Origin of the sequence: Hymenobacter psoromatis, from assembly GCF_020012125.1 — a bacterium.
In the GTDB taxonomy this organism is placed as follows: Bacteria; Bacteroidota; Bacteroidia; order Cytophagales; family Hymenobacteraceae; genus Hymenobacter; species Hymenobacter psoromatis.
Genome location: NZ_JAIFAG010000001.1, coordinates 3613240 through 3668714, shown reverse-complemented (window position 1 = coordinate 3668714; position 55475 = coordinate 3613240). Strand labels below are relative to the sequence as shown.

At 61.5% G+C, this 55475-nt stretch carries 52 protein-coding genes (2 of these 52 only partly in view); 21 read left to right on the top strand and 31 right to left on the bottom strand.

What is annotated here, in order from left to right; genetic code table 11:
* The 4 genes from polA to LC531_RS15810 all read right to left on the bottom strand — a co-directional run.
* Positions 1 to 675 carry the beginning of a DNA polymerase I gene (polA, locus tag LC531_RS15825; RefSeq protein WP_223651951.1) on the bottom strand. Its footprint begins 2214 nt before the window's first position, so only the first 675 of its 2889 coding nucleotides appear in the window; it begins with the start codon at positions 673 to 675; its stop codon lies off the left edge, out of view.
* A 59-nt stretch (positions 676 to 734) separates the two neighbouring features.
* Positions 735 to 1718, bottom strand: coding sequence for a radical SAM protein (locus LC531_RS15820; RefSeq protein WP_223651949.1), 984 nt, complete (start codon positions 1716 to 1718; stop codon positions 735 to 737).
* A gap of 98 nt (positions 1719 to 1816) precedes the next feature.
* Entirely contained in the window at positions 1817 to 2572 is a 756-nt protein-coding gene (locus LC531_RS15815) for an endonuclease III domain-containing protein (protein WP_223651946.1), read from the bottom strand.
* 117 nt (positions 2573 to 2689) lie between these two features.
* Positions 2690 to 2974: a LysM peptidoglycan-binding domain-containing protein gene (locus LC531_RS15810; RefSeq protein WP_223651944.1), complete on the bottom strand. Its 285-nt coding sequence runs from the start codon at positions 2972 to 2974 to the stop codon at positions 2690 to 2692.
* 194 nt (positions 2975 to 3168) lie between these two features.
* Here LC531_RS15810 and LC531_RS15805 point away from each other — a divergent pair, with 194 nt between their 5' ends.
* Both LC531_RS15805 and LC531_RS15800 read left to right on the top strand, forming a co-directional pair.
* Positions 3169 to 3564 carry a hypothetical protein gene (locus LC531_RS15805; protein WP_223651942.1) on the top strand — a complete coding sequence of 132 codons (396 nt, stop codon included), beginning with the start codon at positions 3169 to 3171 and terminating at the stop codon, positions 3562 to 3564.
* 156 nt (positions 3565 to 3720) lie between these two features.
* Positions 3721 to 6336: an erythromycin esterase family protein gene (locus tag LC531_RS15800; protein WP_223651940.1), complete on the top strand. Its 2616-nt coding sequence runs from the start codon at positions 3721 to 3723 to the stop codon at positions 6334 to 6336.
* A gap of 130 nt (positions 6337 to 6466) precedes the next feature.
* Here the strand turns inward: LC531_RS15800 and LC531_RS15795 are convergent, their stop codons facing one another.
* Positions 6467 to 7549 carry a lysylphosphatidylglycerol synthase transmembrane domain-containing protein gene (locus tag LC531_RS15795; RefSeq protein ID WP_223651939.1) on the bottom strand — a complete coding sequence of 361 codons (1083 nt, stop codon included), beginning with the start codon at positions 7547 to 7549 and terminating at the stop codon, positions 6467 to 6469.
* A gap of 100 nt (positions 7550 to 7649) precedes the next feature.
* Positions 7650 to 10643: a TonB-dependent receptor gene (locus LC531_RS15790; RefSeq protein ID WP_262903294.1), complete on the bottom strand. Its 2994-nt coding sequence runs from the start codon at positions 10641 to 10643 to the stop codon at positions 7650 to 7652.
* Between the two features lie 238 nt (positions 10644 to 10881).
* Between LC531_RS15790 and dxs the strand changes: the two genes are divergently transcribed.
* The 3 genes from dxs to LC531_RS15775 all read left to right on the top strand — a co-directional run bounded on the left by dxs (position 10882) and on the right by LC531_RS15775 (position 14537).
* Positions 10882 to 12831, top strand: a complete 1950-nt coding sequence (gene dxs / locus LC531_RS15785) for a 1-deoxy-D-xylulose-5-phosphate synthase (protein WP_223651938.1) — start codon at positions 10882 to 10884, stop codon at positions 12829 to 12831.
* Between the two features lie 195 nt (positions 12832 to 13026).
* Positions 13027 to 13890: an aldo/keto reductase gene (locus LC531_RS15780; RefSeq protein ID WP_223651937.1), complete on the top strand. Its 864-nt coding sequence runs from the start codon at positions 13027 to 13029 to the stop codon at positions 13888 to 13890.
* A gap of 86 nt (positions 13891 to 13976) precedes the next feature.
* Complete coding sequence (locus LC531_RS15775) at positions 13977 to 14537, top strand: DUF4136 domain-containing protein (protein WP_223651935.1); 561 nt, start codon at positions 13977 to 13979, stop codon at positions 14535 to 14537.
* Positions 14538 to 14613: 76 nt separating this feature from the next.
* Here LC531_RS15775 and LC531_RS15770 read toward each other — a convergent pair whose 3' ends face one another.
* The 7 genes from LC531_RS15770 to LC531_RS15740 all read right to left on the bottom strand — a co-directional run bounded on the left by LC531_RS15770 (position 14614) and on the right by LC531_RS15740 (position 20593).
* The gene (locus tag LC531_RS15770) at positions 14614 to 15783 is read right to left on the bottom strand and encodes a Gfo/Idh/MocA family protein (protein ID WP_223651933.1); all 1170 of its coding nucleotides are present in this window, start codon (positions 15781 to 15783) and stop codon (positions 14614 to 14616) included.
* Positions 15784 to 16004: 221 nt separating this feature from the next.
* Positions 16005 to 16886: a pirin family protein gene (locus LC531_RS15765; RefSeq protein WP_223651931.1), complete on the bottom strand. Its 882-nt coding sequence runs from the start codon at positions 16884 to 16886 to the stop codon at positions 16005 to 16007.
* A gap of 80 nt (positions 16887 to 16966) precedes the next feature.
* Positions 16967 to 17533 (bottom strand): hypothetical protein, encoded by a 567-nt coding sequence (locus LC531_RS15760; RefSeq protein WP_223651929.1) that lies wholly within the window; start codon positions 17531 to 17533, stop codon positions 16967 to 16969.
* Positions 17526 to 18029 carry an AAA family ATPase gene (locus LC531_RS15755; protein WP_223651927.1) on the bottom strand — a complete coding sequence of 168 codons (504 nt, stop codon included), beginning with the start codon at positions 18027 to 18029 and terminating at the stop codon, positions 17526 to 17528. The genes LC531_RS15760 and LC531_RS15755 overlap by 8 nt, the downstream gene beginning before the upstream one ends.
* Positions 18030 to 18173: 144 nt before the next feature.
* Positions 18174 to 18758 carry an AAA family ATPase gene (locus tag LC531_RS15750; protein ID WP_223651925.1) on the bottom strand — a complete coding sequence of 195 codons (585 nt, stop codon included), beginning with the start codon at positions 18756 to 18758 and terminating at the stop codon, positions 18174 to 18176.
* 84 nt (positions 18759 to 18842) lie between these two features.
* Complete coding sequence (locus LC531_RS15745; protein ID WP_223651923.1) at positions 18843 to 19307, bottom strand: c-type cytochrome; 465 nt, start codon at positions 19305 to 19307, stop codon at positions 18843 to 18845.
* Entirely contained in the window at positions 19307 to 20593 is a 1287-nt protein-coding gene (locus LC531_RS15740; protein WP_223651922.1) for a PQQ-dependent sugar dehydrogenase, read from the bottom strand. The genes LC531_RS15745 and LC531_RS15740 overlap by 1 nt, the downstream gene beginning before the upstream one ends.
* A 144-nt stretch (positions 20594 to 20737) precedes the next feature.
* Here LC531_RS15740 and LC531_RS15735 point away from each other — a divergent pair, with 144 nt between their 5' ends.
* Entirely contained in the window at positions 20738 to 21502 is a 765-nt protein-coding gene (locus tag LC531_RS15735; RefSeq protein ID WP_223651920.1) for an alpha/beta fold hydrolase, read from the top strand.
* Positions 21503 to 21515: 13 nt separating this feature from the next.
* Here the strand turns inward: LC531_RS15735 and LC531_RS15730 are convergent, their stop codons facing one another.
* Positions 21516 to 22352, bottom strand: coding sequence for an energy transducer TonB (locus tag LC531_RS15730; protein WP_223651918.1), 837 nt, complete (start codon positions 22350 to 22352; stop codon positions 21516 to 21518).
* A 164-nt stretch (positions 22353 to 22516) separates the two neighbouring features.
* Between LC531_RS15730 and LC531_RS15725 the strand changes: the two genes are divergently transcribed.
* Complete coding sequence (locus LC531_RS15725; protein ID WP_223651912.1) at positions 22517 to 23353, top strand: hypothetical protein; 837 nt, start codon at positions 22517 to 22519, stop codon at positions 23351 to 23353.
* 132 nt (positions 23354 to 23485) lie between these two features.
* On the opposite strand, the gene LC531_RS15720 is transcribed toward LC531_RS15725, so the two are convergent.
* Together LC531_RS15720 and LC531_RS15715 are read right to left on the bottom strand one after the other, a co-directional pair.
* On the bottom strand, positions 23486 to 24712 hold the full coding sequence (locus LC531_RS15720) for a DUF1501 domain-containing protein (protein ID WP_223651911.1): 1227 nt from the start codon (positions 24710 to 24712) through the stop codon (positions 23486 to 23488).
* Between the two features lie 90 nt (positions 24713 to 24802).
* Entirely contained in the window at positions 24803 to 26416 is a 1614-nt protein-coding gene (locus LC531_RS15715; protein ID WP_223651908.1) for a DUF1800 domain-containing protein, read from the bottom strand.
* 107 nt (positions 26417 to 26523) lie between these two features.
* On the opposite strand from LC531_RS15715, the gene LC531_RS15710 reads away from it, so the two are divergent.
* Positions 26524 to 27765, top strand: a complete 1242-nt coding sequence (locus LC531_RS15710; protein ID WP_223651906.1) for a pepsin/retropepsin-like aspartic protease family protein — start codon at positions 26524 to 26526, stop codon at positions 27763 to 27765.
* Positions 27766 to 27824: 59 nt separating this feature from the next.
* On the opposite strand, the gene LC531_RS15705 is transcribed toward LC531_RS15710, so the two are convergent.
* The 3 genes from LC531_RS15705 to hppD form a co-directional block, all read right to left on the bottom strand.
* Positions 27825 to 30431, bottom strand: coding sequence for a lamin tail domain-containing protein (locus LC531_RS15705; RefSeq protein WP_223651905.1), 2607 nt, complete (start codon positions 30429 to 30431; stop codon positions 27825 to 27827).
* Between the two features lie 191 nt (positions 30432 to 30622).
* Positions 30623 to 31831 (bottom strand): homogentisate 1,2-dioxygenase, encoded by a 1209-nt coding sequence (locus tag LC531_RS15700; protein WP_223651903.1) that lies wholly within the window; start codon positions 31829 to 31831, stop codon positions 30623 to 30625.
* Between the two features lie 137 nt (positions 31832 to 31968).
* Positions 31969 to 33099 carry a 4-hydroxyphenylpyruvate dioxygenase gene (hppD, locus tag LC531_RS15695; protein WP_223651901.1) on the bottom strand — a complete coding sequence of 377 codons (1131 nt, stop codon included), beginning with the start codon at positions 33097 to 33099 and terminating at the stop codon, positions 31969 to 31971.
* Between the two features lie 177 nt (positions 33100 to 33276).
* On the opposite strand from hppD, the gene LC531_RS15690 reads away from it, so the two are divergent.
* A complete protein-coding gene (locus LC531_RS15690) occupies positions 33277 to 34167 on the top strand; it encodes a LysR substrate-binding domain-containing protein (protein WP_223651899.1) in 891 nt (296 codons plus the stop codon).
* Positions 34168 to 34226: 59 nt separating this feature from the next.
* Here the strand turns inward: LC531_RS15690 and LC531_RS15685 are convergent, their stop codons facing one another.
* The 5 genes from LC531_RS15685 to thrA form a co-directional block, all read right to left on the bottom strand.
* Positions 34227 to 35492: a protoporphyrinogen/coproporphyrinogen oxidase gene (locus LC531_RS15685; RefSeq protein ID WP_223651897.1), complete on the bottom strand. Its 1266-nt coding sequence runs from the start codon at positions 35490 to 35492 to the stop codon at positions 34227 to 34229.
* 126 nt (positions 35493 to 35618) lie between these two features.
* Positions 35619 to 36308 (bottom strand): c-type heme family protein, encoded by a 690-nt coding sequence (locus tag LC531_RS15680; protein ID WP_223651895.1) that lies wholly within the window; start codon positions 36306 to 36308, stop codon positions 35619 to 35621.
* A gap of 139 nt (positions 36309 to 36447) precedes the next feature.
* Positions 36448 to 37740, bottom strand: coding sequence for a threonine synthase (gene thrC, locus LC531_RS15675; protein WP_223651893.1), 1293 nt, complete (start codon positions 37738 to 37740; stop codon positions 36448 to 36450).
* A 158-nt stretch (positions 37741 to 37898) separates the two neighbouring features.
* Positions 37899 to 38837, bottom strand: coding sequence for a homoserine kinase (locus LC531_RS15670; RefSeq protein ID WP_223651891.1), 939 nt, complete (start codon positions 38835 to 38837; stop codon positions 37899 to 37901).
* 107 nt (positions 38838 to 38944) lie between these two features.
* Complete coding sequence (gene thrA / locus LC531_RS15665) at positions 38945 to 41395, bottom strand: bifunctional aspartate kinase/homoserine dehydrogenase I (RefSeq protein ID WP_223651889.1); 2451 nt, start codon at positions 41393 to 41395, stop codon at positions 38945 to 38947.
* Between the two features lie 182 nt (positions 41396 to 41577).
* On the opposite strand from thrA, the gene prfA reads away from it, so the two are divergent.
* The 3 genes from prfA (at position 41578) to LC531_RS15650 (ending at position 44802) form a co-directional block, all read left to right on the top strand.
* On the top strand, positions 41578 to 42648 hold the full coding sequence (prfA, locus tag LC531_RS15660) for a peptide chain release factor 1 (RefSeq protein WP_223651887.1): 1071 nt from the start codon (positions 41578 to 41580) through the stop codon (positions 42646 to 42648).
* Between the two features lie 150 nt (positions 42649 to 42798).
* Complete coding sequence (locus LC531_RS15655; protein ID WP_223651885.1) at positions 42799 to 44358, top strand: hypothetical protein; 1560 nt, start codon at positions 42799 to 42801, stop codon at positions 44356 to 44358.
* A 21-nt stretch (positions 44359 to 44379) separates the two neighbouring features.
* Positions 44380 to 44802, top strand: a complete 423-nt coding sequence (locus tag LC531_RS15650) for a secondary thiamine-phosphate synthase enzyme YjbQ (protein WP_223651883.1) — start codon at positions 44380 to 44382, stop codon at positions 44800 to 44802.
* Positions 44803 to 44828: 26 nt separating this feature from the next.
* Here the strand turns inward: LC531_RS15650 and LC531_RS15645 are convergent, their stop codons facing one another.
* Positions 44829 to 45395: a hypothetical protein gene (locus LC531_RS15645; RefSeq protein ID WP_223651881.1), complete on the bottom strand. Its 567-nt coding sequence runs from the start codon at positions 45393 to 45395 to the stop codon at positions 44829 to 44831.
* Between the two features lie 107 nt (positions 45396 to 45502).
* Complete coding sequence (gene gpmI / locus LC531_RS15640; RefSeq protein WP_223651879.1) at positions 45503 to 47038, bottom strand: 2,3-bisphosphoglycerate-independent phosphoglycerate mutase; 1536 nt, start codon at positions 47036 to 47038, stop codon at positions 45503 to 45505.
* Between the two features lie 216 nt (positions 47039 to 47254).
* Between gpmI and LC531_RS15635 the strand changes: the two genes are divergently transcribed.
* The 5 genes from LC531_RS15635 (at position 47255) to LC531_RS15615 (ending at position 50566) form a co-directional block, all read left to right on the top strand.
* A complete protein-coding gene (locus LC531_RS15635) occupies positions 47255 to 47602 on the top strand; it encodes a DUF4783 domain-containing protein (RefSeq protein WP_223651876.1) in 348 nt (115 codons plus the stop codon).
* Positions 47603 to 47687: 85 nt separating this feature from the next.
* On the top strand, positions 47688 to 48554 hold the full coding sequence (gene nadC / locus LC531_RS15630) for a carboxylating nicotinate-nucleotide diphosphorylase (RefSeq protein WP_223651873.1): 867 nt from the start codon (positions 47688 to 47690) through the stop codon (positions 48552 to 48554).
* A 135-nt stretch (positions 48555 to 48689) separates the two neighbouring features.
* Positions 48690 to 49310, top strand: coding sequence for a YcxB family protein (locus LC531_RS15625; RefSeq protein WP_223651871.1), 621 nt, complete (start codon positions 48690 to 48692; stop codon positions 49308 to 49310).
* Between the two features lie 54 nt (positions 49311 to 49364).
* Positions 49365 to 49739 (top strand): hypothetical protein, encoded by a 375-nt coding sequence (locus tag LC531_RS15620; protein WP_223651869.1) that lies wholly within the window; start codon positions 49365 to 49367, stop codon positions 49737 to 49739.
* Between the two features lie 89 nt (positions 49740 to 49828).
* The gene (locus LC531_RS15615; protein ID WP_223651867.1) at positions 49829 to 50566 is read left to right on the top strand and encodes a ZIP family metal transporter; all 738 of its coding nucleotides are present in this window, start codon (positions 49829 to 49831) and stop codon (positions 50564 to 50566) included.
* A gap of 85 nt (positions 50567 to 50651) precedes the next feature.
* Here LC531_RS15615 and LC531_RS15610 read toward each other — a convergent pair whose 3' ends face one another.
* Positions 50652 to 50978, bottom strand: a complete 327-nt coding sequence (locus tag LC531_RS15610) for a hypothetical protein (protein ID WP_223651865.1) — start codon at positions 50976 to 50978, stop codon at positions 50652 to 50654.
* Positions 50979 to 51080: 102 nt separating this feature from the next.
* Entirely contained in the window at positions 51081 to 52025 is a 945-nt protein-coding gene (locus tag LC531_RS15605) for a DnaJ C-terminal domain-containing protein (RefSeq protein WP_223651863.1), read from the bottom strand.
* 296 nt (positions 52026 to 52321) lie between these two features.
* Between LC531_RS15605 and LC531_RS15600 the strand changes: the two genes are divergently transcribed.
* Positions 52322 to 52912, top strand: a complete 591-nt coding sequence (locus tag LC531_RS15600) for a DUF6799 domain-containing protein (protein WP_223651861.1) — start codon at positions 52322 to 52324, stop codon at positions 52910 to 52912.
* Here LC531_RS15600 and LC531_RS15595 read toward each other — a convergent pair.
* Both LC531_RS15595 and LC531_RS15590 read right to left on the bottom strand, forming a co-directional pair.
* On the bottom strand, positions 52909 to 53106 hold the full coding sequence (locus LC531_RS15595) for a hypothetical protein (protein WP_223651859.1): 198 nt from the start codon (positions 53104 to 53106) through the stop codon (positions 52909 to 52911). The two genes, LC531_RS15600 and LC531_RS15595, sit on opposite strands and share 4 nt — an antisense overlap.
* 40 nt (positions 53107 to 53146) lie before the next feature.
* Positions 53147 to 53530: a septal ring lytic transglycosylase RlpA family protein gene (locus LC531_RS15590; RefSeq protein ID WP_223651857.1), complete on the bottom strand. Its 384-nt coding sequence runs from the start codon at positions 53528 to 53530 to the stop codon at positions 53147 to 53149.
* Between the two features lie 96 nt (positions 53531 to 53626).
* Between LC531_RS15590 and LC531_RS15585 the strand changes: the two genes are divergently transcribed.
* The gene (locus LC531_RS15585) at positions 53627 to 53854 is read left to right on the top strand and encodes a hypothetical protein (RefSeq protein ID WP_223651848.1); all 228 of its coding nucleotides are present in this window, start codon (positions 53627 to 53629) and stop codon (positions 53852 to 53854) included.
* An 8-nt stretch (positions 53855 to 53862) separates the two neighbouring features.
* On the opposite strand, the gene LC531_RS15580 is transcribed toward LC531_RS15585, so the two are convergent.
* Positions 53863 to 54765, bottom strand: a complete 903-nt coding sequence (locus LC531_RS15580) for a glycoside hydrolase family 25 protein (protein ID WP_223651847.1) — start codon at positions 54763 to 54765, stop codon at positions 53863 to 53865.
* A 120-nt stretch (positions 54766 to 54885) separates the two neighbouring features.
* Between LC531_RS15580 and LC531_RS15575 the strand changes: the two genes are divergently transcribed.
* The gene (locus LC531_RS15575; protein ID WP_223651845.1) at positions 54886 to 55146 is read left to right on the top strand and encodes a VF530 family protein; all 261 of its coding nucleotides are present in this window, start codon (positions 54886 to 54888) and stop codon (positions 55144 to 55146) included.
* A 64-nt stretch (positions 55147 to 55210) separates the two neighbouring features.
* Positions 55211 to 55475, top strand: partial view of a hypothetical protein gene (locus LC531_RS15570; RefSeq protein WP_223651837.1) — the 5' portion only. Its footprint extends 59 nt past the window's final position; only the first 265 of its 324 coding nucleotides appear in the window; the start codon lies at positions 55211 to 55213; its stop codon lies beyond the right edge, outside the window.

The following is a 55475-nucleotide window of genomic DNA, read 5'->3' as shown; positions in this document are numbered from 1 at the left end:
GGCAATCAGGTTTTCGACCGAGCCGAACTGCTTGATGAGTGCCTTGGCCGTCTTCTCGCCGATGCCCGGAATGCCGGGAATATTATCGCTCGCGTCGCCCTGCAGGCCCAGAATATCAATGACCTGCTCGGTACGCTCAATCTCGAAGCGAGCCAGCACGTGCGCCACGTCGAGCACCTCGGCGGCATTGCCCATAAAGGCGGGCCGGTATATTTTGATGTGCTCCGTCACGAGCTGGCAGTAGTCCTTGTCGGGCGTCATCATAAACACCTCGAAGCCAGCCGCTTCTGCCCGTTGCGCCAGCGTGCCAATTACGTCGTCAGCCTCGAAGCCAGCTTGCAGCAGAATGGGGATGCGGAACGCGTCCACCACCTGCTTGATGTAGGGGATGGCAATGCCAATATCCTCGGGCATGGCCTGGCGGTTGGCCTTGTAGTTCTCATCCTTCTCGTGCCGGAAGGTCTTGCCGGCATCGAAGCACACGCCGATGTGAGTGGGCTTTTCCTTGAGCAGCACCTCCACCAGCGTGTTGGTGAAGCCCAGCACGGCCCCCGTATTCATCCCCTTCGAGTTGATGCGCGGGTTCTTGGCAAAGGCGAAGTGCGAGCGGTAAATCAGGGCAAAAGCGTCGAGCAGAAACAGCTTTTTGGCGGGCGCGGCGGTGGGTTCAGACATAGGCTACAAAGTACGTAAGGCGGCGTGGAACCGCCGCGCCGGGGCCTCGTATTGCCGCACTACGTCGTCAGTAGTCGTTTCCAGGTGCCTTTTTCCCAATTGTATTTCAACGTGCTAGGCAATGCTTGCCAGAAATACTTGCTGGTTTCAACCGCGAAACTGGGCTGCATGTAGCAATTGATGGTGCAGCCTTCGCAGGCGGGTAGGCGGCCTTCGAGGGCGGCCAGGCGCTGGGTTTCAGGGGCCTGATAAAGGTCGAAGAGGCGGCCCTCGATGGGGAATGTTTGCTCGCCGAGGTGGTAGCAGGGGAGCACCAGCTCGTTGCTGGGCGAGATAACGAGCGTGGTGCTGGCCGCCCGGCACACCGGCGCAGCCACGTGGTTGCCGCCGTCGCGCCGCAGCGCAATGAAACCTTCATTCAAATACACGCCCTTCTTCCTGCCAAAAGCCGAGAGGTAGTCCAGCTCGGCGGCGCTCAGCTGCCCGCCGGCGTCCACGTCGCCGTACTCAAACGCGGGGTTTAAAATTAGCACCAAGCCGTTAGGTCGCGTAATGTCGCGGTACACGGCTTCCAAGTCGGCCAGGTTGTGACGAAAGACAGTGAATAGCACGTCGGGCCGCTCGCCCAGCTCCTTCGCCACGCGGATGCTTTCGAGCACGAAATCGTAGCACGCTACCCCCCGCCCGCGGTCGTGGGTGGCGCGGTCAGCCGAGTCGAGCGAAAAGTGCAGCATGTCCACCAGACCGCGCAGTTTTTCGGCATTTTTAGGGTAGAGCAGGCCGTTGGTCGTCACGGTAGTGATGAAGCCCAGCCGCCGGGCCAGCGCCAGAAACTCGGGTAGCTGCCGGTGCAGCAGCGGCTCACCGCCCGTGAAGTCAATGACCTTAACACCCAGCTGCTTGAGGTCGCGCAAGTTGGCCTCCACGTCGGCCAGCGTGATGTAGGGCGAGGGCTTTTCCCAAATGTCGCAAAACGCGCACTTCGCATTGCAGCGGTACGTGACGTAGTAATTGCAGAGGACGGGGTGGCGAACGAGGCGCATGCTATAAAGGTAGGATGCGGGGCTTGCCCCCGCCCATCGTTGAACGGACCCAGTGCGAGTCGTTCAACGACGGGCGGGGGCAAGCCCCGCACCCTACCTTAATGCGGCAGCTTGCCCCAGGCAGCGCTGTCCCAGTGGGCGGGCGTATCGGCCAGCGCGGCGGGGGTAGGCGCACCGTAGTGTTCCTCGTAATAAGCACAGAAGCTTTTGAGCGGGCAGCGCGGGCAGTTAGGCTTCTGAAAAAAGCAGATTTGCTGGCCGTGCCAGTAGTTATGCTTGTGAAAATTGAACAGTTCCTCGGGGTCCAGCACGGGCTTAAGCAGGTCGAGTAGCATCAGGTGGGCCTTCTCTACCGATACCTTGGGGCCGAGCACGCCCAGGCGCTGCATCACGCGGTGCACGTGGGCATCGACGGGTAGCACGGGCTTGCGAAAGTTGAAGAGCAGCACTAGCGAGGCCGTCTTCAGGCCAATGCCGGGCATGTCGGTGAGCCACTGCATGGCGCGCTCAGTGGGCCAGTCGGCCAGGAAATCGAGCGAAAAGCTACCCCCCGTCTCGGCCTTGATGCGGCCCAGAATATCCTGGATGCGCGGGGCCTGCGTGGCCGGCCAGCGCGTGGTGCGGATGGCGTGAATCAATTCCTCCAGCGGCGCGCGCAGCACGCCCTCCCAGTCGCCAAAGGCTTCCAGCATCCGGTCGTAGGCCAGCTCCTCATCGGCGTGGGTAGTGCGGTGCGAGAGTAGCGTCGAAATCAGCTCGCGCATGGGCGGGCGGCGCGGCGCGGGCGGCACCCGGCCGTAAAAGTCATCCAGGATGCGGTGGTCGGCCAAGGCCTTGTCGAGCGCGGATTGCACGAGATTCGATAGGTTTTGTGAGAGGCAAGGCAGCAGCGCGAAGGGCTACTACCTACTAAGAAAAAGGCCACCCCAACGCTGGAGTGGCTTTTCTCACCTTTTTTCTGCAAAAAGTACCTAGATACTAGGTAGGGTCAACTCCTGGCCCACTTCGATGTGGTCGGGGTTGGAGCCGATGATGGCCTTATTGGCCTCGTATATCTGGTGCCAGTTGGCTGCGTCGCCGTAGTGGTTTTTGGCAATTTTGGAGAGCGAGTCCCCGCTTACGACTGTGTAAGTGGTGCTGGCTGCCGCATCGGCGGGCTTAGCATTATTACCGAAAAAATCGGTGCCGGTACCCGTCGTGGTTGGTTCGACGGGCTTTTTATCACCCTCGTTATTGAGAAAATCGAGCAAGCCCATGTGAAAAAACAGGTTAAAGTGTGAAAGAAAGCCACCCCGGTGCTGCCCGGTGGCCCTGAGCTTCTTACGCAGCTACAGGGCCGGGGTTGTCAGGCATAACTAAAAAAATAGCGGCGCGTAAGCAGTGCCTGACCAAGCCCTGAATTTTCTCCTCACCTTTCCCTACTTTCACCATGAATCTTTCTCTTTCTCACGTGTCTTTCCGGTCTTACTTTGCCTCGCTACTAAGCGCGGTAGCGCTGCTACTCCTCGTGTCGTCTTGCGGCAGCGATAAGGGTAAGGTTGAAGGCGTTAACATGCTTTACGGCAGCAGCAGCAAGGCCTGGGTGACGGATAAGCAAACTGATGCCGCCGGCGACAAAGTGAAGCAGAGCGACGCCGACCAGAACATGGAAATCAGCTTTGCCTCCAACGGCACCTACGCTGGCTCGCAGAGTGGCAAGTACGTATTTGACCAAGCCGCCAAAACCGTTACTATGACCCCCGACGGCAGCGCCACCAGCAGCACCTTCAACGTGGAAACCCTCACGGATAGCAAGCTAACGCTGGTGGGCACGAGCGGAGCCAAATTAATGCTAAAGGCAAAATAATACTTGGTTTTCAAGGCCTTATGCCTATTCCGAAGCCCCGTGCCAAGTTGGTGCGGGGCTTTTTGATGTGCATAGGTAGCCCCGGCCATGCCAAATATCGCTTCTTTGCGTTGGGATAGCCGAAAGGTTATCAGATTGCTATTTAATGACCAAAAAATGAAGCAACTTCGCTGGTTACTGACGGGAATACTGGGGGTAGGGCTGGCTTTGCCTGGGCGGGCGCAGCAGGCCGCGCCCGCCGCGCTGCCGGTACCGGCCCGCGCCCTGCGTAGCGTGAGCCCGGCCGATACCTCGTTTGCGGAGCTGGAGTTTTTGCGGGCTGAAATCGGCGGGGCGCGGGTAGTGTTTTTAGGCGAGCCTACCCACGGCGAAGGCAACGTACTAGCCGCCAAGGCGCGCCTGGTGGCTTATTTGCAGCAGCGCCTAGGCTTCACGACCTTGGCGCTGGAGAGCGGCTTTTTTGAGCTAAACAAAGCGCAACGTGAGATAGCGGGCGGCAAATCAGTCGTTAAAAATCTCAAAAGCAGTATTTTCCCCATCTGGATGGGCACTCAGGAGTTTCAGGCCGTGGTGCCGCTGGTGGGGCCCGATGGCTTGCGCATCATGGGTTTCGACTCGCAGCTGAGCGGCGATTACAGCGATGACTTGGTGGATGACCTAGAAGATTTTCTGAACGAGGGCAAGGCCAGCGATAAGGCCGTGAACTTCGAATTGCTCGACGATGCTGTGGGCTACATGGCGGAGCACTACGCCTTTCCGCCCAGCCAGCCGCTGGTCGCCTTCGAGAGCGAGCTGGCCAAGGCCGGGCCGCTGCTGGGCCGGGCCGCTGCCGCCGCCAGCCCCGCCCGCCGCGCCGAAGCCGCGTTCTGGCAGCAGTGCCTACGAAGCCTGGGCGCGCTGGCCCGCGACTACGCTACCCACGACCCCGGTGCCAAAACCGCCGCCACCTTCGTGGCCGCCGACAGCAACCCCCGCGATGCCCAAATGGCCGATAACCTGCTGTGGTACCTGCGCCAGCATCCTGCCGAAAAAGTTATTTGCTGGGGCGCGCTGCCGCATTTTGCCAACCATGTCGAGCTACTGGGCAACGAGGAACTGCGCGCCTACCACCCGATGGGCCAGCTGGTGCGGGCCGCCCTACCCCCTGGCCAGACCTACATCCTGGGCACGTTGGCGGGCGGCGGGGCCCACGGCCTGCCCGGCACCGCGGGCGAGGCTGTGCCCATGCCCGCCCCCGGTACCCTGGAAGCCAGCTTATTAAATCTCAACGCGCCCTACGCTTTTGTAAGCCTGAAGCATGACGCGCCCGGCCGGCAGCTCACAACGTATGCCTTGGACTACCAGCCGCTGGCCGGCCCCTGGAGTGAAGTCGTGGACGGCTTTCTGTTCCTAAAAACCGTGGAGCCGCCGCACCGGCTGCTGCCCGACACTACCGCCGGCCCTACCCCCTCCGCGCCGGCCGATAGCGCGGCCGTAGCCGCCGCGCTATCGGCTACACCGCCCGGCTCGCTCAACCCCGCGCCCGGCCGGGGCGGGACTACGCTACGCCGCCCGGTGGCGGCGGCCGACGTATCGGGGGTGCGCCCGGTGCGCGGCGTGGTGCTGGATGCGCGCCGCCAGCCGGTGCCTTACGCCTCGGTGGAGCTGGTGGGGCAGGGCAGGGGCACCGTGGCCGATGCGCAGGGCCGGTTTACGCTGCCGCTGCCGGGCCCTACCCCCCTGCTGGTGCGCAGCCTGGGCTACGCGCCGGCCAGGGTGCAGTCGCCGCGCGGCACCGAGGAGCTGACCGTGCGGCTGCATCCGGCCGCCTACACCCTGGCCGAGGTGCGGGTGACCGCCGCCGTACCGCCCAGCCCGGAGGCGATTTTGAAGCGCGTTATCAAGCAAATACCCGTCAACTATGAGCAGCAGGACTACGCCACGGAGGTGTATGCCTACCAACGCCTAAGCAATTATGATACGTTGCGCTACGAGGCCGAGACCGTGGGCCGGCTGCGGGTGCCGACCGGCTACCGGCACTTTACGCGCGGCGCGCTGGGCCACGAGCCCAACGTGAGCTATGAGGTGCAGCAGCAGCACGTGCTACTACCGTCGAACCGCTCACAACCAAGGTTGAGTCCGGGGCTGGGAGATGCCCAGGGAGCCCCAGTGGCGGCTGCTGACCCCCTACGAATTTCGCCGCTGTTCGAGAGCCGCAACCAGCGCAAGTTTGCGCTCAAACTCGATAGCGTGCGGGTACAGGGGTCCGATACACTGTACGCGCTTAGCTTCGCAACCCGGCGTGCCAACCACCGCAGCACTGGCACCTACCTGATGGGCGACTATCAAGGCCAGTTGCTGGTGCGGGCCCGCGACTTCGCCGTGCTGCGCTACGAGGCCTTATGGCAGGTGGATACGGCCACTTTCAACACCACGGCGCGTAAAAATTATGGCCGTAATAATCTGCTTTCCAAGTCCTACGCCCAAGTATTTACCCTCGACCGCACTACGCACGTGGTAGAGTATGAGAAGGGTGAGAACGGCCGTTACTACGCCCACCGCAGCATGGGCCAGACCCTGAGCACGGGCCGCGCACTAGGCAAAAGCCCGTTTTATTACCAAAGCCTGACCGAATATTTCTTCCGGCCGCTACCCACAGCCGGCCCCGCGCCGGCCCCGCCCAAAAAGGGCGAGCCCCTGGCCCAGCAACCCGAAGTACCCTACCGGCCTGAATTCTGGGCGAGCTACAAGCGGCCCGGCGGCACGCTGGCTACGCCAGCTGGGCGACCGTAAGCAGGAAGGGACTGAGCAGTAGCGCGAACCAGAAAGTTCGCGCTACTGCTCAGTCCCTTCCTGCTCACCTTTAAAAGCTTCTGAGCGAAGTGCTCAGTAACTCATAATATGCTTCGTAGCATGTGCCAACTCACTTTCCCCCCCGAAACGTGCGGGTAACCCAGCTGGGCAAGTAAGCCACGCCCAGCGCCAGATAGAAGTAGTAGGTTACGATGCGGTAGAGTAGCACCAGGAAGCTGGTCATGGTCGCCGTACCCATAAAGCGGCCGAAGAACGTGGGAAACGCGCCCTCCGCGATGCCGGCGCCGCCCGGCGTGATGGCCAGCAACAGCACTACTTTGTAGGTGATGTTGCGGGCGAAGATGAACAGAAACATGCCCGGCGTCATGGGCGTGAAGGCGGCGATGAGACAGCCGATGACGGCGTAACGGGCCGTCCACACGAACACGGTGCTCAGGCTGGCGCGCCACCAGTAGGCCGCGCCCGCATCGCGCAGGTGCACCGAGGCCAGCACCATTTCCTGCCCTTGCCGGTAGGCCAGCCGCCGAAACCGCCGCAGCAGCCGCGTGGAGGCCAGCCGCACCAGCAGCCGCCGCACCGAGCGCGGATTGATAAACAACGCATACAGCAGCAGCGCCGAATAGGCCGACACGGCCACGTAGCTGAAGATGAAAATGGCCCGCAGCGTCTGCACGAAGGCCGACTGCAAACCTTGGGGATAGAGGCCCGCGCCGGCCAGCCACACCACCAGCGGCACCATCAGCACATAGTAGAGATTATCCAGAAAAGCCGTGACGATGGTGTAGGCGATGGCCTTGCCCAGCGGAATGCCCTCGCGGGTAAGAATGACTGGGGCCGCCGCTGTGCCGCCCGCCGCCGAGGGCAGTACGCACGAAGCAAACTCCCACACCACAATCACCCCAAACGCCTGCCGCCAGCTTAGGGCTCGCTCGGCAATGTAGCGAATGCGGTAAATATAGCCCAGGTCGCGCGCCCACAGCACTAATAGGGTGATGACCAGCCACTGCCACTTGGCATCGAGCAGCGGAACGAGGTCGCCGGGCTTATAGGAGCGCCAAAACAGAAACCCCACCACACTCAGTCCAATCAGCGCCGGCAGCACAATGCGCGACGGCCGCAGCTGCCGCAGCAGGTCGCTTTCAGCGGCCACCACATCGGGCGCGGGCGGAGGGGTAGGAGAAGCAGGCGGCATAGCCCGGCAAAACTACGCCAAATGTGAAATGGTGAGTTTGACTTTCTGCTGGCACCAGCAGAAAGTCAAACTCACCATTTCACTAACTCACTCCTTCACCTCACGGCCGGCCGCCGGGGCTGCCGGCCGGCGTGATACCGCCCGGCGACGTAGTGCCCGGCGAAGGCGCGCCCAGCGGCGAAGGCGTAGAAGCAGGCTTCACGGCCGGCGAGGCGGCTGGCCGGGTCGTGGTGCTATCGGTAGGGGTAGGGGGCACGCCTACGCTGGGCGTAGCCGGGGCGGCCACGCCAGGAGCAGCGGCCGGGCGGCCCGTAGCGCCGGCGGGTGGGCCCGCCGGGTTACGCAGCTGCTGGAGCGAGTCGGCCGGAATGACACGGCGCGTAGAGTCGGTAGCGCTGGCCGGGCGGCCTGCTCCGGCCGGGCGCTGGCCTGCGCCGGGGTAGCCGCCGGGGCGAGCGCCAGCGGGACGACCGCCACCAGCCGGGGCACCGCCGCCGCCCTGGCCGCCACCGCCGCTCGTGTCGCCGCCGCCACCGCCACCGCCCGTGTCGCCACCTTCCTTCAGGTCGTCGTTACTCACGCCTTTGGTGCCGCGCCGCTGGTCCACGCTCAGCTTACCAATGCGATAGCTGAAGTTGAGCTTGAAGCTCAGACGATTGAGAACGTTTGTGCTGTTCTGCGTCAGCACCGGCGCGTTGATGGGAATGCCATTGTACTCATCCACGTAGGGCGTGCTGACCGAGTTGTGAATGGTGATTTTATTGGTGAAGAAATTCTCAGCCCCAAAGCCAATGCTACCCCGCTTCTCAGCAAAGTTGCGCTGCAAGCTCAGGCTGTAGATGCCGAAACCCGTTTGGTTGCCCTGCAACTGCACCTGCTGGCCGCGCACGAAGGCAAACGCCTGGAAAGCCCATTCCTTAGTCAGATTATATGCCCCAAATACCCGGCCGTTCACCACGAAACCTTGGTTGCTGGAGTTATAAATGGCCGTGGGGTCATTATTGCGCAGCACGTCATAAAATACGTCCACGCTGCCGTTCACGCTCACCTTGGTGTTGTTGACACCCACGAACAGGTTGCCGCCGTAGGCCCGCTCGGTGCCCGCGTTGCGAAACGTCGAGAGCAACGCGCCCACCGCCCTGGTTGGGTTGAGCGAGTCGGGTAGCGGCACCCGCACGGTTTGAATAGCATTATTAGTACTGCGCACGAAGGTCGAAACGTTCACGTTCACCTTCTGCTTAATCTGGGTGCTGTAGCCCAGCTCGTAGTTCTGGGTGTTTTCCGGCCGTAGGGTAGGGTTACCAGCCGAGGCGTTCAACGGGTTGGACGCCTGCACGTTCGGGTTCAAAAATTGTAGCGAAGGCCGCTGAATCCGAATGTTGTACGCCAGCTTGAGCACGTTGCCATTATCAAATTTGCGCGACAGGTTCACGCTCGGCAGCACTTTCAGGTAGTTAGGAATGGCGGTAGCCGTAAGCACCCCGTTGGGGTCGCTGAAGTTGGCGTTGATGGTGGTGTACTCGGCACGCACGCCCGGCTTCAGAGCAAAGCCCTTGGGCAGGCCCATCGTGTAGGCCACGTAGGCGGCGGCCACGTTCTGCTTGTACAGGAAGGAGTTGGGGGCCGGGGGGGTAGGCGGGGCCAGGCCGGGGCCGTAGAAGTAGCTGTAATCGCTGGTTACGCGCCGCACAATGTCCTTCACGCCCACTTCCAGCAGCTGGTCCTTAACGGTGGGCGTCTGGTAGTCTAGCTGGCCGGTTATCTCCTGGTTGTGGCTCTGGTTATTGTTACCCAGCTGGCCCTGGTACGACCGGTCGCTCGGTGCAAACACGTTGTTAGTGAAGTCGCTGGTCTGGTTGTTGCGACTAAACAAGGTCAGGACGCTCAGCTCGCGCTGCTTCACATCGTAGAGGTGCGTGTAGTTGAGGCTCGCGTCCACGGTACCCGAATTGCTGTTGGAAACCACGTCGCGCACCGACGAGATACCCGTCATGGCCCCCGCCAGCGTGTTGCTGATGAGCTGGTCCTGATAGTTCTTACCGTTGCGGACGCCGTAGGCCAGCGAGCCGGCCAGCGAGTTTTGTTTGTCAAAATCGTAGCTCAACCCCAGCGTGTAGCGCCCGAAGGCGTTGGTTTGCCGGGTAGCGGCGCTCTGCTGCACAGTGGTGCGCTGGCCGTTTTGCAGGTTGGTGCTGGTCTGCACGTTCTCGAAGCTGCCCGGCGTGTTGTACTGCGCCCGTCCGAAGCCGCCCAGCGAAGCCCCAAACTTGCCGTTGCTGATGCTGCCGTTCAGGCCCAGGTTGCTGGCGCGGGTGCCGGCGCTGCTGTTCACGTTCAGCGAAGCCCCGCGCAGGTTATTCTGCTTGGTAATGATGTTGATAATACCGCCCGACCCTTCGGCATCGTACTTGGCCGAGGGCGAAGTAATCACCTCTACGGTTTGAATCTGCTCGGCCGGAATCTGCTTGAGCGCGTCGGCTACGCTGCTGGCCGCGATGGTGCTGGGCTTATTATTAATCAGTACCTTAATATTGGAGGAGCCGCGCAAGGTCACGTTGCCGTCCAGGTCTACGCTCAGCAGTGGCACGCGCTTGAGCACGTCGGTGGCATCGCCGCCGGCCGTGGTTTTGTCCACGTCGGCATTATAGACGGTGCGGTCCACGCGCTCCTCAATGAGTGGCTTTACGCCCGTCACGACCACCTCACCCAGCTTTTGGGCGGTGGCGGCCAGCGCGACGCTGCCCAGCGCCACGTTGCCGCCGGCGGCCGGAATGGTCACCGTCCGCACCTGGTTGGCATAGCCCAGAAAACTGACCTCGACCCGGTAGGTGCCGGCCGGAATACCGGGCAGCACGAACTTGCCATCGTCGCCGGCCACGCCGCCGTTTACGGGGCTGTTGGTGGCGGGATTAATAACGTTGACCGTGGCGTAGGATACTGGCTTGCCAGTGGCCGCATCGGTGATGGTACCGCTGAGGCGGCCGGCCGTGGCCGCCGTGGCTGGCCGCCCGCCCGCCTGGCCGTAGCCATCTAATGGGCTGGCCAGAAAAGCGGCGGCCAGCAGCCCGACAGCGAGAAGAGTAGTCTTTTTCATAAAAATCATAACGGCCAAAGTGCGTGAGCGGCCGGAAATGGTTGCACTGGTTCGGGTTGTTTGCACGAAATTCATCGGCCAAAGCCGCGATTGTACCGACTAGGCTGGTCTCCTCAGCGCGGGCCAACGCGGTGCGCGGGTCACAACCGCCGGCCCCGCGCTATCGTACCTTTGCCCAGGCGAACGACTGGGCCCGCCGGTCCGGCGGATACCCGCCCTGCTTATTTCCGCTGCCCCGATGATAATTGAACCCGGCCCGCTTCTGGCGGCGATATCCTCGCCCGACGACCTTAAAAAGCTCAGTCCCGAACAGTTGGTACAGGTTAGCGCCGAGCTGCGCGAGTTCATTATCGACACGGTAAGCATCTACGGCGGGCACTTCGGCGCTTCGTTGGGGGTAGTCGAGCTGACGGTAGCGCTGCACTACGTCTTCCACACGCCTTACGACCAATTGGTCTGGGATGTTGGGCACCAAGCCTATGGCCATAAAATATTGACGGGTAGGCGCGACCGCTTTCCCACCAACCGCCGCTACGGTGGCATGTCGGGTTTCCCCAAGCGCAGCGAAAGTGCGTACGATGCCTTCGGCGTGGGCCACAGCAGCACCAGCATCGGGGCGGCGCTGGGCATGGCCGTAGCTTCCGATTATAAAAAAGAATTTGACCGTCAGCACATCGCCGTAATTGGCGACGGGGCCATGACGGCCGGCATGAGCTTCGAGGCGCTCAACCACGCCGGGGCCATCCGCAACAATATGATTGTGGTGCTCAACGACAACTGCATGAGCATCGACCCCAACGTGGGCGCGCTCAAGGAATACCTCACCGATATCACCACCTCGCGCACCTACAACAAAGTGCGCGACGAGCTGTGGAACGTGCTTGGCAAGCTGAGCAAGTTTGGTCCTAACCCGCAGCAGATTGCCCGCAAAGTAGAGGCCGCCATGAAGGCTACCCTCCTCAAGCAGAGCAACCTGTTTGAGGCGCTGAACTTCCGCTACTTCGGCCCCGTGGACGGGCACGATGTGCAGCACCTGGTGGCCGTGCTGAATGACATTAAGAGCATTCCTGGCCCCAAGCTGCTGCACTGCGTCACCGTGAAGGGTAAAGGTTATGCTTTGGCCGAAAAGGACCAGACGCTGTGGCACGCGCCGGGCCTGTTTGATAAAATCACGGGCGAGATTTATAAGAAAATCCCCGACCGGCCCCAGCCGCCCAAGTACCAGGACGTGTTTGGCCACACGCTGCTGGAGCTGGCCCAGGCCAACGACAAAATCATGGGTGTGACCCCCGCTATGCCGTCGGGTTCGTCGTTGAATATTATGATGGCGGCCATGCCCGAGCGGGCCTTCGACGTGGGCATTGCTGAGCAACACGCCGTTACGTTTTCGGCGGGTTTGGCCACGCAGGGCATGGTGCCGTTCTGCAACATCTACTCGTCGTTTATGCAGCGCGGCTACGACCAAGTGGTGCACGACGTGGCCCTGCAAAACCTGCACGTGGTATTCTGCCTCGACCGCGCCGGCTTTGCCGGGGCCGACGGCCCTACCCACCACGGCAGCTACGACTTGGCCTATATGCGCTGCATCCCCAATATGGTGGTGAGCGCTCCCATGAACGAGCAGGAGCTACGCAACCTCATGTACACTGCCCAGCTGCCCGAAAACGCGGGGCCGTTCAGCATTCGCTACCCCCGCGGCGAGGGCGTGCTGCCCGAGTGGCGCACGCCGCTCCAGCGCGTGGCCATCGGCACGGGCCGCGTGGTGCACGAGGGCGAGGCAGGTGGCGTGGCCATTCTCAGCATCGGCCACATCGGCAACTACGCCGCGAAAGCCACTGCTACCCTCGCCGCCGAGGGCCTTGACGTGGGCCACTATGACATGCGCTTTTGCAAGCCGCTCGATGAGGAAATGCTGCTGGCCGTGGCCCGCCGCTACCGCGCTATCATCACTGTGGAAGATGGCTGCCTACCCGGCGGCTTCGGCTCGGCGGTGCTCGAATTCCTGACCGATAACGGCCTGCACCTGCCCGTGCGCCGCCTCGGCATCCCGGACCGCGTGGTGGAGCACGGCACCCAGGACCAGCTCTACCACGAGTGCGGTTTCGACGCCACCGGCATCGCGGAGACCGTGCGCGAAATGAGTGCCAAGGTGCGCGACGCCGTGCGCGATAAGGTAACAGAGATGTAGAGCCGCGACCCATCGCGTCTCTCCCACATCTGCGCCGCTCTTGAGTTCAATTGCCGCCTACTGCGTAGAGACGCGATGGGTCGCGTTTCTACGCAGTAGGCGGTCAAACAATAGCCCGCCCGAAACCGTATTAACTGAACGCTGTCGGCAGGGCCTACCCCCTCGGCGGCGTTCACGCTTACTGCCTTTTCCACTATGGCTACTACCACTGCCACCTATCCTACTACGTTCACCATCGGCGGCGACCTGACTGTTAACCGCCTCGGCTACGGCGCTATGCGCATTACCGGCGAGGGCATCTGGGGGCCGCCCCAGGACCATGCTGAGTCTATTCGGGTGCTGAAGCGCGCCGTGGAGCTGGGTGTCGATTTCATTGATACCGCCGACAGCTACGGCCCCAACGTATCGGAAGAGCTGATTGCCGAGGCGTTGCACCCGTATAAGAAGGGTCTCGTGATTGCCACCAAGGGCGGCCTGCTGCGCACCGGCCCCAACCAGTGGCCTGTTGATGCCAGCCCCAAGCACCTCGAAGCGGCGCTGCATGGTAGCCTCAAGCGCCTCCAGGTAGCGCAGATTGACCTTTACCAGCTGCACCGCATCGACCCCAACGTGCCGATGGAAGACACTTTTAAATTCCTGCAAAAAGCTCAGCAAGACGGTCTGGTGAAGCACATTGGCCTGTCGGAAGTAGACGTGGACCAGATTAAAAAGGCCCAAGAGTTTTTCAAAGTAGTATCGGTGCAAAATATGTACTCGGTGGATAACCGTAAGTGGGAGCCGGTGCTCGACTATACCCGCGAGCAGAATATGGCCTTCATTCCGTGGTACCCCCTCTCGGGCGGCAACAAGGAAGCTCTGGCGGCCCTCGATAGCGTGGCCGCAACCCACGGCGCTACCCAGCAGCAAATTGCCCTGAGCTGGCTGCTGCACCATTCGCCCAACATTCTGCTCATTCCGGGTACTTCGAAAGTGAAGCATTTGGAAGAGAACATGAAAACGGCGGCCATTCAGCTATCGGAGGAAGATATGGCGGCGCTGGATAAAATCAAGTCCGCGTAACGCGCGTAACACTTAGCGCGTTAAGTAAAGCTGACCAGCCCGCTGGTCGGCTTTCTTTTTTCTCCCTACCCCCTCCTTTTCCGCCCATGCCGCGCCTTTTCCACGCTTTCAACCTGCCGCTGCTGGCTTTGGCCCTCGGACTGGCAGCCTGTTCGTCAGAGCAAGTTACGCAAACCGATAGCCGACCGGGCGTGAACCTAAGCCAGTATAAGACCTATAATTTCATGGACGCCCTGGCTCGCAACGACTCAGCGTTTACAAATTCGGGCTCCAATATCTTCGACCTCAAGCGGGCCGTAACGCACGAAATGGAGGCCCGCGGCTTTCGGCTGGCCACGCACCCCGACCTGTGGGTAAATATTGGCCTCGTAACCCAGCAGCGCACCCAGACCCGCACTGCCAACTACCAGACCGACGGCCCCTACTACATCGGCCAGCGCAACTACCGCTGGCAGGCCAGTGAGATTCCGGTGAGAGAGTACCAGGAAGGCACTGCTACCATCGACCTGGTCGATGCGGCGCGCAAGGAAATGGTATGGCAGGGCACGACTTCTACCATTTTGTCGCGTACGCCTACCCGCGCCTCCAAGCAAATTGATAAGGGAGTAGCCGACGTATTTGCCCGCTTCCCAGTGCCAGCGAAATAAGGGGTAGCGTGGACTCTGCGAGTCCGCGCGTGGGTCGTTCATCAATCATATTACGCGCGGACTTGCAGAGTCCACGCTACTCAGCGCTGGTGCGGTCGATGAGCTGCACCACGTCTTTGGTCGAAACCGACTGGCCGGTTTCGGCGGCGCGGTAGATGGCTTCGAGCAGTTGCACGTCGCGCAGGCCCATTTCGCCGGGCACGCGGGTAGGCTTGTTTTGCAGTATGCACTGGGCAAAGTCGTCCATTTGGGCAGCTTGCTGGTTGATATTGGGCAGGTTGAGCTTGCCGCTGTTGTCGCTGGTTTGGCCGGCCAGCCCGCCGTAGCCAAAGGCGGGCGCTAGCTCAAACCAGCCGGTGGCCGCGTCGGCGCGTAGCCTACCCTGCATATTTTCGGCGTAGCTGGTGCGGCAGTCGGCCACCGTGCCATCGGCAAAGTGCAGCTGCCAGTTTACGCCGGCTTCCACTTCCTTGAATAGCACCGGGTCGGGGTTAGGAATGAACTTGGCCGTAATGGATATCGGCACCTGGCCCTTGGTATAAATACAGCCTTGCAGGCAGTAAACGCCCATATCCATGAGCGGGCCGCCGCCGCTGAGCTTTTTATTCACGCGCCAGGGCGTGCCACCGCTACCGAATTTGAAGCCGTTGTCAGCCGCCAGGTGGTTGATTTTGCCATAGGCCAGGCCCTGGCCGAGGCGCATCATCTCTTGGTTGTGCGGCTCAAAGTGCAGCCGGTAGCCCACGCTAAATTTCTTGCCGGCCTTCTCCATCGCCGCCAGCATGTGCCGGGCATCGGCCACCGAAGTCGCCATTGGCTTTTCGCAAATGACGTGCTTGCCCGCCTGCGCCGCCCGCACCACGTATTCGGCGTGCAAGGCATTGGGCAGCACCACGTACACGATGTCGATGGCCGGGTTGTCAATTAGTCGGTCGAAGGTCTGGTAATCGTAGCAGTTCTTGGCCGCAATGCTATACTGCTGCTGCCACTGCGCGGCCTTGGCCGGCGAGCCGGTTACTACCCCCGTCAATTGGCAGAACTTGGTTTGCCGCAGGGCCGGGGCCAGCTGGCCGGCGCTGTAGTTGCCCAGGCCCACCAGCGCCACACCCAGCTTGCGCGCGGGAGCTAGCCACTCCAGGGGGCTTGCCAGGGCCGAAGCGCCCGCTAGCGTAGTGCCCGCGCCGAGCGAGAGCGTGCGCAGGAAGTCGCGCCGCGAAGAGGGGGTAGGGAGCAGCCAGTCAGCCATGTGGAAAAGGAAGGAGGTCAGGTTGGCATAACGCCATTAGGACCAGCAGGTTGCGCCGGGCCTAGCTGGGGGTAGAAATCAGTGTTACTATGAAAAATTAAAGAACGTCATGCTGAGCTTGCCGAAGCATCTCTACCACGCTGAAAGGATTACTAATCCCGATGACTGCGGTAGAGATGCTTCGGCAAGCTCAGCATGACGTTTTTTTTACCTAAACTAGCCTACTCGTCTTCCGGGAACGTCCCCATCCTACCCCCCTCAAAATCGGCGATGGCGGCCATCAGCTCCTCGTTCGTATTCATCACGAAGGGTCCGTAAGTCGCTAGCGGCTCCTCAATAGGCGCGCCAGCCAGCACCAGCACCAGGCTGTTTTCGGAGGCGGTAAGCTGCACGTCGGCCGAGTTCCAGCCTAGCACCACCAGCTGCTGCGTCTTGGCCGGCCGGTCGCCATTCACCAGCACCGCGCCGCGCACCACGTAGAGGCCCACGTTGTAGGCGGGGGGTAAGGAAAGCACAAAGTCAGCGCCTTTATCCAGCTTCAAATCGAGCAGCGTGAGGGGCGAAAACGTGCTGGCCGGCCCCGTGGCCCCGCCGTAGCTGCCCGCAATCACGCGAATGTTGCCCCCGCCGCCCGGCACCGGCACGCTCGGAATGGCACTGGCGAGTAGCTCCTGGTACTTAGGGGCCACGAGCTTATCGGCTTTGGGCATATTCACCCAGAGCTGCAACAACTCCAGGGTGCCGCCGCGCCGGGCAAAGTCGCGGTCGTATAGCTCGGCGTGGCGCAGGCCCGCGCCGGCGGTCATCCACTGCACGTCGCCGGGGCCAATAGTACCATCGTGGCCGGCCGTGTCGCGGTGAGCCAGGTAGCCGTCGTACACCACGGTCACCGTTTCGAAGCCCCGGTGCGGGTGGGGCGGCGAGCCCAGCGGCGTATCGGTGGGCTGAATCTGCATCGGCCCGATATGGTCGATGAGCAGATAGGGACTCAGCTGCCGGATGCGCGGCCCCGGCATGGGGCTGGTCACGTCGAAACCGTCGCCCACTGCTTTCTTGATGCCATCAATAACCTGAAAAATGCGGCGAAATTCGGGGGAGGGCATAGCAAATAACGGAATGGTGTAGGTACAGCCGTTATAAGCCGGAGAGGGGCAAAAGGTTATGGGTTTAATAGACGAAAAGATTAAGAAATAACCAGTTTATTATCTACTACTAACTTGATTCTAACCGGAATATCGGCAGTTCGGGCATCAAAAGACGCTTTTAGTTTTCGATAATCTGCTCCGTTATAAGGGGTAGGATGCGTGTAGCCAACGCAGGCGTGCGCCACTATTAACGCACCACGTGGAATAACACCTCGGTCATAAAAGTCTTTTAGAGAGGCGGCTAGCTGAGGTAAACAATCGCTAGCGCTAGCATGACGCTGCTTACCGTCATTTGCGTGCTCCAACTCAGGTTTTTTGAATTCGACCAGGAATAGCTGCTCGGTTAGTAAAGCACAGTCGCAACGCGTATCAGCGCCGCCGTGCGGATAAAAGCACTTATCCACGCGCAGCAATTGCACCTCACGTTGCTGAAGATTCACTACACGTAAATCAAAAACTGACTGCATTTCGCCCGTATAAGGATGGCAAGGTTCTTTGCTGGGTGAAGCTAGGTCGTGTACAAAAAACTCGCTTTCAATGTGAGCGGTAATACATATACCTACTTTCAATTCCTCGCGAAAAGCAGCTCGAAACTCTTTAAGCATGAGTAAAGCCGCGATTGATATTAATAAGCTGGTCAAAGGCGTCGGCCTTGTCGCCCGAAATATTATCCAGTTCGTTATTATCGATAAGTCCTAACTCCTCATCTACTAATGACTTTACGCCTCCATCTCCTACGTGGTAGCAGGCAAATTCCTTGGGGTTAATCCAGCTAGCCTCGGGCACAATGGCTGCAACAGCTTCCTTGCGGTCGGGATGCTTTTCGGCCACCTGATAGGCGTAAAGCAATAAGTTGAGGTGCGAAAGGATATAAGGGCTGTGCGTAGTAATCGTCAGGTCGTTCTCGCCCTTCGTGCATTTCTCTACCAGCCAATTCAGCAGCCCTTGCTGGGCGGTGGGGTAGAGGTTTAGTTCTGGCTCTTCAATGATAAAGCTTTGCGCCTGCTCGGTATTGCGGCTCATATGCTCTAGCAGCACCAGCATTGGAGTTACTGATTGGATACCGCTGGCCGTTTCGTAAAGGCGGAAAAGTGTTTCCATGTCAGGGATTTTAATGAAATCCTGACCGTTGCGGTGGAGATATTTGGCGTTAAGAAAAGGGATATCTAGTTCAGAAATATCTCGGCGAGAAAGCGAAAAGTCATTAGCAAAATAAAGAACGTCCTTAGGCAGGCCAATATCATCTCAGAGAAATCCAGCCCATAAATACTCTACAGCTGGTAGTATGCTCCTACTAGCTGGGAAAAAATGAGAATGCGATGTGTAAAGTTGTTTAGGAACTAGCTGTTCAAAAAAATCATGCTGTGATTTATTATTTTGAATAATTTGTATTATTTCATTAATTATTAAATCCTTATCTATATCATCTTTTGCTGCTTTATGCTTCCCAAATAATTCTACTACTTTGGCTATGTTATCGTTAGATTTGGTAATTATTTCTCTATTTAGCTCATTTATGGAAACGCTAGCAATTACAGCCACGCTATTTTTTTCAAAATCAATTAATCTTATACCATCTTCTCCGCTATTAAAAGTAGCTTCTGAGGTAGGCTGATAGAAATTAGTAATAGAAAAATCAGATAGAGGATTCAGCTTGTGTGGTTCGTTATTGATATTAATATTATAAAAAGGGTCCCGAAATATCGCCGCTAGCTTCGCCAGCGTGCTTTTCCCCCCGCCCGTCGGCCCAATGAAAACCGTGACGCGCTTAAAGTCCACTGTGGCGTCTTTGATGGGTCCGAAATTCTTGACAATCAGTTGCTCGTTCATCGCGGTAAAAGAGGGGGGTAGGGCCAAAAATACAACGCGGCGGCCCCGTTGCCGGAGCCGCCGCGCATACTGCCTGCGTAACAGTTATTTCGGGAGGGTAGCGCGCACGGCCTTTACCTCGGCCACCTGCACGGCGCTGGCCTTGTTGCCAAACTGATTGCGCACGTAGGTGAGCACGTCAGCCACCTGCTGGTCGGTGAGGTAGGCTTGGGCAGGCATATGCTGCTTATAGTCGTTGCCGTCAATTTCAATGGGCTCGGCGAGGCCGGCCAGCACGATGTGGGATAGGCGGGTTTTGTCGCCGAGCACGTACTCCGTTTTGATGAGCGGCGGGTTCATGTTGGGCACGCCGCCGCCATCGGCCATGTGGCAGGTGATGCACACGTTCTTATACACCACTGCGCCGCGGGTGAGGGAAGCCGCCATTGCCGGGTCGGCTTTGGCGGTAGTGGGTTTGGCCCTGGCGGCGGGGGTAGGGCGGTGCTGCGCGTGCAGCGTCAGCGCGCTGCCAACCAGCGCCAGGGTCAGGAGAGCTCGCTTACTCGTCATTATTTCTTAGCGTTGTACACGATGCGGTAGATGGTGCCCTTCTGGTCGTCGCTCACGTAGAGCGAGCCATCGGGGCCCTGGGCGAGGCCGCAGGGGCGGTGGTCTGCGCGGCCGCTGGCCGCCTTCTCGGGCGAGCCGGCGAAATTGTCGGCAAAAACCTCCCAGTCACCAGCGGGCTTGCCATCCTTAAAGGGCTGGAAGACGACGAAATAGCCCTTTTGCGGCTCGGGGGCGCGGTTCCAGGAGCCGTGGAAGGCGATGAACGCGCCGTTGCGGTACTTGGCCGGAAACATGGTGCCGGTGTAGAAGAGCAGGGCGTTGGGGGCCATGTGGCCGGGGTAGGCGGCCGAGGGCTTGAGGTAGTCGCCGGTGGCGGCCGTTTTGCCATCGCCGCCGTACTCGGGGCCTTGCATAATTTCCTTGCGCTGCTGGTCGTAGTAGGTGTAGGGCCAGCCGGCGTTGGCACCCTTGGTGAGGGCAAACATGCACTCGGCGGGCAGCGCCGCCGACTCCTTGGCATCGTAGAGGGCGGGCCAGTTGTCGTAGAGCTGGTCGCGGCCGTGCTGCATCACGAAGAGCTGGTTGTCCTGCTGGTTCCAGTCGAGGCCCACCACGTTGCGCAGGCCGGTGGCGTAGCGCGTGCCGTCGGGGTAGCGCTGGTTGAGCTTATCGGCCTTAAACTGCCAGATGCCGCCCGCCGAATCCAGAATGGGGCAATTCGGGATGCCCTTGGAGCCGCGCGTGCGGTCCTGCTCCTGGCAGGCGTTGGCGTAGGCCCCTACGTTCACGTACAGGTTATCGGCGTTGTCCACCACAATGGACTTGGTTTCGTGCTGGGTACCCACCTTCAGGCCGCGCACCAGCAGCTCGGGCGCGGTGGGGTTGGTTACCTCGTTCTTCGCGTCAAGCTTATAGCGGTACACGGCGTGGTCGGAGGAGGCGTAGAGGTAGCCGTTTTTCAGGTACATACCCGTGCCACCGTAGTCGCCGAAGCCGCCCGTCACGGTGGCTTTGCCCGCGGGCTGGCTGTGCAGCTCCAGGATGCCTTTGCCATCCTTCACCTTGCCCAGCTTCACGTAAATGGTGCCCTCCGGGGTCACGGTGAGGTGGCGGGCTTTGCCGCCGGTTTCGGCCACTACCAGCGCGCCGAAGCCAGTGGGCAGCGTCAGGCCGGCATTGTTGGGGTCGGGGGCCACGCGCACGCTGGTGGGGTGGCTGGCAACCAGCGCCAGGCTACCCGCGAGGGCGGGCACGGCCAGCAGGAGGCGGGGAGAAAAAGCGAACATACAGGAAAATAGAAAGATGACGAGGCGAAATAAGTTGAAAGCAAGATAAGGCCCCAACTGTGAATAGCGAACGAAGGTTGCAGGCTGCCGCCGCGCTGGGGGTAAAAAGCTACTTTTGTGCGCTTGTTTCCTCCCGCTGCCGCTATGTCTGCCACCGCCCCGCCCACCCTGCTTTTTCTGCATGGCTTCGCCGAAAGCCGCGAAGTCTGGACCGATTTCACCCGGCCCTTCCCGGCCGGCTACCGCCTACTCACGCCTAATCTGCTGGGCCACGGCACCAACCGCGCCCCGGTGCCCGACTTCAGCATGGAGGCCCAAGCGCGCTACGTGGCCGGCTACCTCGACCAAAAAGGCGCTGCCGGCCCGGTGCTGGTGGTGGGCCACAGCATGGGCGGCTACGTGGCCCTGGCCCTGGCCGAGCGTTACCCCGACCGCCTGGCCGGCCTGGCCCTGCTCAACTCCACGGCCTACCCCGACACCGACGAGAAGCGCCAGAACCGCGAAAAGAACATCGGCTTCGTGGCGCGCCACGGCCTCGATAAGTTCATGGGCAGCTTCGTGCGCCCGCTCTTTGCCCCCGCCAACCGCGACCGCCTACCCGAAGCCCTGGCCCTGCTCGAAGACATCGGCAAGGCTACGCCCGAAGCCACCATTGCGGGCGCGCTGCGCGGCATGGCCGCCCGCCCCGACCGCACCGCCGTGCTGCGCGCCGCGCCCTTCCCGGTGCTGCTGGTGGCCGGCAAGCACGACGTGGCCGTGCCCCTGGCCGACTCCGTGGCCCAGGCCGCCCTACCCCCCCTCGGCGCGGCCCTCTTCCTGGAAGGCAGCGGCCACCAAGCGTACCTAGAGCAGCCCGAGCCCACGCGCCGGGCCATGCTGGCGCTGGCCGAGGCGGTATTTGGAGGGTAGGAAATAAGTTGACTTACAAGCTTCTGAAGCTCATGGGTAGCACATAGCCCACGCGCGTGGGCTGGCCGTGGTAGCGGGGCGGGGTGAGCGCGCTGGGCAAGCGCCGCAATACCCGCAGCACTTCGGCATCGAGGGTAGGACTGACGGTGCCCACAATGCGGCGCTGCTCCACGGTGCCGGTTTCGCTCACTTCAAAGTAGGCGTATACCGTACCGCTCCGTTTGCTACGCAAGTCCTCCACTGGGTACTGCACCTGGCGGTAAAAAAACTCAAGCAGGTTGAACGGTACCACCGTTTTGCGGCTCCCATATACCAGCAGCGGCACCACCGAAAACGTGGGGTTCTCGTCGGCATAAGCCCGCGCCGGGGTTGCCGGCTCGGAGCCAAAAGGCAGCGCTACCGTCACGCCGGGGCCCTGCGGGCCATACCATTGACCCAGCGGCTGGCTGGGCAGCTGCCAGGGCAGCAGGTGTTGCACCAGCTGCTGGGCTAGGCTTTGGGCCTCGGGGCTGAGGTAGAGGGCAATAGCCGGCGAGCCCGTCGGGGGCGGCAAAAAATAAGCTTGGCGTGAGCGTCCGGCACTATCCAGCTCCAGGTGCAAAAACAGCTCGCCTACCAGCGCCGGGCTGGCCGCCCGCAGCCCGCGCCGCACGGTGGCGCGCAGCGAGTCGGGGCCACCGGGGTAGCGCGGGCCGCAGTAAGCGGTGGCGGCCGGGTCGGGGCCCAGCAACGCCATATTGGGCAGCGGAGCCACCTGGGCGCGCGCCGAAAGCGCCGCTAGCAGCAGCAAGCCCAGCCCCGTGGCGGCGGGCCGCCACTCACCAGGTAGCCAAGTAGAAAGGTGCTGCATAAACGTGAAGTAGAAAGGGCCAAATATAGTGTCCTAACGAATGAAGCAGGGCTACCCTCTGTTTTTCTACAGGAAACAGCCGCGCGGGGCGGCCTGCGCTCAGGGTGTCGGCCGTAACTTTGAGGTAGCCTTGCGCCTAAGGCGGGGTTTCGCTATTCGCTATAATGAAGAACTACGTACTGCTGGCGGGCCTGCTGGGCCTGGCCAGCGTGGGCCGGGCGCAGGTAGCGCCGCCAATTGCTACCCCCACTACTACCCTGGCTGGCGTGCCCATTACCCCCCGCGACCACGGCAGTGTGTACCTCAACTGGAGCTACAACCGCGACTGGTACACCAAGTCGGATATTCGCTTTAAAAACGATAAGTCAGACGATTACGACTTCACGTTTCATGATGCGATAGCCCACGACCACCCCAGCATGAGCGACTTCTGGAAGCTCAACAACCTCACCGTGCCGCAGTACGACCTCACGGCGGGCTACATGTTTCACGACAAGCACGACCTGGGCATCGAGGTCAGCTGGAATCACCTCAAGTACGTGGTGGATGATTTTCAGCGGATGCGCGTCTCGGGCCAGATTCGGGGCTATAAGTTCGACCGCGACACCATCGTAACGCCCGATTTCGTGCACCTCCAGCACACCAACGGCAACAACTACCTGATGGTGAATCTGGTGAAGCGCTGGCAGCTGCGCGCCGGCCGCCACGTGGCGCTCAGCGCCATTGGCAAGGTGGGCGGCGGTCCCATGATATCGTACACTATCTCGTCCATCTTCACCAGCCACGCCGAGGGGCCGTTTCACTACGAAGGCTGGATGACCGGGGCCAGCGGCGGCCTGCGCCTGGAGCTGTACAAGTATTTCTTCCTAAGCTCTGATTTCCAGGGCGCTTACGCCCGCTACACCAACAGCTACATTGGGGCCGACCGCCTGGGCCGCGTCACGCACCAGTTCGGCTCAGCCCAGTGGCTGTACGGGTTCGGGTTTATGGTGCCGCTGTAGAAGGGTAGGGATTAAAAAAACCGTCATGCAGACCGAAGGGAAGCATCTCGCTCGCATCGTTGGATTATTACCCTAATGATGCGGGCGAGATGCTTTCCTTCGGTCTGCATGACGTTCTGTTATTACTAGTGGCTACACCAGTCCCGCTAGCTTCTCTACCCCCGGCCCGAGCACCAACTGGCCGTCAGCCCCGAGCCAATCAGTTAAAATGCTGGCGTAGAGGCTGCGGAAGTCGAGCTGGTAGCGCAGGTCGCCCTGGTCGAGGTCGGCCAGGCTGGCGGCCTGGTTGAGCAGGCCGGGCTTGCGCAGTGCGCCGCTGAGCAGAAACACGTTGTTGGCGGTGCCGTGGTCGGTGCCGTTGCTGGCGTTCTGGCCCACGCGCCGGCCAAACTCGCTGAAAACCATCACTAAGGTATTATTCCACTCGTTGCTCTTTTGCAGGTCGGCGGCCAGCGCGGCCAGGCCATCCGATAGCTCGCCCAGCAGGCGGCCCTGCTGCTCGTGCTGCCGCACGTGGGTATCGAAACCGCTGAGGGCCAGGTAGTACACCCGCGACTCCACGCCCGAGGTAATCAGCTCGGCGGTCGTTTTTAGGTTGTGGCCAAAGTCGGTGTTGGGATAGGTCGCCGCGCTGCTGTGAATCTTCGACTTCTCGTAGAGATAATCGGCCGATGACGCCGTTTCGGCCAGCGTTTTATACAGGTAATCCAGCTCCGAGCCGGGCGCGCCTACCCCCTTCTCCTGGCTCAGCGCGTTGAGGTAGCGGCTCTGCGTAAGCTGATGAAACTTGCCGGGGTTCTTGAGGGCCAGGCCGTTGCGCTGCGCGCCTTTCAGGGCCAGACTCAGCGTATCGTCTATTTCGAGGGCCTGGTAGGCGGGCGCCCCGCCGGCGCAGGTGCTGTCGAGGTAGCGGCCCAGCCAGCCGGTGCTCAGCAGCTGCTCCGAGCCCGAGCCAGTCTGCCAGATGTCCATCGAGCGGAAGTGCGAGCGGTCGGGGTTGGGATAGCCCACGGCGTTGCAAATGGCCACCTGGCCCTGGTCAAACAGCCCTTTCAGCCCCTTCATGGCCGGGTGCAGCGCCAGCTCGTCGCCGAGGGGTAGGAGGCCGTCGGCCTCCCGCAGCGCCAGCGTGGGCCGGGCCTTGTAATACAGGTCGTTGCGATACGGCACAAGGGTATTCAGGCCGTCGTTGCCGCCGCCCAGCTGCACCACTATCAGGCGCTTGGCCGCCCCGCCCGGCGCGTCGCGCAGGCGGGCCGCCAGCCGGTTTTCGGGCCGGTCGATGGCGTACAAAAACTTGGGCACCAGCAGCAGCGTGCTGGCCAGGGCCGAGGCTTGGATGAATTGGCGGCGTTGCATATAGCTTTGATTATTAGTAATATAACACAAAAATGCGTTTGTCATTGCGAGCCTGCGAAGCAATGACAGGCGAGGCAATGACAAACGCCCCTACGCCAACTGATATTCCGGCAGGCTTAGTAAGCTTACCAGCGTATTCTTCATGCGCTCCTCGGGCGTAGCAGCCTTGGCGGCGGCTTGCTGCACCAGCGTCAGGTTTTCGGGGCGTAAGGGCGCTTGCAGCAGGAAGTTAGCTAGCAGCTGCGGCTGCTGCTCGGGCGGCGCGGAGCCCAGCAATTGTTGCATGGGCCCCAGCGGCAGGTGTGTGGTTTCGGTGTTTTTGACGAGCCGTTCCTTACCCGTGGTTTGGGGTGTTATGTCGTTTTCGTCGTCTTTGAGGTGCACCGCAAACTCGGCGTTTTTGAACAGAATACTCGGCAGCTGCAAGCGCAGCAGCAGCGACGACGAGTCAATCCAGGCCCTACCCCCCGGCCAGCCGGCCACGTTGGGCGGCATAAACAGCGTCTGGCCCAGCGCTTTCTGGTAGCCTAGCAGCTGCTTGTCGTTGTCAACTTTCAGGTTAAGCGTGCGGCGCAGGCCCGCCACCAGCGCCACCGGCGACTTGATGAGGCTGCCCGTATTAGCTGGCTCGTAGAACCAGTCGGCCGAAAATATTCGCTCCAGCAGGTCGCTCACGTCGTAGCCGCTCTTGCGAAAAGCCACGGCCAGCGGTGCGATGTGGGCCGGGTCGGGCACGTCGCTCACGAAAAAGCGGTACATCTTCGTGACCAAAAACGTGCTCGCCGCCGGCTGCTGCATGATGATGCGGAGCGCGTCGGCCCCGCCGAAGTTGCCGGTCTGGCCGAGCAGGGTTTTGCTGCCCGCATCGTGCTGCCGCTCCCGGAATACAAACCGGCTCTGCCCATCATAGCCCCAGCCGGTGAAGGCGCGGGCGGCCTCTTTCACGTCGGTTTCGGTGTAGTTGCCCCGGCCCAGCGTGAACAGTTCCATTACCTCGCGAGCGAAGTTTTCGTTGGGGTGCTCCTTGCGATTTTGCTGATTATTCAGAAATTGCAGCATGGCCGGCTCCTGGCTCACGGCCAGCAGCAGGTCCGGAAATTTGCCCAGCGCCTTTTCCCGAATGGTATTGAGCAGCGCCAGCGAGTCGTCGGGCCGGCGCGTGCGACAGGCAAAATGCCCGTGCCAGAACAGCGCCACCTTCTCGCGCAGCTGGCCCGGCGAGGTCGTCATTTTATCCATCCAGGCCGTGCTCATCCCGATAAAAGCGTCCCGAATGCCCTGGTTCTGCATTTTGCGCTGCTCGGGCGTGAGGTCGGCGCGGCGTAGCTGGGGCAGGCCCTGGCGGCGCGGGGCCAGCATAGCGCGCGGCAGCAACGCATCGACGGCCGCCAGCGGGGGGGTAGGGCTGGCTGGGTCGGCGGTACCCGGCTGGGCCGAGCTGGCGGGCGCGGGCGGCGCGGCGGCCGGCCCCGCCGCCATGCTGCCCGGCGGGGGGGTAGGCACTCCGGCCGGCACGGCCATCACCGCGCCCATCGGGTCCTGGAAAGCGGCCATTGAGGCGCTGGGAATGGGCTCGTAGGCGCGGGCCTCGTGCAGCAGCTGGCGCAGGGCCTTGCTGGGGCTGGGGCCGGCGGCCACGTCCTGGGGGCGCGGCCCGAAGCCGGCCCGCCAATACAAATGCTGGAGCTGTTGCTGGGCGTTCATGGTGGTTGGATGGCGGGCGGGGGGTAGGGTTTAATGAGCGCCCGCGCAGCCAGCACGTTAGTCGGGCGTCGATATCTTGGGGGAATAATTCTTCCGCAGCTGTTTTTATGCGTCGTTTGCTAACTCTCGTGCTCTTGCTGCTGGCCGCCGCCGGGGCCGCCGGGGCGCAGCCGGCTACTGGTATCCCCGCCCTCGACCAGCTGGTGGTAGCCCTCGATAGCGGCTCCGTAGCGCCGTTGCGGCCTTACATCACCCCCGAAACGCGCGTAGGCAGTCTGCCGCCCGCCTACACGGCGCGCATATTGGCGCAGCTCGTGCCGCAGTTTGGGCCGGTCGAGGGCCTGCGCGTGGTGCGCCAGGAGCCGGCCGGGGCCAACACGCGCTACGTGTGCGCCATCGCCCAGCGCGGGGCCGAGCAGAAATATTCATTCGTACTGACGCCCGCTGGCCAGTTTGCCGAGCTCAACCTACCGCCACCCGGCGTTCGCAAGCTGAGTAATACTCTTGGTCCGCAGGACCTTACTACGCCGCCCAGCGTAGATGCTCCCCTGCGGCTGGTGCACGGCCTCATCCTGGTCGAGGCCGAAGTAGATGGTCGGCGCGGCGCATTTCTGCTCGATTCGGGCGCGCCTGCGCTGGTACTCAATCAGCGGGAGTTTCCGGCCCCGGCCACCGAAGCCCCGCCGGCCGCGAGCAGTGGGCAGGGCGTGAATGGCCGCCTGGCCGGCGCATCGTACCACGTCACCCAAAGCTTCAACTGGCAGGGCATCAGCTTCCAAAACAAAGAAGTACCCACCCTCGACCTCACCAGCCTGGAAAGTCGGCTGGGAAGCGCGCCGCTGCTGGGTATCATCGGCTACAACGTGTTCAGTCAGTATGCCCTTACCCTCGATTACCGCGGCGGGCTGGCGCAGCTGCGGCAGCCGGGCACTGACGCGCCCGCGCCGCTCATGCGGGTGCCCTTCACCCTTAGCGGCCACCTGCCCGTAGTGGCGCTCACGGTGGCCGGCCAAACGTTCGACGTGGGCGTGGACTGCGGGGCGCAAACTAACCTGCTCGACCAGCAGTACGCGGCCGCCCTCGCGCCACAGCTGCGCCAGCCCGCCACCAGCCGCGTGAGCGGGGCCGACGCCGCCAGCCGCACCGTGGCCTGCGGGCAGTTCCGCGCCGTGCGCCTGGCTGGCCCGCTGGTGTTCCACCACCAGCAAACCGTATTCGCCGATATCTCCCACCTCAACCAAAACCCGAACCGCGCTCCCTTGCAGGGCTTGGTCGGCTACCCCCTGCTCAGCCAGTACCGTACGACTATTGACTACGTGAACAAGCAGTTAGAATTCAGGGAGTGGTGAAACGGTTGTCATTCATTGCGAGCGAAGCGCGGCAATGAATGACAACCGTTTTTATTATGCTACAGCCGTGCGCCCACTACCACCGTTTTCTTATATTCGCGGCGCTCGCCGCCACTGGGCCGAAACAGCTCGACGTGCACGATGTAGTAGCCCACGGTGGCCTTGCGGCCGTGCTCATCGAGGCCGTCCCACTGCACGAAGCCGGTGGTAGGCAGGCTTTCATTGCGTAGCAGGCGGCGCGTAAGCTGGCCCAGGGCATCGTATACCGTCACCGAGCCTACGTAGCCAGGCTGGTCTAACTGGTAGTTGAGGGTCGTAAAGTCTTGCTGGCCATCGTCGTCGGGCGTGAATAGTTCGGGTACTATGCTCAGCTCCTGGCCGTTGCCTACCGCGTCCTGCGCCTGCGAGTTGGGCCGGCCGGGCGTGGCATAGCCCACCGCGCCGGCTGCCGAGTGGAAGTTGCTGGCCACGCTCGGCCCCTGCGTCCGAATGCGCTCCAGCGATACGCCCGCCTGGGTGCTCAGCAGGGGCAGCTGCTGGCTTTTGTTATACTCGTAATGGTCCAGCTCCGCGTTAGTTGAGCTGTATAGATATACTGCGCCCGCGCTGTTATCCAAGGCCGGAAAGCCCGCCACGGCCAGCAGCGCCGCCGGGTCGCTGCTGGTGGGGTACTGCGCCTGCAAAATGCCCACGTCCGAAGTTAGCGCCACCAGCTGGCCGGGTGCCAGCACATAGGGCGCGCCGGGGCTGATGATGGCCGTGCCACCGCCGCTGGCCTTCTGAACACCCAGCTGATAGCCTTGCAAATTGACGTAGCGCAGCGAGCGGTTAAGAATTTCTACAAAATACACGCCACCCGTGGCGTGGTTGAACAGCACCTCGTTCACCACTACGTCGCCGGGCTGGGCGGGCTCGGGCAGGGCCACGCCGGCCACGGCCAGCGCGCCGCTGGCGTTGCCGGCGCAGTCGGTGGCGCGGGCCACGGCCACGGTGAGCGGCTGGCTGGGCAGTAGGGCCGGGCTCACCGTCAGGTCCACGGCCCGGAAATCCGGGCCTGCCGGCGCGGCGCGGCTGATAGTGGGGGTAGGGCCGGTGCTGCTTCGCAACGCATACAGCGCCGCGCTGGCTGCCGCCGCGCTATCCAGCTTTTCGCCGAAATAGAGCCGGATGGTGCTGGATGTGAGGGCAATGGCCCGCAGCAGGGTTGGCGGCGTGCGGTCGGGGTTGGGGGCGGCCATGCTGTTGCGGCGGCCGGGCGTGCCGCCGCTCGGGTCCTGGCTGGCCTGCCAGTTATCGGCCCCGCCACAGTAGTTGGCGGGGTCGCGCATTTCGAGGGTCCAGCCGCCGGCTCGCTTGCGCAGGTCGCGGTACCAGGTGTCGGCGTAGGTTATTTCGAAGAGGGTAGGGCCGGTGCGCCCGCGCAACACCAGCTGGTCGCCGGCATTGGTGAGCGAAGGGAAGTTGCTGACGCCATACACTTTACCATACTGCGCGAATTGCGCCGCGCGCGTGCTGCCGCACACCACGGCGTACTGGCCGGGCAGCAGCCGGGCCGTATCAGGCAGTACGGCGGCCGTAGTGCTGCCCGGCTTCAGCAGGCGCACGCCGCGCAGGCTCAGCGTTTTAGTGGTGGGGTTGAATAGCTCGATAAACTCCGAAGCTGGTAGCCCCACCACGGGCGTTTCATCGGCCATTATTTCGGTGATAAGCAGCTCGCCTACCCCCGGCACCCCCGGCAGCCCGCCAAACACCGCCGTGAGCGGCCCCGCCGCCACGTTGCCGTAAAGGTCGGCCAACTGCCGCACTTCCAGCGTATTAGTGCCCGAAAAATCCTGCGCAAATGTGAGCCGCACCACGGCCGGATTTATAGTAGATAAGGCCGCCGCGGCCGGCCCTACTCCCGTGGCCAGCCGGTAGCGGCCGGGGTCGGTGGCCGAGGCAGCGCCCACGGCTTCGTTGAACACCACGTCGAGCGTGCGGCTGTCCACGGCCGTGGCGCGGAGCAGCAGCGGCGCGGTGGCGTCGGTCACCAGGAAATCATCGAAATAAAAGCTCTTGCTATTGGCCGCCGAGTACAGCAACGACACGCCCACCACGCTGCCGCGCTGGTGGGTGTTGTCGAGGGGGGTAGGGACTTCGGCCACGAAATTGCGGCCGCCGGTGAGGTCGCGCGCCAGCGTCCACTGGCCTTGCGGCGAGCGCGTTACGCGCACCCGCACCAGGTTGTTGGTAGTAGGTTTGAGCGTGCCGTTGAGCCCATCAATCACCAGCACCGGGCTGCGGGCCGAGTCCTTGCGGAAAAGGCTCACCTCGTCGTTAGTGCCGCCCAGGCGCACGAAATAGCCCTTGGTGGCCGCGCTTTTGAGGTCGGGCTGCGAGGCCAGCAACCACACATCGGCCAGGTTGCTGGCCGAGGTTGCCAGCTTAAGATTAGCCCAAAACTCCCAGGTAGTGCCGGTGCTGGCCTGGCAGGGCGTCACGAGCTGGAGATGCGTGCCCGTTACGGCCGGGCCGGCGCTTTGCAGCACTTGGTTGGCTACCCTAAAGCTGCCCACGTCGCCGGTCCAGGCCGGGTTTTGGGTAAAATCGCCGTCGGCAAACGTCTCCGCCAGCTGCGCCGTGGCCAGCAGCGGGCAGAGTAACAACAAGAATAACAGGTGCTTCATAGTGTCGAAGTTGGTCGCACCTGAGAAAACGCTTAGATAGGCAGCGCTATCTTAAACCGTCTATTTATTACACAGGCTGCGCCGAAGGTAAGGCCAGCCGTTGGTTTGGGCCGCCCGCCCACCAAAACGGGCCGGCCGAGAGGGCCGGCCCGTGCCGCGGGGGTAGGAGCAGGGTGGGGAAACAGGGTAGGTTATTCGATGCGTTCAAGCCGCTGGTCGGGGGTAGCAGTGGCTGGGCTATCAGGTTCCAGCCACGACTTATAGTACTGGCCGTCATCGAGTTTCAGGGCCGCCTCGGTCAGCATGAGCGGGCGGAAGGTATCAATCATCACGGCCCACTCGTCGGTGCCGGTTTTGCCGATGCTGCGCTCGTAAGCGCCCGGCGCGGGGCCGTGCGGAATGCCGCCGGGGTGCAGCGTGAGGTGGCCCTGCGCGATGTTGTTGCGCGACATAAAGTTGCCGTCCACGTAGTACAGCAGCTCGTCGGAATCGATATTGGAATGGTGATAAGGAGCCGGAATCGCCTGCGGATGGTAGTCGAACAGCCGCGGCACGAATGAGCACACCACGAACGCCGAAGTCTCGAACTGCTGATGCACGGGAGGCGGCTGGTGCACCTTGCCCGTGATGGGCTGAAAATCCCGGATATTCATCCCGTAAGGATAATTATACCCATCCCAGCCCACCACGTCGAACGGGTGCGAGGGGTACAGCAACTCGTGTAGTACGCCTTGCTTCTTGATTTTTACGATAAAATCACCCGTTTCATCGTGCGTTTCCAGTTCGGTGGGCAGCTTGTAGTCGCGCTCCGAATACGGCGCGTGCTCCAGCAGCTGACCAAAATGATTGCGGTAGCGCTTGGGGGTATGCACCGGGTGAAACGACTCCACGACGAGCAGCCGGTTATCCGCCGAATCAAACGCAATTTGGTAAATAATGCCGCGCGGAATCAGTAGGTAGTCACCCGGCTCAAACGCGATAGTACCGAGCTGCGTGCGTAGCCTACCCCCCCCTTTGTGCACGAAAAGCAGCTCATCGGCATCGGCATTTTTATAAAAGTATTCCGTGAGCGAGTGGCGCGGCGCGGCCAGCGAAATATGCACGTCGCCATTGACCAGAATGGGCGTGCGCGCCTGCAAGTAATCATCCTGCGCCGGCTGCTCAAACCCTTTGAGCAGCCGCGCTTTAATGCTCTTCGCCACCGCGATTTTGGGCGTCAAATCCGTCTCACCCAAAATATCCTTTACCGCCGTGGGCCGCCGCAAATGGTACATCAACGACGACATCCCCTCGAAGCCGATGGTGCCGAACAGTTGCTCATAATACAGCCCGCCGCCTGGCTTTTCAAATACCGTGTGGCGCGTGTGCGGCAGCCGGCCAAGCTTGTGGTAGATAGGCATTCGGATTGAATTTAGAAGGGGGTAGGGATATATGAAACCATCTGCCATTGCGAGCGCAGCGCGGCAATCGCATCTGAACGACTGGCGCGAGTATCATTCGGGAGCGATTGCCGCGCTGCGCTCGCAATGACGGGAAATTACAAATTTCCCCGCCGGTCCTGCTCGCGTTCCAAGCTCTCAAACAAGGCTTTAAAATTGCCCGCGCCGAAGCTTTTGGCCCCTTTGCGCTGAATGATTTCAAAGAATACCGTGGGGCGGTCCTCCACGGGCTTGGTGAAAATCTGGAGCAGGTAGCCCTCCTCATCGCGGTCGGCCATGATGCGCAGGGCGCGCAATGCCTCCACGTCCTCGTCAATGTCGCCGACGTGCGCCCGCAGGTTGTCGTAGTAGCTATCGGGGGTATTCAAAAACTCCACGCCGCGGCTTTTCAGCTCGCGCACCGTGCTGATAATGTCGTTGGTTGCCACCGCGATGTGCTGCACGCCCTCGCCCTCGTAAAAAGTCAGGTATTCCTCAATCTGCGACTTTTTCTTACCCTCAGCCGGCTCGTTGATGGGGAATTTTACGAAGCCGTTGCCGGTGCTCATTACCTTGCTCATCAGGGCCGAATATTCGGTCGTAATCTGCTTATCATCAAAGCTTAGGATGTTAGTAAAGCCCATTACGTCCTCGTACCAGCGCACGGTTTCGTTCATGCGGTTCCAGCCCACGTTGCCCACGCAGTGGTCCACGTATTGCAGGCCGGCGGCCGGCGGGTTGAAGCTGGAAGTGTGGGCCACGTAGCCCGGCAGGAACGCGCCGTGGTAGTTTTTGCGCTCCACAAATAAGTGTATCGTCTCGCCGTAGGTATAGATTCCGGCCGTGCGCACCTCGCCAAACTCATCGGTGAGCACGCGGGGCTCCTGGTAGCTGCGCGCGCCGCGGCTCATGGTTTTCTCATAGCTCTCAAAAGCGTCATCTACCCACAGGGCCAGGATTTTAACGCCGTCGCCGTGCTGTTTTACATGCTCACTGATTACGTGGTCTGAGTGCATGGCCGTAGTCAGCACCAGCCGGATTTTGCCCTGCTGCACCACATAGCTGGCGCGGTCGCGCACCCCGGTTTCGGGGCCGGCATAGGCTACCGTTTGAAAGCCAAAGGCCGCCTTGTAGTAGTAGGCCGCCTGCTTGGCATTACCCACGTAAAATTCGAGGTAGTCCGTCCCGAGCAGGGGTAGGAAATCGGTAGTAGCGCGCTGCTGAAGCGCCTGGGCGACGAGGGTTTCCATAAGTAAGTGAGGTGGGATATAAAACTGTGGAGAACGTCATGCTTCGGCAAGCTCAGCATGACGTTCTCTCAAACAATCAAGCTTAATTTGATACGCAATACTAACACTTGTTAGTCAACTTGGCCAATACTCATTTCCAATGACGCCGATAAGAATTTCTTATTGACCTTTGCGGCTATGGAACTGCGCCAGCTTCGATACTTTGCTGAGGTAGCCGCCGAGCGGCACTACGGCCGGGCGGCCATCAAGCTGTGCGTATCGCAGCCCGCGCTCAGCCAGCAGATTCAACTGCTGGAGAGCGAGTTGGGGGTAGAGTTATTTGACCATCAGCAGCGCACCCGCCAGCGCCGGGTGGTGCTTACCGAGGCCGGTACCGCTTTTCTAGCCGAGGCGCAGCACCTGCTGCACCTCAGCCAGCAGGCCGTGGAAAATGTGCGCCGCCTGGGCTCGCGGCAAAAAACCGTGGAGCTAGGCTACTACCAACTGCTGCGGCCCGACCGCCTGGTAGGTATCGTGCAGCGCTTCAACGCAAGCTTTCCCGACGTGCAGTTTCACCTGCACGAGCTGCCCACGTTCCGGGCAGTGCAGGAGGCGCTGGTAGCCGGGCGCATCGCGCTGGGGCTGACTATGTTGCCGCTATTGCACGATGAGCTGGCGGCCCGGCCCTTCGGCCAGGGTGGCCTGCAGGTGGCCCTACCCCTCGCCCATCGGCTAGCCTCTCTGCCCGAAGTGCCGCTCGAAGCCCTGGCCCACGAAAAGTGGGTGGAAATCAGCCGTGCGCTACACCCGGTCTATGATGAGATTGAGCACCTCTGCCAGCAGGCCGGCTTTAGCCGGCGCGGGGCCATCGTGCAGGAAGTTTCGTCGCTGGAATTGCTCAGCAACCTCGTGCGCCTGGGCCTGGGCGTGGCCTTTGTGCCCTCGTTTTTCGACCTGAGCCAGGTGCCGGGGGTAGTAGCCCGCCCCTTGCGCGTGGCCGGCGGCGAAAACGTATTGCTCACGCAGTGCGTGGCCTACCTGGCCGAGCGGCCCGCACCGCTGTTGCAAGCACTAGTTGCCTTGGTGTGAGTTCGGGCAGAGCCAGTTGTCCTTACTTGATGCGCAACATGCTCGCCATGACAAGTAGTTTAACCCAGAATCATCTCCGCCACTTGCCGGCCGGTTCCCAGCGCGGCATTAAGGGAGGGGTAGCTCACCCAGTCGCCGCAGCGAAAGAGCGTATCACTTAGCTTTAATTCCTGCTGCACGGGCTGGCCGGGCGCGTACACGGGTAGCGCCTGCTCGATGCGATAGGTACGCAAGTGCCGCCACATGTGGGCCATTGGCCCAAACCAGACCACTAGTTCCTGGCGTAGCCGTGCTGTTAGGGCTTCTTCCGACAAGCCGTGCTCGCCGTGGGTGCTTACCGATACCAGGCCCTGGCCGGCGGGGGCCAGCGCCGGGCACACCTCGGCCGGAAAGGCGACGTTGTGCGCCAGCGCGTCGGGCCGGGCATTGAGGTGCAGCAGGCGATGGCCGTGGCTGGGAGCGCGCCCGGCCGTAGCAAAATACGTGCAGGTGGTGGGCAGAGCGGCAGGGGGGGTAGGGGCGGGCAGGTCGGCCCCGAGCAGGCGCGCGGCGGCCGGCCCATCGGTAGCCAGCACCACGGCGGCGGCGGCCAGCGTCTCGCCATTGGCCAGGTGCACCAAGCGGCCGCCCTCGGCCACGGTCGCCACGGCCGCGTTCAGGCGGATGGTGCCGGCCGGCAGGCGACTCGCCAGTTGATTGGGCAACTCCTGAATACCCAGCGCTGGCAGCGCGGCCGAACCCTGCATAAACTGCTGAAAAACAAACTCAAAGAAATTACTAGCCGTGTTTAATTCGCGGTCCAGGTACACGCCGCCGAAAAAGGGCCGGAAGAACGAGTCGATAATCTGCTCGCTCCAGCCGTAGCGGCGCAGGTAAGCCAGGGTCGTCACGCTAGGCTGAGCCAGCAGCTGCGCGGGCGGGCGGCCCGCTAGTTGTGCTACTAGCTTGCCAATCAAAATCTTATCCTTTAGGGTGCCAATAGGCGAGGCCAGCGCCGCAAAGGCCATGAGCGGCGCGTGCAGCGGGTTTTCAAGCACCGTTTCTTGCCCATCGGCCAGCCGGATGACGGCCCCCGAGCGAAACGTCTGCAAATTCAACTCCCCATAGTCAAACATGCGCCGGGCCTCGGGATAGTTGGTCAGCAAAATCTGGAAGCCCCGGTCGAGCCGGAAGCCATCGGGCGTGAGGTCGGTGCGAACCCGGCCGCCCACGGCCTCGGCGGCTTCGACCACTAGCACCGGCCGGCCCGCCCGGTGCAGCCAGGTAGCACAGGCCAGCCCGGCCATGCCCGCCCCAATAATCACAATAGGCTCACTACTATTCATCACTACAAACAACTTCGGGTCAACTGAACACTATCCCTTACGAAATGAAGTAATTATCAAGCTACTAAAATGAAGATTATAGCCAAAAAATTAATCGGGCTTTCATACTGAGTGGCTCACCCACGCTCAAAACAGCTTGGGCATCTTGTGTTCTTTCCATTTCTTGCGGGTTTTCATAGTGTAAAACTCGGCCACGCCGCTGCGGTCCAGCGTGAGCTGCCAGGCCCCAAGCACCTCGCCCGGCTGCCGGCCCACCGCCTTCAGGCCGGGGTACTGCTGTTGCAGGGTCTTGGCTTCGGCCAGCGTCAGGTCGCGGCCCGGCTGGCCGTGACAGCGCAGGCATAGGCTGTTGCTCAGGGTGATAGGCCGCTGGTAGTAGAACGTATCCAAGGCCGGGCGGCCAATCAGGCGCATGGTGTCGGGCCGCAGGCCGGCGGCGGCAATGGCGGCCGGCGTGGCGCTGGCCGTCGGGGTCTGCCACTCGGCCCGGTGCGGGTTGGCATGCCACTTTCGCGCCATTGAATCGACCTGCGGATACGATTGGGGACGGCAGAAAGCGGCCGCTTGCAGCAGCATGTCCTTTTTTAGCTCGCGGGCCAGGGTGCGGCGCAGCAGCGTGTCGGCATAGGCCGTGAGCGAGTCGCCGGCCCAGCGCGTGGCGTGCAGCAAATCAACGGGCATGATGCGAATAGCTTCCCAGTTGGCGGTTTCCTCGGCTATTTGCTTGGTGCCGGGCAAGTGCCTTACCTGGTCGGGCCGGCAGGCGGCCAGCACCAATAAGGGGGGTAGGAGAAATTTGATTCTCGACAAAATCATACTGCGCCAACTACTTTGGCCTGGCGAAGGTTGCGGCCTACCCTACCAATGCGAGCAAAGCGCGGTAATTGTATCAAAACGAAACCCAAACGACTCCTTCTAATGTCATCGCCTCGCTATCCTCACTATGACACGAAAGCTACTTCAGTAGCCACTCGCGCAATGCCTCATAGGTAGGCTGCAAGGCAATGCTTTGCTTAGGCTTTTCCAATAAATAATGCAGGGCGGCCGGCAGCTCAATCTTCCGCCCAATGAGCGGCTCGACTACCTCCGAAAACTTCACCGGGTGGGCCGTGGCCAGCAGGAAGCCCGCGGCGGCCGGGTACTCTTGTAAATAGTTTTCCAGCGCAAAAAACGCCACTGCGCCGTGCGGGTCGAGCAGGTAGCCGCGCGCTGCCTCCACGCGCCGGATGGTGGCGCTGGTGTCGGCGTCGCTCACCGTGTAGCCGCTCAGCAGCTGGCGAATAGTAGCGTACTCATGCTCAAATAGTTCGAGAATACGCACGAAGTTGCTGGGGTGACCCACGTCCATCGCGTTGGAGAGGGTAGGGACCGCCGTTTTGGGCGTAAAGATGGCCGTGCGCAGGTACTCGGCGCCCGCGTCGTTGGCGTTGCAGGCCGCGATGAAGCGGTCCACTGGCAGCCCCGAGGCGTGGGCCAGCAGCCCGGCGCACAGGTTGCCGAAGTTGCCGCTCGGTACCGCGATAACCGGCGGCGCGGCCGGCACCCACTGCTGCATCGCAAACAAGTAGTACAACTGCTGCGGCAGCCAGCGCGCCACGTTGATGCTATTGGCCGAGGTGAGCGTGCGCCGGCTGGTCAATTCTTCATCCAAAAAGGCTTGCTTTACCAGCCGCTGGCAGTCGTCGAAGTTACCGCTAACTTCCAGGGCCGTAATATTTTGGCCCAGCGTAGTGAGCTGCAATTCCTGCAACGGGCTCACCTTGCCCGAGGGGTAGAGAATGACCACCTCTACGCCCGGCACGCCCAAAAAGCCGTGCGCCACGGCCCCGCCCGTATCGCCGGAAGTAGCCACCAGCACCGTTACGATTTGGCTTTCGCCCCGCGAAAAATAACCCAGGCAGCGGCTCATAAACCGCGCCCCCACGTCCTTAAACGCCAGCGTGGGCCCGTGAAACAGCTCCAGCGTCCCGATATGTTCGGTAATTGGTACCAGTGGAAACTCAAAATCGACCGTTTCGGCGCAGATGCGGCGCAGGTCGGCTTCCGAAATCGTGTCGCCCACGTAGGGCTGCATTACGGTATAGGCGATGTCGGCCCGCGAAAGCAGGGGTAGGGATTTTAGAAATTCCGCCGAAAACTGCGGGATGGTTTCGGGGAAATACAGGCCGCCATCAGGCGCCTGCCCGGCAATGGTAGCCGCCCGAAAATCAACGGGCGGCGACTGGCGATTGAGGCTGTAATACTGCATAGCGTGTTTAATGCTTAAAAGTCGTCTGTCATTGCGAGCGCAACGAAGTGGAGCGCGGCAATCCTTCCTAATCGTTGGATTAGTATGCCTGCCGTGAAGGAAAGATTGCCGCGCTCCACTTCGTTGCGCTCGCAATGACAGACGACTTTGGTTATCTGCTACTCCGACGAAACGACCCGCGCGCCCTGGCCCGCAATCGGTCCCACGTGCAGGTGAAAATCGATGCCCATTTTGCGGTACACGCTGCCCATCGCCTCGGCGGCGGCGTGGGCCGTGGCCTCGTCTTTGTTGAGCATAAAAATCGACGGCCCCGAACCCGAAATGCCGCCGCCCAGCGCGCCGGCTTCCAGCGCTAGCCGCTTGGCATCGCCCAGGCCGGGGATGAGCGAGGCGCGGGCCGGCTCCACAATGTAGTCTTCTAGGGCGCGGCTAATCAGCTCGTTATCGTGGGTGAGAAAGCCGGCCACCAGGCCGCCCACATTGGCCCACTGCCGCACGGCCAGGCTCAGCGGCACCGAGGTGGGTAGCACGGCGCGGGCCTCCTTGGTCTTCACCTCAAACTGCGGGTGCACCACGGCCACCCACAGCGGCGGGGGGGGTAGGGCCACCACATCGAGCGCCGGCTGCACCGCCCGCACCAGCGTGAAACCGCCGCAAATGGCCGGCGCAATATTGTCGGCGTGGCGCACGCCCGAGGCCACCGCCTCGCCATACATCGCCATGTCAATCAGCTCTTTGTGCGAAAACCGATTGCCCAGCAGCGCATTGGCCGCCACCACCGCGCCCGCCGCGCTGGCCGCGCTGCTGCCAATGCCGCTGCCCGGCCGAATGCCCTTGGTAATGGTCACCTCAAAGCCCAGCGGCTCGGGCACGGCGCGCAACAGCGCCAGCAGGGCCGCGCCGGCCACGTTGCGGTTGGGGTCGAGGGGCAGGTCGTAGTCGTCGAGGTGCCGAATGACGAGGCCCGGCTGGTCGCGGCGCGTTAGGTGCACAATATCGTAGGGCGCGGTGAGGCATAGGCCCAGCACATCGAAGCCGCAGCCAACGTTGGCAATGGTGGCCGGCGCGTGCACGGTGACGGAAGAGGGAAGCGGCATGGGCAGGTAGCGTGGACTCTGTGAGTCCGCGTGTAATGAAAAATCAGGCGATGTGGGGGTAGCTGGTGCGGGCGACTTGCCCACGCGCGGACTCGACAGAGTCCACGCTACAAGCGGGCGGCGCGAATAATATCGGCAAACACGCCCGAGGCCGTGACCTCCGCCCCGGCCCCAGCGCCCTTCACTACCAGCGGCTGCTCGGGGTAGCGGTCGGTGTAGAAGAGCACCACGTTGTCCTTGCCGCGCAGCTCGTACAAATCGTGGCCGGGCGCGATTTGCTGCAAGCCCACCGAGGCGTGGCCATCGGCGTACTGGGCCACGAACTTGAGGCGCTTGCCCTGGCCCGCGGCCGCGTCGTAGAGGGCGCGGAAGTGCGGCTCGTGCACCGCCAGCTGCTCATAAAAGGCCGCCACGTCGCCGTCGAGGCAGGAGGGGGGTAGGAAGCTCTCATTAGCTACGTCGCTCATTTCCATGTGCTGGCCGGCCTCGCGGGCTAGAATGAGGATTTTGCGGGCCACGTCCGAGCCGTTGAGGTCGAGGCGCGGGTCGGGCTCGGTGTAGCCCTCGTCCTGGGCTTGGCGCACCACCTCGGCAAAGGGCCGCGAGCCGTCGTAATTATTGAACACAAAGTTGAGCGTGCCCGACAGCACGGCATGCATCCGGCGCACCACGTCGCCGCTGCGCGTGAGGTCACCGAGCGTGCCGATGACGGGTAGGGCCGCGCCCACGTTGGTTTCAAACAGGTATTTCGTGTTGAAATCCTGGGCCAATTGCTTGAGCTGGCGGTAGCTGGCGTACTCGGCCGAGGCGGCCACCTTATTACAAGCCACCACGGCGATGCTCTTGGCGAGCAGCGGCGCGTACTGCCCGGCGGCGGCCGGGTTGGCCGTCACGTCCACAAAGATGGAGTTACGCAGGTTCTTGCTGATAATGAGCTGGGTAAACTCTTCCAGCAGCAGCTTGGAGGCCTTATCCAAATCCTCGGGCCAGGTACGCAGGTCGAGGCCGCCTTCGTCGCTCACGAGGCAGTGGCGGCTGTTGGCAATGGCCACCACGCGCAGGTCGAGGCCCAGCTTTTCGCGCAGGTATTGCTGCTGCTGCGCCAACTGGCCCAGTAGCTTGCCGCCCACGTTGCCAGGACCTAAGATAAAGAGGTTCACCTGTTTATACGTCGCCTCAAAAAACTCCTCGTGCAGCACGTTGATGGCCTTGCGCACGTCGTCGGCCCGAATCACGGTCGAAATATTGCGCTCGCTCGCGCCCTGCGCAATGGCCCGGATATTCACCCCATTGTGCCCCAGTGCGCTAAACAAGCGGCCGCTGATGCCGGGGTGGTTGCGCATGTTGTCGCCCACCAGTGCCACTATCGCCAAGCCGGTTTCGGGCCGTAGCGGCTCCAGGCGGCTGGCGGCTATTTCGGCGGCAAATTCCTCGTTTACTACCCCCTGCGCGGTGGGCACATCGCCCTCGCTCACGCCCACGCAAATGCTATGTTCAGAAGAGCTCTGCGTGATGAGTACCACGTTGATGCGCGCCCGCGCCAACGCCGCAAACAGCCGCGCCGAAAAGCCCGGCACGCCCACCATGCCGCTGCCTTCCAGGTTCAGCAGCGCCAAGTGGCCAATGCTCGACAGTCCGCGTACTACCCCCAGGCTGGGCGGCGGTGCTACTTCCACCAGCGTGCCGTAATCGGTGGGCGCGAAGGTATTTTTAATCCACATCGGGATGCCGCGCTGGCGCACGGGCTGCACCGTGGGCGCGTATAGCACCTTGGCCCCGAAGTGCGATAATTCCATCGCTTCCTCGTAGCTGATGCGCGCAATGGGCCGCGCCGAGCGCACCAGGCGCGGGTCGGCGGTGAGCATGCCGCTCACGTCGGTCCAGATTTCGAGCTTCTTGGCATTCAGCGCGGCCGCTAGAATGGCCGCCGTGTAGTCCGAGCCGCCCCGGCCCAGCGTGGTGGTGTGGCCCTGGGCATCGGCGGCGATAAAGCCGGGCGCTACCCACAGATTATCAGTGGTTTGTTTCTGAAATTCAGCCACCAGCTTGCCCGTCGTGGCCTCGTCTACCTGCGCCATGCCGAAGCGCGAGTTGGTGCGGATGAGCTGCCGGCTATCGGCCCAGGCGGCGGCTACGCCCCGCGCCTGAAACGCGGCCACCACCAGGCGCGACGACAGCAGTTCGCCGTAGCTCATCAGCCGGTCCAGGGTGCGCGGCGAGAGCTCGCCCAGCGCAAAAATGCCGTCGGCCAGCAGGGCCAGCTTCGCAAACTGGGCGGTGAGCCAGGGCTGCACGTCGGCCTGCGCGGGGGGGGTAGGGAGCAGCGCCTCGGCGGCGGTGAGGTGGCGGGCTTCGAGCTGGCGCAGCGTCTGGCGGAAGCTCTCGTTGCCGCTGGCCGCCGCGCGGCCGGCGTTAATGAGGGCATCGGTGGTGCCGCCCAGCGCCGATACCACCAGCACCACAGGCCCCTGAGCCAGCGCGCGCTTCACGATGGCCATCACTTTCCCGATGTTTTCGGCGGAGGCCACCGACGTGCCCCCAAACTTCAAGACTTGCATACTCTCTGGTGTCGAACGCCCGGCGGGCCGCAGGCGGCGCCGCCAGGGGGGGTAGGGGCCGGGCATTGCGAAAAGCGCAAGCTTCGGCCAGCGTAAAGAATTGGCGCGGAACGCCGACCGCAAAGGACGGTGTTACACCGCCGTATCTTTGCAAACTACTGACTATTTTTTCCGACCACAAAATGCTGGATAAACTCGAAGCCATCCGCGAGCGCTACGATACCGTGAACCACGAGCTGATGCAGCCCGAGGTGATGAGCGACATGAAGCGCTTCAAGGGTTTGAATAAAGAATTTAAAGAACTGGGCAAAATCGTGACCGCTTACCGGGCTTATCAGCAGGTGCTCAGCAATATAGAAGGTGCCCGCCAGGTGGTATCGACCGAAAAGGACGAGGATTTCCGCGAAATGGCCAAGGCCGAGCTTGATGACTTGGTGCCCGAGGCCGACCGCATGGAGGTGGCCATCAAGGAATTGTTGATTCCGAAGGACCCCAACGACTCGAAGGACGTGATTATGGAAATTCGGGCCGGCGCGGGCGGCGACGAGGCCTCGCTCTTTGCCGGCGACTTGCAGCGCATGTACCTGCGCTTTGCCGAAAAGCAGGGCTGGAAAATGGAATTGGTGGACGCGATGGATGGCACCGCCGGCGGCTACAAGGAAATTGTGCTGGCCGTGAAGGGCGAGGACGTCTACGGCAAGCTCAAGTTTGAAAGCGGCGTGCACCGCGTGCAGCGCGTGCCGGCCACCGAAACCCAGGGCCGCATCCACACGTCGGTAGCCTCTATCGTGGTAATGCCCGAGGCGGAGGAATTCGATATTGACCTGGATATGAATGATATTCGCAAGGATTTGTTCATGTCATCCGGCCCCGGCGGGCAGTCGGTAAACACGACGTACTCGGCCGTGCGCCTCACGCACATCCCGACTGGTATTGTGGCCCAGTGCCAGGACCAGAAATCACAGCTCAAAAACTTCGATAAGGCGCTGGCCGTGCTGCGCTCGCGCATCTTCGAAATCGAGTTGGCCAAGAAGAATGAAGCCGAAGGTGCCATTCGTAAAAGCATGATTGGCAGCGGCGACCGTTCCGATAAAATCCGTACTTACAACTATCCGCAGGGCCGCGTCACCGACCACCGCATCGGCTACACCGTGCACAACCTGCCCAACGTGATGGACGGCAACATCGACGACTTTGTGGAGCAGCTGCGCCTGGCCGAAAGCGCCGAGCGCCTGAAAGTGGGCGTGTCGTAAGGCATCCGAAAATCGTCTGTCATTGCGAGCGCAGCGAAGCAATCGCATCAGAACGTAATGGTTCGCATCTTTTTGTTCTGATGAGGTCGTTCTGGTGCGATTGCTTCGCTGCACTCGCAATGACAGACGATTTTTCACCGTTACGCTCCCGTGCTTAAACTTCGCTACTTCCTACCCCTGCTTTTATTCGTTAGCGGCGCGCTTAGCGTGGTGCTGCCCGGCTGCAAGCCGCGCGAGGAAGAGCTGCAAACCACCGGCGGCCTGGCCTTTTCGGCTGATACGGTAAAGTTTGACACGGTTTTTACAACTATCCGCACCGTCACGAAGCGGCTGTGGGTGTACAACCATAATCCCAAGGCGGTGAACGTGGACTTGGTGAGCCTCGACAACTCGGCCACTTCGCCCTACACGTTGATTATCAACGGCGACCTAAAGCAAACAGCTACTAATCTGTACATCAGGGGAAATGATAGCCTGCTGATTCTGGTGCGCGCCCAGCTTAAGGACAACGGCCAGAATGGCCTCGCCAAGGCCTACGTGCAGGAAAACAACCTGAATTTCAGTACCAACGGTCAGAGTCAGCACGTGCTGTTGCGCTCATTCGGGCAGAATATCTATTTGCACGATGGTACGCAACCGTTGCCCTGCAACGCCGTGTGGACCAACGACCGGCCGCACGTGCTCTACAACTCGGTGGTGGTGCCGGCCAATTGCAAGCTCACTATCAAAGCTGGTACGCGCATCTACGCCCACGCCGGGGCCGCGCTCGTTGTGGAAGGCACTTTGCTGGTAAACAGCGACTTTACGCCTGGCACTGGCCCGGCCGATACCGTGAAGGCCGGCAGCGCCAACATTGTGCGCTTCGCCGGCGACCGTAGCGGCGAGCCGCAGTACGCCACCGCCCCTGGGCAGTGGACGGGCATTCTGTTCACGCCTGGCAGTCACGGCAACGTTATCCGCTACGCCCAAATTCAGAACGCGGCCATCGGCCTGCTGCTCTACAACCCCGATGGTGGCGTGCCGCCCGACCTGCGCCTGCAAAACTCGGTGGTCCGCTACATCTCGGGCAATAGCGTGGGCTTCGCGGGTGCCGCCAGCAGCCTGGGTACCGGGGCGGGCCTGTTCAATATCCGGGGGCAAGCGACGGTTAGCAACACGCTCTTCAGCGACTGCTACGAGTATGCCGTGCTAAGCCTGGGCGGTATTGATTCGCTTAATTACTGTACCATTGCTAATTACCCGGCCGCGGCCGGCGTGCGTCAGACGGCCTCGCTGTCGGTTACCAACCTGGTAACGGGCTCGAACGGCGTCAGTACCAAGCAGTCGCCGGTGCTGGATGTGCGCAATTCCATTATCTGGGGCTCCATTGATGATGAGCTCAATGTTGAAAACTACGATGATTACAAGGCTGCGGTCAGCATCAGAAACTCGGTGTTGAAAACCAAAGCTTACGCGGGTGTCGCCGACGTACCGGCCTCCACTACCACGCCGGCGCTGGCTGGCCTGGCGGCTCCGGCCTACGCCAACTTATTCAACGACCCCATGTTTGTGCGTATCAACACGGCCAGCAGCAACGACTACCATTTGGCGCCCGGCTCGCCCGCGCTGGCCAGCAAAACGGCCCTACCCCCCTTCGTACCGCGCGACCTGCCCAACCTGCCCCGCAACGCGGCTACCCCCGACCTGGGCGCCTACGAAACCACCAAGTAGCCACGGCTGCGTAGAAGCTCCATGCGCTTTATCCAAAAACGCCTGCGCCTGCCGGCCGTGGCCGAAGGTTTTCACCTCATCACCGACTTGCTGCTGAGCGAGCTACCTGAGCTGGAAACTATGCGCGTGGGCACCGCCAACTTCTGCATTCAGCACACCTCGGCCAGCCTGTTTATTACCGAAAATGCCGACCCCACCGTGCGGCGCGACTTCCAGGAGTACTTCCGCCGCCTCGCGCCCGACAACGCCGCCTACTTTCAGCACACCCTGGAAGGCCCCGACGACATGACGGCCCACCTCAAGGCCGCTATGCTGGGCACCTCCGTTACGGTGCCCATTGCCGACGGCCGGCTGCTGCTAGGCACCTGGCAGGGCCTGTGCCTGGGCGAGCACCGCCGCCACGGCGGCCGCCGGTGGGTAGTAGCCACGCTGCTGGGAGAATAGACTCTACAGAGCGGTTATTTAATAGCTTAGAGAACCAACGCTTGCGTTTGGTAACGTAGCGTATCAAAGAGCACGAGCTTTTGCAGGCCGCGCACGTCGTACTGGCGGAGCTGGCCGTTTTGCAGCGTCAACTGCAAGGTTTTTTGGCCAAAAAACAGCGCGTTATCCTGGCGCAGCGTGGCACTCACTTGCTGGGGTAGGCCGGCGCGGCTTAGCACGTCGAGGCGCACTACGGGGGCGTTGGCGTGGCCGGGCAGGCGGCGGTAGGTGTGGCGCTCGGCCCCGCCGGGCAGGGCGGTCGAATCTACTGCGTAGGCCCCGCGCAGGGCGGCTTTGTTGAGGTCGGCCTGGTAAAAAATCTGCAGCTCATCGGTCCATTTCACTTGCGGCACGCGGGTAGTGGCCGGGGCGCTGCCGCGCAGGCTAACGTGCTTCTCCACCTTCGCGTGGCGGGCGGCGAGCTGCCGCACTTGCGCATCGAGCAGCCCGCGCACGTCGAAGTACGGGCCGGCGTGGTGCGGCGCTTCCGGCCGGGCCGGGTCGGGGCCGGTGGTGGGCTGGTCGCAGCCGCTCAGCAGCGCCAGCCCGGCCACACTTACTAAATAAAAGCCTGTTCTACAACCCATTTTAACAACGTGTCCCGCACTGCGAACTAGTGCGGGACACTGCAAAAAAGAATAAATAATGCCTTTTGTTTGGCCTAGCCGGCGGCGGGGCGCAACAGGCTCTGGCCAGTCATGTGCGGCGGCTGGGGCACGCCCATCAATGCCAGCACGGTAGGTGCAATGTCGCCGAGCTTACCATCGGCCAGCGCGCCACGGTAGTCATTATCAGCCAAGATGCAGGGTACCAGATTGGTAGTGTGAGCCGTGTGGGGCGAGCCGTCAGCGTTGCGCATGAACTCGGCATTGCCGTGGTCGGCGATGACGATGGTGGCGTAGCCAGCCGCTAGGGCGGCTTCCACTACGTCGTGGGCGCAGGCGTCGGCGGTTTCTACGGCCTTCACCACGGCCTCAAACACGCCGGTGTGGCCCACCATGTCGGGGTTGGCGAAGTTAATAACGATAAAGTCGGCCGACTTGGCTTGCAACTCTGGCACCAATGCGTCGCGCAGCTCGTAGGCGCTCATCTCGGGGGCGAGGTCGTAGGTTGCCACCTTGGGCGAGGCCCGCATGATGCGCATTTCACCGGCGAATTCTTTTTCCCTACCCCCCGAAAAAAAGAAGGTGACGTGCGGATACTTCTCGGTTTCAGCCATGCGCAGCTGCGTTTTGCCGTGCGCGGCCAGCACTTCGCCCAGCGTATTGTCGAGATTGTCCTTCTCAAAAATCGGTGTTACGCCCACAAACGTCGAGTCGTACATCGTCATGGTGAGGTAGCGCAGGTTGAGGCGGTGCATCTCAAAAGCGTGGAAATCCTGCTGCGTAAGCGCCTCCGTGATTTCGCGGCCCCGGTCGGTGCGGAAGTTGAAGCACAGCACCACATCGCCCTCCTCAATGGTGGCCAGCGGCTGCCCGTCGTCGCCCACCTTCACAATGGGCTTTAGAAACTCGTCCGTTACGCCGTCTTTATATTGTTCCTGAATACTTTGAATCAGATTTTGGGAAGGTGTGCCGATGCCGTTTACTAGCAAATCATAAGCAATTTTGACGCGCTCCCAGCGCTGGTCGCGGTCCATTGCGTAGTAGCGGCCCACGATGGAGGCGATTTTGGCCCCCGTGCGCTCGTTGTATTGCTCCAGCTCGTTCACGAAGTGCACGCCGCTCTTGGGGTCGGTGTCGCGCCCGTCGGTGAAGGCGTGCACGAACGTCTGGCGCACGCCCGCCTCGTGGGCGATGGTGCAGAGCGCCTTCACGTGGTCGATGTGCGAGTGCACGCCACCATCTGACAGCAAACCAATAAGATGCACCGGCTTATTGTTCTGCTGGGCGTAAGTCAGCGCGTCGTGCAGAGCGGGCACCTGGGCCAGCTTGCGTTCCCGAATGGCCTTGCCAATGCGTACCAATTCCTGGTCCACTACCCGGCCCGCACCGATGTTCATGTGGCCCACCTCGGAGTTGCCCATCTGGCCCTCGGGCAGCCCCACGGCCTCGCCCGAAGCTTGCAGGCGGCTGTGCGAAAAGCGCCGCAGCAAGTCGTGAAAATAGGGCGTCCGGGCTTGGTCAACGGCCGAAACTTCCGCGTTTGGGGCAATGCCCCACCCATCCAGAATTACCAGTAGTACCTGCTTGTTCATGCTTGCAAAAGTACGCCCCGCACCCTAAAACGCCGGCTGGCCGTAGGAGGACCATCGAGTTTGGCAGGGTTTCAGAAAGTCCCCAAATTGGCTTCTACTGGCATAGTTTTGGCTTAACCCTAGACCAGCGCCTTCGAATCTGTCGCGGAGCTGAATTTTATGAAAGTAATTCTTACTAAAGTGCTGTTATTCGGGTGGTTACTGTGCCTCCTGGTAATGAGTACCAAAGCGCAAACCTCGGACCAACTTTCGGCCGTGCGCTCAGCAATCTCCAGCGGCTCGTCGCGCGGCCTGGCCCAATACCTGGCTCCATCGGTAGAAGTAGGGTTCGATGGCGATAAACAAAGCTATAATTCGACCCAAACCGAGCTGGTGATGAAAAACTTTTTCGCCAAAAACCCGCCGGCCAGCTTCGACATCGTGCATCAAGGCTCCAGCAACGAGGGTATTCCCTACGCGGTGGGCCACTACGTGGGCCGCAACGGTAATTATCAGGTCTTTATTAAGCTCAAACCCAAACAGCCTACGCCGACCATAGATACGCTCGACTTTACGAAGGAATAGTCACCTGAGCCTTGTAGCTAAGAACCCGACCGCTCGCCCGCGGTCGGGTTCTTTATGCGCCGGCCGGCCGGCGTACCTTTGCGGGGTGCCAGCCTACCCCGCTCCCTACCTCACGCCCGCCGCGCTCACCACGTTCATTCGCACCGCTCTGGCCGAAGACGTGGGCGACGGCGACCATTCGGCCCTGGCCGCCATTCCGGCCGAGGCCCGCAACCGCGCCCGGCTGCTGGTGAAGGGCGAAGGCGTGCTGGCCGGCGTGCAGCTGGCGGGCCTGATTTTTCAGGAAGTAGACCCCGCCCTGACGATGAGCGCGCTGCTCGCCGATGGAGCCCGCGTGCGGCGCGGCGACGTTGCTTTCACCGTGGAAGGCCCGGCGCGCAGCATCCTTACGGCCGAGCGCCTGATGCTTAATTGTATGCAGCGCATGAGTGGTATTGCTACCTATACCGCGCACCTGACTAAGCTGCTGGCCGGCACCAAAGCCCGGCTGCTTGATACGCGTAAGACGACGCCTAACTTCCGCCTCTGCGAGAAGTGGGCCGTACTCATCGGCGGCGGCGTGAACCACCGCTACGGGCTGTTTGATATGATAATGCTCAAGGACAACCACGTGGACTACGCGGGGGGGGTAGGGGCGGCCATTGCCGCTACCCACGCCTACCTGCGCCGTACTGGCCGCGAGCTACCCATCGAGGTCGAAACCCGCAACCTGGCCGAAGTGCAACAGGCCCTGGCGGCTGGCGGCGTGGCCCGCATCATGCTCGACAACATGGACCCCGCCGCCCTGCGCGAGGCCGTGGCCTTGGTGGCCGGCCGCGTGCCGCTCGAAGCCAGCGGGGGCATCACGGAGCAAACCCTGGCCGAAGTAGCCGCCACCGGCGTAGACTACATCTCGGTCGGGGCCCTCACCCACTCAGCTGGCATTCTGGATTTGAGCCTAAAAGCGTATTGATTGATGTGCTGATTGGGCTGATTGGCTGGCTGGATAACGCAGGCTGGCTTTTTTCGTCATCAAACACTGCCCTCCCGAACGCCAGCATATCAAAACCAGCACATTAGCACATCAACAAATTAGCACCTCCATAACGTGAATAATCCTAACCAACGCGGTGGCGGTGGCGGCTACCGCCAGCAGCAGGCCCCGCAGTCTTTGCCAGGCACCATCAAGACCAAGAAATACCAGTTTGACCCCAATACCTACACCCGCATTGCGATGGGCGAGGTGTGGCGCAAGCAGTGGTGGTACGCGCTCATTCCGCTGGCGGTGGGAATACTGCCGGCCGCCATCTGGCACTCGTGGTGGTGGCTGCTGCTGGGCGTGCTGCTGACGGTGGCGTTTGTGCTGCTACGCTCATCGCTAATATCGGGCGTGACGCAGATGGAGCAAAGCAAGCCCCTGTTTGAGCGCATGAACTACGAGGCTGACTCGCGCCAGCTCATCCTGCGCCAGAGCGAGCAGCGTGCGATGGCCCTGCCCTGGGACCAGATTGGGCGGGTGCGCCGCGAGCCCGATGCTTACTTACTGTACCTGAAACCGGCCGCCCCACCGGCCGAGCTAGCCACCTGGCGGCGCTGGATAGCGACGACGTTCGACGTGCCTGTATTCCTACATTTGCCCCTGCGCTTGTTTAATAACGACAACGACCGCAAGCTATTTGAGGCCCTGCTACGCCGTAAGGGGTTGTTGACCGACGCGCCGGCCGCCTAGCCGCCAGCTAAGATTTTCCTTCGTTTAGTTTTTGCTAATAATTTTTTGCTTCCTATGAAAAAGCTGCTTTCCTACCTGGCTCCGGCCGCCGTAGTGCTGCTCGCTTCGTGCAGCAGCGAGCCCTCCGACTGGCGCCCCGATAAAAAGGTATCCCTCGACTTGGTGGCACCCGGCACCCGTCCCACCGACAACTTTGACCAGGGCACCGCCGACGCACCCAACCAAGCCAAGGGCGGGGCCATCACGAATCCGGTTAACTCAGCTACCACCCTGGATGAGCGTCAGGCCCCTACGGCCAGCGCCGTGATGTCGGCCGATACCCAGGAGGGCATTGCCACTAAGCCCGGCAGCAGCAAGCGCAGTAAGAACGGGGCCAAAACTCCCTCGGGTATGTCCCCCAAGGAACAGACCGGCCTTCCCCAGCGATAAGCGGGCTGATTACCAGCTATTAAGCAAGCTTGCATCAATGTTGCGAATATATTTGCAACATTGATGCAAGCTTTTTGTTTTGTTTCCTTATGTGGATTGCGATATTCCTTTTGGCTGCGGCTGTGCTGGGGGCGGGCGGGCTGGTGAGCGTGGTGCCGGTCGCCCGCACGGGTCAGTGGCTTAAGCCCTTGCTGGCATTCAGCGGTGCCTACCTGCTCACGCTCACCATCACGCACCTGCTGCCCGAAGCCCTGACGCTGCTCCCTGCCACGCCCGCCCGCGTGGGTTACTGGATGCTGGCTGGTTTCTTCGGTCAGCTGTTGCTGGAGGTGCTATCGCAGGGTATTGAGCACGGCCATGTGCACGCGCCGGTAGCTACTGAGCGGGGTAGGGTGCCGCTGCTGCTAGTGCTGGCGCTGGTAGTGCATTCTGTATTGGAGGGTAGCATCCTGGTGCGGGGTGCGGGCAGCGGCGAAGTAGGCCGGCATTTTTACGCGCTGGTGCTGGGCATCGCGCTGCACCATGTGCCGGCGGCCGTGGCGCTGGCCACGTTGCTGCGGCTCCGCCTGGGTTCTTTTGGCCGGGTGTGGCCCTGGCTGCTGCTTTTCGCGCTGGCTTCGCCGGCGGGGTTGGTTTTTAGCAACTATGTGGTACTGCGGCAGCTGCTGGGCAGCGGCGTGTATGCGGCGCTGCTGGGCTTCGTGGCGGGCACTTTTCTCCACGTTTCGACCACTATTCTCTTTGAAACCAGCCCCGAGCACCGTCTCAATTGGCCCAAGCTGGGCGCGACGCTCGGCGGCCTGCTGCTGGCGCTGGCAGTAGGGTAGCGAGTGGCTAATGGGTAGGGAGGGTGATTTGCGTAATGTCGTTTAGTTGGCAGAACGACATTACGCAAATCACCCTCCCTACCCATTAGTCACTAAGCAAAGGCCCGGTGGCGCGCAGGAAATCTTCGAGCTGCCGGGCGCGGGCGGTTTCGAGGGCCAGGGCGGCTTGCAGGCTCAGCAGGCGCTGGCGCATGAGCAGCACTAAGTCGATGGCTTCGGGTGCCAGGCCCAGGCCGTGGTGCAGGCGCGCCAAGCGGGGTAGCAGCTCGTCAGGCTCCTCTATCTCAATAGTATCGGGGATAGGGGCGGGGCGCAGCAGGCCCAGGTCTACGAACTGGCGCAATTCGGCGCTGCCCAAGCCATAGCGGGCATCAACTTCTTGGAAAGTCAGAATTAAAACGCGGGTTTCCATGACTAATAGCTGATTTCTAAATGAATGACTGTGCTAAATTGATATAGTGCAAGCGATTTTTAGTTTACAGAAGCAGAGGGCAGCAACGCCGAGGCTCGGAAACTACTCGTCGCGCAACTTCGCCAGCTGCTCAAAAAGGCCACGCTCTTCATCGCTGAGATTGGTGGGTAGCTGCACGTTGAGGCGCAGGTAGAGGTCACCGTGTTTATCCTTTTCGCGGTATATAGGGAAGCCTTTGCCGCGCAGGCGTAAGCGGCTACCGTTGGCAGTTTCGGGTTTGAGCTTGATTTTGACCGGGCCGCCGAGCGTATCCACGGTTTGCTCGCCGCCGAGCAGGGCACGGTAGAGGGACACGGGCACATCCTGGGTGAGGTCGTCGCCAGTGCGGGCGTAGCGCGCATCAGGCAAAATGCGGAACGTAATGAGTAGCGAACCATTGGGCCCACCACTGCGGCCGGGGCCGCCCTGGTCGCGCAGCCGGATGGTCTGCCCATCGGCTACCCCCGGCTGAATGGTCAGGCGCAGATTTTTGCCATTGACGGTGAGCGTGCGCGGGCCGCCTTCGTAGGCTTCGGCCAGGGTCAGCTCCAACTCGGCTTGGTAGTCGGAGCCGGCCGCGGGGCGGCTACCGCGGCTACCCCCGGCCGCACCACCGCCCATGCTACCGAAGAGCGAACTGAAAAAGTCGGAAAAGTCTTCACCCTCGCCGCCACCAAAGGGGCTACCCCCGCCCGCCCCGCCAAAGCCGCCGCCTTGCGCATACTGGCTCCAGTCGAAGCCCCCGCTGGCCTGGCCGCCGCGCCCGGCCCCCGCCTGCTGGTAGCGCTGGTAGTCGGCCCCGAGCTGGTCGTATTTCTGGCGCTTCTCGGCGTCCGACAGCACCTCGTTGGCCTCATTGGATTCCTTGAATTTCTGCTCGGCCGCGGGGTTATTGGGGTTCACATCGGGGTGATACTGGCGGGCGAGCTTGCGATACGCCTTCTTAATCTGCTCAGTAGTGGCGTTTTTCTCAACGCCCAGGATTTTATAATAATCCTTGTAATCCATGAGGGTAGGTGCTGGTAGCAAAAGAATAAGGACCGTGCGCCCACGCGGAAAGTGCCAGGTCAGGCGCATGGGGTAGCCAGTACCTGAGTTGAACGGGGATGAGGGCTAGGGCGTTGGTTTAGGGGAGTTAAAAGGGTAGAACCAATTTTGCATTAAAACTAGATGAGATTCTTGCCCCTTTTGAGATACTAGGCCAGGTTAAAGTTCGTTTACTGTAAATAGGCTGAAAAGAATATTCGGCACGGTTTTGAACATTATGACCTCCAAAAAGGTCATTTTTTTATTTTCCCCTGTTTATGTCGATGAAATTAGTTATGAAGGCCCTACTGTTAGGGGGCGCGGTGCTACTAGCCCACGAAGGCCATGCTCAAACCCCAGCCCAGCCTCAGTCGCCTTCACCTACTCAAACTCAGCCTCCTACCCCCGCCGTGCCGGCTGCCGCGCGCCGCGTACTGGCCCCGCGCCGGGTAGTGGCCCCACGCCGCACTGGGGTTGCCCCGGTGCGCGCCAGAACCAGCGGGGTGATGGAAAAAGATGGTCTCACGCTGAAAGATGGCCGTGCGGTTCTTACTGAGCTGGGCCTGACTAGCCCCCTGGAGCAGGATAAGCGCCTACTCAATGGCACAACCGTAACTCCTAAAGGCCAGGTAACCAGTCCCACCGGCGAGCTGTCGCAGATGGCCGAGGGCGACTACGTATCGTTGACCGGCCGCCTCACCACCAAACGCGAAATAGTAGACGCTGACAGCGTGCGCAAGCTCGTAGCCTACGACCTCAAACACCCCGGCAAACGCAAGGAGCTGGAAAAAGCCCGCGAAAAAGCCGAAAAGGAGCGCGAAAAAGCCGCAAAAGAAGCGGCCAAAGCCCAGGCCAAGAACAACCATTAGGGCTGGCTGTAGTCGGCGAGTACGGCTATACCGGCCGCCTCATCTTTAGCTTCCACTACCTCGTCGATAATGAACTGAATCTCGGTATCGGACCAGCCTTCGGCTTCGGCGGCGCGCACGAAGTTAGCCAGAGCGGCAAAGCGGTTAGCGGCTTCGGCGGGGGGACTCCAGGTAAGGTGCTTGCGAATGTTCATGCCGCAAAGTAAAGTAGGGTGCGGGGCTTGCCCCCGCACCCTACTTTATTACCTTAATCCGCACCGGCGCTACGCCGGCCTGCACCAGCCCCAGCTTGCGAGCGGCGCGCTTCGACACGTCTACGATGCGGCCCTTGACGTGCGGGCCCCGGTCGTTGACGACCACCTTCACCGAGCGGCCGGTGCGCACGTTCGTAACCTTGATGCGAGTGCCAAAAGGCAGTGTATTGTGGGCCGCCGTGAGCCGGCCGGGGCGGTAGGGCTCCCCGCTGGCCGTGGCCCGACCCGCAAACTTGTCGGCGTAGTAGGAGCCCTGGCCCGACTCCGTGAAAGCGGATTTGCTGCTACCACAGGCCGCCAGGAAAAAAAGCAAGCTGCTTATTAAAAAGGCATTGCCGTAAAAGCGGCGAAAGCTAACGTGCATAATTAAGGTATTCATATTTCCTTCACTCGGCATCTCGAAATAAACGCTCATCTTTCGGCCGAATTCATTCCTAACCCTTTTTTCCACTTCCTTAGTATGAATAAGTCGTTGAAACTCGTAGCCGCCCTTGCCCTAACCGGCCTTTGCTGCACCGCTTACGCCCAGACTACCCCCGCCACTACCCCCGCACAAAGTGGCACTATGGCTGATGGCAAGATGGCCGATGGTAAAATGGACAAGAAGGACAAGATGAAAGAAGGCAAAATGCACGGGAAGAAGCACAAGGAGAAAATGGATGACGAAAAGATGAAGACCAAAATGTAGGTCTGGCCTTAGCGCTCCACTAGGTCGGCCGCCCGGCCCCGCCGCTCCGTTGAGCGGTCGGGCCGGGCGGTTTTTTGGAGGGGGGTAGGGGCTGTCAGGCGCAGGGCCTGCAAGGCTTCGTAGCTACCCTGGAAGACATTGAAATCGACAGTGCCCCGAATTCCCGGCACGTAAGCTTCGTCAGAATGCTGCCAGATAATCCAGCGCTCGGCGGGTAAGCGGGGGCGCGCCACCTCGTAGTGGGCCAGCCAGAGGGGGTAGTCGTCGAAGTGCCCAGCCAAGTAGCGCTGGTAAAAAGTATAATTGGAATAGAGAATGGGCCGCACGCCGTAGTGCGCCTGCACGGCCGTGAGCCAGGCGCGCACCGCGCGGCGCATGTCAGCCACGTCGTGAAAGCGCGGGGCCTCTACATCGAGCACGGGCGGCAGGTCGCCGGGCCGCAACGGCACCGTCTCAATAAACAGTGCCGCCTGCTGGCCGCCGTCGCGGTTAGGTAAAAAGTAGTGGTAGGCCCCGCTCACAATGCCCGCGGCGCGGGCCTCGCGCCAGTTGCGCCCGAAGCGCGCGTCGCGCAGCGTGGCCCCTTCGCTGGCCTTAATAAAGGCAAACCGCACCCGCTGCCGCGCCACTTCAGGCCAATCGATGCGCCCTTGGTAGGCCGATACGTCGATGCCGTGCACCGAGTAGCCGGCCAGCAGCGGCGTGCTTTCGTGGCCCGTGAGGTAGCGCGTAGTGAGCGTGGCCCAAGTGCGCCGAGCGTAGCGGTTGAGCTGGCGCTGGTGGCGCAGGTAGTAGGTGCCGCCACCCAACAGCCCCAGCAGCAGGCCCGCCAGCACCCAGCGCCGCCAGCCGCCCGGCCGCGGTGTGCGGGCAGGGGTAGGGGCAAGCAGGGGTGAGGCGGACGTAAGCATGAGGGCAGCAGGCCAAAAATAACGCGCGGTGGCCCGGCCCGCGTATACCAGCCGGGGCCGTAGCTTGCAAGCTTAATGCCGAACCGTGGGGTTCCGGTTCCTTACGCTGCCTCCATCCCTATGTCTGAAGCCCGCGACGCCAACGGCCATCTTATCCGCGAGCTGCACGGCGTGACGCTCGCCATCATCTTGGAGTACCTAGTGGCGCACTACGGCTTTCCGGGCCTCGATGAGCGCCTCCGGCTCAACTGCTTCGCCGTGGACCCAAGCGTTAAATCCAGCCTCACCTTTCTGCGACGCACGGCCTGGGCGCGGGCCAAGGTCGAGGACCTGTACGTGCGTTTGCGTACAGCCGAAGCGCTGGGTCAGTCGCTACCGTGAGGATTTTAGTTGCCAGCGGCTGGCTTTTTTGTTTTCCAATTTTCATTCCACACTTCTGCCCCACATGGCTGAGCTACGCGAAAAATCGGGGCCGCTCGCCCTGCTGGTAGGCTTTGTTTGCTTCGTAGCGTTCGAAACGGCAGCTTTCCAGCTGCTGCGCTTCCTCACCTCGGGGCTGGGCGAAGCCAACCAGTACCAGCCTGAAAATACCATCGTCAGTAACTGGGTCAAGACGACGGCCTTTATCGTGCTGCACCTGGCGCTGGTTATCGGGGCAGTGCTGGTGCTCAGCAACCGCCTACCCCGCCGCTACCGCGGCCAGGTTATGG

What these genes read in the sequence shown, in the direction of transcription:
- LC531_RS15820 (WP_223651949.1), bottom strand. Translation starts at nt 1,718, where the DNA reads ATGCGCCTCGTTCGCCACCCCGTCCTCTGCAATTACTACGTCACGTAC.
- LC531_RS15810 (WP_223651944.1), bottom strand. Translation starts at nt 2,974, where the DNA reads ATGGGCTTGCTCGATTTTCTCAATAACGAGGGTGATAAAAAGCCCGTC.
- LC531_RS15800 (WP_223651940.1), top strand. Translation starts at nt 3,721, where the DNA reads ATGAAGCAACTTCGCTGGTTACTGACGGGAATACTGGGGGTAGGGCTG.
- LC531_RS15795 (WP_223651939.1), bottom strand. Translation starts at nt 7,549, where the DNA reads ATGCCGCCTGCTTCTCCTACCCCTCCGCCCGCGCCCGATGTGGTGGCC.
- LC531_RS15790 (WP_262903294.1), bottom strand. Translation starts at nt 10,643, where the DNA reads ATGAAAAAGACTACTCTTCTCGCTGTCGGGCTGCTGGCCGCCGCTTTT.
- dxs (WP_223651938.1), top strand. Translation starts at nt 10,882, where the DNA reads ATGATAATTGAACCCGGCCCGCTTCTGGCGGCGATATCCTCGCCCGAC.
- LC531_RS15780 (WP_223651937.1), top strand. Translation starts at nt 13,027, where the DNA reads ATGGCTACTACCACTGCCACCTATCCTACTACGTTCACCATCGGCGGC.
- LC531_RS15775 (WP_223651935.1), top strand. Translation starts at nt 13,977, where the DNA reads ATGCCGCGCCTTTTCCACGCTTTCAACCTGCCGCTGCTGGCTTTGGCC.
- LC531_RS15770 (WP_223651933.1), bottom strand. Translation starts at nt 15,783, where the DNA reads ATGGCTGACTGGCTGCTCCCTACCCCCTCTTCGCGGCGCGACTTCCTG.
- LC531_RS15765 (WP_223651931.1), bottom strand. Translation starts at nt 16,886, where the DNA reads ATGCCCTCCCCCGAATTTCGCCGCATTTTTCAGGTTATTGATGGCATC.
- LC531_RS15760 (WP_223651929.1), bottom strand. Translation starts at nt 17,533, where the DNA reads ATGCTTAAAGAGTTTCGAGCTGCTTTTCGCGAGGAATTGAAAGTAGGT.
- LC531_RS15755 (WP_223651927.1), bottom strand. Translation starts at nt 18,029, where the DNA reads ATGGAAACACTTTTCCGCCTTTACGAAACGGCCAGCGGTATCCAATCA.
- LC531_RS15750 (WP_223651925.1), bottom strand. Translation starts at nt 18,758, where the DNA reads ATGAACGAGCAACTGATTGTCAAGAATTTCGGACCCATCAAAGACGCC.
- LC531_RS15745 (WP_223651923.1), bottom strand. Translation starts at nt 19,307, where the DNA reads ATGACGAGTAAGCGAGCTCTCCTGACCCTGGCGCTGGTTGGCAGCGCG.
- LC531_RS15740 (WP_223651922.1), bottom strand. Translation starts at nt 20,593, where the DNA reads ATGTTCGCTTTTTCTCCCCGCCTCCTGCTGGCCGTGCCCGCCCTCGCG.
- LC531_RS15735 (WP_223651920.1), top strand. Translation starts at nt 20,738, where the DNA reads ATGTCTGCCACCGCCCCGCCCACCCTGCTTTTTCTGCATGGCTTCGCC.
- LC531_RS15730 (WP_223651918.1), bottom strand. Translation starts at nt 22,352, where the DNA reads ATGCAGCACCTTTCTACTTGGCTACCTGGTGAGTGGCGGCCCGCCGCC.
- LC531_RS15725 (WP_223651912.1), top strand. Translation starts at nt 22,517, where the DNA reads ATGAAGAACTACGTACTGCTGGCGGGCCTGCTGGGCCTGGCCAGCGTG.
- LC531_RS15720 (WP_223651911.1), bottom strand. Translation starts at nt 24,712, where the DNA reads ATGCAACGCCGCCAATTCATCCAAGCCTCGGCCCTGGCCAGCACGCTG.
- LC531_RS15715 (WP_223651908.1), bottom strand. Translation starts at nt 26,416, where the DNA reads ATGAACGCCCAGCAACAGCTCCAGCATTTGTATTGGCGGGCCGGCTTC.
- LC531_RS15710 (WP_223651906.1), top strand. Translation starts at nt 26,524, where the DNA reads ATGCGTCGTTTGCTAACTCTCGTGCTCTTGCTGCTGGCCGCCGCCGGG.
- LC531_RS15705 (WP_223651905.1), bottom strand. Translation starts at nt 30,431, where the DNA reads ATGAAGCACCTGTTATTCTTGTTGTTACTCTGCCCGCTGCTGGCCACG.
- LC531_RS15700 (WP_223651903.1), bottom strand. Translation starts at nt 31,831, where the DNA reads ATGCCTATCTACCACAAGCTTGGCCGGCTGCCGCACACGCGCCACACG.
- hppD (WP_223651901.1), bottom strand. Translation starts at nt 33,099, where the DNA reads ATGGAAACCCTCGTCGCCCAGGCGCTTCAGCAGCGCGCTACTACCGAT.
- LC531_RS15690 (WP_223651899.1), top strand. Translation starts at nt 33,277, where the DNA reads ATGGAACTGCGCCAGCTTCGATACTTTGCTGAGGTAGCCGCCGAGCGG.
- LC531_RS15685 (WP_223651897.1), bottom strand. Translation starts at nt 35,492, where the DNA reads ATGAATAGTAGTGAGCCTATTGTGATTATTGGGGCGGGCATGGCCGGG.
- LC531_RS15680 (WP_223651895.1), bottom strand. Translation starts at nt 36,308, where the DNA reads ATGATTTTGTCGAGAATCAAATTTCTCCTACCCCCCTTATTGGTGCTG.
- thrC (WP_223651893.1), bottom strand. Translation starts at nt 37,740, where the DNA reads ATGCAGTATTACAGCCTCAATCGCCAGTCGCCGCCCGTTGATTTTCGG.
- LC531_RS15670 (WP_223651891.1), bottom strand. Translation starts at nt 38,837, where the DNA reads ATGCCGCTTCCCTCTTCCGTCACCGTGCACGCGCCGGCCACCATTGCC.
- thrA (WP_223651889.1), bottom strand. Translation starts at nt 41,395, where the DNA reads ATGCAAGTCTTGAAGTTTGGGGGCACGTCGGTGGCCTCCGCCGAAAAC.
- prfA (WP_223651887.1), top strand. Translation starts at nt 41,578, where the DNA reads ATGCTGGATAAACTCGAAGCCATCCGCGAGCGCTACGATACCGTGAAC.
- LC531_RS15650 (WP_223651883.1), top strand. Translation starts at nt 44,380, where the DNA reads ATGCGCTTTATCCAAAAACGCCTGCGCCTGCCGGCCGTGGCCGAAGGT.
- gpmI (WP_223651879.1), bottom strand. Translation starts at nt 47,038, where the DNA reads ATGAACAAGCAGGTACTACTGGTAATTCTGGATGGGTGGGGCATTGCC.
- LC531_RS15635 (WP_223651876.1), top strand. Translation starts at nt 47,255, where the DNA reads ATGAGTACCAAAGCGCAAACCTCGGACCAACTTTCGGCCGTGCGCTCA.
- LC531_RS15620 (WP_223651869.1), top strand. Translation starts at nt 49,365, where the DNA reads ATGAAAAAGCTGCTTTCCTACCTGGCTCCGGCCGCCGTAGTGCTGCTC.
- LC531_RS15615 (WP_223651867.1), top strand. Translation starts at nt 49,829, where the DNA reads ATGTGGATTGCGATATTCCTTTTGGCTGCGGCTGTGCTGGGGGCGGGC.
- LC531_RS15610 (WP_223651865.1), bottom strand. Translation starts at nt 50,978, where the DNA reads ATGGAAACCCGCGTTTTAATTCTGACTTTCCAAGAAGTTGATGCCCGC.
- LC531_RS15605 (WP_223651863.1), bottom strand. Translation starts at nt 52,025, where the DNA reads ATGGATTACAAGGATTATTATAAAATCCTGGGCGTTGAGAAAAACGCC.
- LC531_RS15600 (WP_223651861.1), top strand. Translation starts at nt 52,322, where the DNA reads ATGTCGATGAAATTAGTTATGAAGGCCCTACTGTTAGGGGGCGCGGTG.
- LC531_RS15595 (WP_223651859.1), bottom strand. Translation starts at nt 53,106, where the DNA reads ATGAACATTCGCAAGCACCTTACCTGGAGTCCCCCCGCCGAAGCCGCT.
- LC531_RS15590 (WP_223651857.1), bottom strand. Translation starts at nt 53,530, where the DNA reads ATGCACGTTAGCTTTCGCCGCTTTTACGGCAATGCCTTTTTAATAAGC.
- LC531_RS15585 (WP_223651848.1), top strand. Translation starts at nt 53,627, where the DNA reads ATGAATAAGTCGTTGAAACTCGTAGCCGCCCTTGCCCTAACCGGCCTT.
- LC531_RS15580 (WP_223651847.1), bottom strand. Translation starts at nt 54,765, where the DNA reads ATGCTTACGTCCGCCTCACCCCTGCTTGCCCCTACCCCTGCCCGCACA.
- LC531_RS15575 (WP_223651845.1), top strand. Translation starts at nt 54,886, where the DNA reads ATGTCTGAAGCCCGCGACGCCAACGGCCATCTTATCCGCGAGCTGCAC.